Genomic DNA, 57,671 nt, shown 5'->3' with positions numbered 1-57,671 from the left:
TCATGAAATCGGTCATTGGTTACTGGCGCGACGACACCAAGTCCGCCTCAGCTTACCCTTTTTCCTCCCGGCTGTGCAAATCGGCTCTTTTGGGGCAATTACCCGGTTTGAGTCTTTATTACCTAATCGCAAGGCGTTATTTGATATTGCTTTGGCTGGGCCTGCCTTTGGTGGTATCGTTTCTTTGGTAATGCTGGTGACAGGTTTGCTGCTTTCCCACCCCGGTAGTTTATTTCAATTACCAAATCAGTTTTTCCAAGGTTCGATTTTAGTGGGGAGTTTAGCGCGGGTTGTACTGGGTGCAGCTGTCAAAGCACCCTTAGTTAATGTCCATCCCCTAGTTATTATTGGTTGGTTGGGGTTGGTGATTACGGCATTAAATTTAATGCCAGCTGGACAATTAGATGGTGGGCGGATTGTCCAGGCTATTTATGGACGCAAAACCGCAGGCAGAGCGACATTTGCGACTTTAATTTTGCTGGGTTTGGTGTCTCTTGGTAATCCTTTGGCTATGTATTGGGCGATTGTGATTTTGTTCTTACAACGAGATTTAGAACGCCCCAGCTTGAATGAAGTAACTGAACCAGATGACGCTAGAGCCGCTTTAGGTCTTTTGGCGCTGTTTTTGATGATTAGTACCCTCTTACCCCTAACTCCGGCTTTGGCTGGGCGTTTGGGAATAGGTTAAGGAGGCAGGGAGGTGGGGAGGTGGGGGAGGAATATTTAGGTGATTTCTGCCTTCTGTACCCAGTACCCAGTACCCAATCACCAATCACCAATCACCAATCACCAATGTCCTATGGTTTCCAGCCTGCGAGTAAATTAGGATAGGCTGTGGGTTTGGGGAAGATTTTTCCAAAACCGGCTTGACGTTGTTCCGCTTTTTCTTGGCTGATGTTCCAGAGAGTTTCATAGAAGAAGAAGGAAACTCCGGCAAAATTGCGATCGCGCACTTTCTGTACTTGTGTCTGAATCTGTGACATGGGTACAGAACGATTTTTCAACCCACTCAAAATGCCAATACTTACAGGAATATGTTTTTTTGCTGCTTTCACTTCTGGGTATTCTAATTCGCTGATAAACACATTTAAGTCATTGCGGTATATCTGCAAAACCAAGTCTTCAACTATTCCCATGCGTTCCCATTTCTGCCAGTCTGCTAAAAAGTATTCGTAGGAAAACCGCTGAGGATTAGGTGCAACAGAAACTATACAGTCTTTTTTATTAGCTTTGATAGCTGTGAATACCTGCTTCATGAAGTTGGTGATTTTGTTCGCTCTCCACCGCACCCATTCTGGATCTTTTGGGTTTTTGGAGGGCGCTTTACCACGATGTTCTTTTTTGTAAAGTGCTACTGTGTAGGCATCATAGCCTAATTCTGATGGTAAGCCGAAGTGGTCATCAAATTGAATCCCGTCAATATCGTAGTTTTTAACGATTTCGACAATTAAATCTTGGATAAATTGTTGTACATCGGGGCGAAAAGGATTGAGCCAAACGCGATCGTGTGTACCTTCTTTGATAATTTTACTGCCATTGCTGCGGCTGGTCAGCCATTGGGGGCGATTTTTGGCTAAAAGGGAATCAGCAGGAGCCATAAAGCCAAATTCAAACCAGGGAATGACCGTTAAACCTTGTTTATGTCCCTCAGTGACAATCTCTTGGAGCATATCGCGTCCTTGTAATCCTGGTGTGGGATCTAGAGATTTACCAATGACTTGAGCCGCAACTTTGCTAGGATAGAGTGTATATCCCCAATTCCAAACAGCCGGATAAACAGTATTGAAGTTAAGATCATCTAAAGTTTGCAAAGACTTTTTCAAGCGATCGCTTGAAAATAAAACATCGCTATCAATATTGGTTAACCACACCCCCCTTAACTCTGATGTTGTCCCTTGGGGAGAAGCGATTTGAGCTTTTAAAGGTAACGATAGTATCACCACAGTCATCATACTCAGGACAACTATAGCCGCAAACAAACCTGACTTAATCCGTTGATACATATTCCCTGGAAGCAATTTTTGGCTCATTTCTGGCTCATTTCTGGCTGATTAAATCCTTTTCAATTTTAAGCTGCTGTGATGCTTCCCACACTATATTTTACGGAAACTCCGTAGAGTAAGGTAAATAATTCAAGGTTAGGACTTACGCAAAATATCTCTCAAACCATATTTCCTCCGTGTCCTCTGCGCCTTTGTGGTATGCCTCCGGCTTTCCGTAAGGGATACGATATTCCGTGACTGAAGGTTTTTAGTTAGGGCTACCCTGCGGGAACGCTTCACAAACAGCCCTCACCACGAGCGAATTTCCGAATTTGTGGCCTTGCTTAACATAGTCTAATTTCTTTTTGCTTACTTACGGGAGCCTAGGGGGCTATTTAGATTTTAGATTTTAGATTTTTTTTTCCTAAGTAGTAGATGCAAGAGATTGAAAGCCTGGATTTCGAGGCTAGTTTCCCCGACCTCTTTCCCCTTAAGAGTTGAGAGTTTCCGGCTGGGCAAATTTCTATCACTTCTAGACGGAGATTTATGCCTATAAGTTTCCCTTTCATTTAATCTCTTCCAAAAGAGATATTTTTACGTTCACAGCCCCTATTGACTCGGCAATCGTGGCTTGATGGAGTACCATAGTTCCACATCCGCACAGTAAAAAAATTTGCAAAATTTTTTCCGGATATGCAAAAAATTTTGCGTTTATTGTTACACGTAATTATGTCAGCACTATGAATATTAAACTCGATAAGCACACTCCAGACAATCTGGCATCTTTATTTGTCCTTCTCATGGAAGAAGGTATAACCCCAAATCAGATGATGGCGGGTATTGTTCGTCTTGCGTCGGATACCAGAGAGCTAGAAGGAACAATTGTATCAGTAGATTGTCTTCAATTCTTGCTGGACGCAATGCCAGTAGATAACAGTGCTGTAGGAGTGACAGAATATATCTCATCCCTAGCAGCAGAAGGCGTTAGTACCTTAATGTTGTTGGATGCCTTGGGTTTTGCTTGCTATGTTCGTGGTTTGTTCGATTCTGCCAGCATTATCCGCTTGACTTATCAGAGATTGCAAGCCGACAAAATCATCTCACAAATGTTGCGCGATTAATCGTTAATGACTAACCACTGCTATTCAAAAATTTTTCAGCAAAACCAAAAAAGGCCAAGATCAATGACCATGGACATAATTCAGCTTTTTTCTCAATCCTTGGAGGTGTCCATTGGATGAACTGCTTAAACAGTTGTATGTTGACTATGGGATTTTTAGCCAGTTGTAGTGAAGCGGCGACAAAGCGCTATTTATTGGACTGCTGCAACATATAGGGGTGTTGTACAGTACTCCATCAACAACTGGCGAGTGGGTAAGAGTTCTAAGGGTTGGCGCCAATCCGTCCCTGGGAACAATCTTAAAGGCCCCGTTCTCTTTCTTGATATTTCCATTAAAACGGCAACAGAAAAATTTTGTCTGCCAAATTGCCAAAACTTCGGAGTATTAGTTTACGGTTGATATGATTGCATAGGTGGGGTGCTAAGGAGCGCCCCAATTTTTATTTAAGAACTGGACTTTAGACTAAAAGCACAAAATGACTCAGGGAAGCTGAGTTTAAAAAAAAGCAAAGTAAAAAATTTTAAAAATTATAAATCAAGCAGGTTTTGGCTGGACTTTACGTGAACATTAAGTACGCTTTTTGACGATAGGATAGCGAATTCTACGTTGTCTCTTCTGTCCTGGTTTCCAGCCTGGAGATTTACCTGCTACATAAAACCTAGACAAAACTAGACTTTACTTTCTACTTCAACGGGAGCATGGGAAAAGTGAGTTGAGGGTCATGACGATGATGAATTTATCTCCTAAAGCTGTACGATTTTTGGTAGAGGCATTGGAATTTCGGATTGCGGCATATCAAATTCAACTGGATGAACAGGACTTGTCAGAAGATGAGGCTTCAGAGATAACAAATGACATGATGTTTTTGGAATCGTTACTGCAAGAGTTGAAGAAAATGCGGGATATTCCTGTCTCACAGGTTTTCTAGATTAGATTTAGTAATTACGAATTTATCCCTAGCGGAACCGTAGGCTCTATTATGAATTATTCTGTGGGGGAATTTGGGCAAAAATTGCAGATTGTAATATTTCGGGAATCTGTTTCCAAACTACAGTTCCTTTAGCACTTTTGATATGAGGAACCTGGCGACTGTACAAGTAGTTCTGCACTCTGGGAAATCTGCTCAATTTCACTCAGTTGAAGAATCTTTCTGTTTGATTTCTCTGACTTTGCATTTCCCAGAGAACTTGCAACTTGAGACGGAAAATGTCGGTGCTTCCTGTTAATAGAAGCTAATACTGGAGATTTACTGTTGACAGACTCCTGAACTCTAACTTCAAGGGTGTCCTTGAATGTAGATTTTCCGAATGTCGCAGTAGAAGATTCACCTTTTCTTGTAAGTGATTGTAAGTATCGACTCGCAGTTCGTGCTGTAGGGTTTGCGCTAAATTGCGCCAAATTTTGTCGGCTGCATATTGACTGAGGGATTCTAAACCCCAGACTGCGATTGCACTGCCTCCCAGTGCCCCAAGCGACTGGGCGACTATCTCTCTACAGACACCTGGGGATGGAGTTTCCCGTCGCTTTCAATGAATCCCAGACTGTACGCGCCACAAACTAGTATAGATACCATCCATCGCCAGTAATTCTTCATGCTTACCCTGCTCGACAATTTGACCGTCATCCATCACATATATGCAGTCGGCATTGCGAATTGTCGAAAGACGGTGAGCGATCGCAATTGTTGTCCGATCCACGGTAATCTTATCTAAAGAACGTTGGATTGCTGCTTCAGTTTCATTATCCACCGCAGATGTGGCCTCATCCAAAATCAAAATCGGCGGATTTTTTAAAACTGCTCTAGCTATAGCTATCCGTTGGCGTTGTCCACCAGATAACTTTTGTCCTCGCTCCCCAACTATTGTGTCATAACCTTGGGGTAGTTGCGTAATAAAATCGTGTGCCTCAGCTATTTTTGCTGCATTAATAATTGCTTTATCTGTAGCTTCAAAAGTACCGTAGGCAATATTTTCTGCCACCGTACCATGAAATAAAAATACATCTTGACTAACTAAACCAATACTGCAACGCAAATCGGATAAATTTAACTGTTGAATATCAATTCCATCACTGGTAATTGAGCCATGAGAAACATCATAAAATCGCAACAATAGTTTTACGGCTCTTGCGTCTGTTTTATGGAGGTTGAAGATTGATTATCACAAAACCCTTACGGGGCAAGGATTATAAACTATAATGCCCATATTTTGAATGAAATGCCCACACAATAAGGCTTTCAATGATTTTGAACTGAGTTCTCCATAAAAAGTACCGAAGAACCAGTTTTACTAAGGTGCTTTTACCCGAACCTGTAGAACCAACAACCGCAATAGTTTTTCCAGCAGGAATGTGTAAGGATAAATCCTTAATTATTGTTGCACTATTTCGATAAGCAAAAGTAACATTTTTAAACTCAACTTCCCCCTGTACTTGTTCAACAACTAAAGAAATATCTCCCGTAGTAATTTCTATGGGAGTATCTAACAAATCCATAACCCGCTTCGTGGAAGCCATCGCCCGTTGATATCTGTCAAAAGTTTCTCCTAAAAATACCAATGGCCACAATAATCTTTGGACTAAAACTAGTAAAACACTGTAATTACCGATAGATATTTTACCAGAATATGCTGCCATACCTCCCAGAAACAATATTAATGTGAGCGATCGCGTGTAGTTTGACTAGGGTACTGTTCCCAGAACCCGTTGCACCGACAATCAAGCAGCATACAAATTTGAAGAAGACACGGACGGGGACACGGGGATAATCTCACCGCGTCTTCCCCTCACCGCGTCTCCCACTCTGGAGCGTCCTCTTCGGTCAGTCCTAATGATAAGTATTCAACTGGACAGGATATCTCTTGTCTCCTTTGGGTAAAATGGTTTTCTGCTGGCAATTTTGTAGTCCAAAGGAAACTGGGGAATTATGGCGCGTCTAGCCCTGCTGAGTGTATCTAACAAAACTGGTATAATTGACTTAGCCCGTAGCTTGGTTGAAGAATTTGGCTTTGATATCATCAGCAGTGGCGGAACAGCCAAAACGCTGAAGGATGCCGGAATTCCAGTAACAAAGGTTTCTGACTATACAGGTTCACCGGAAATTTTAGGTGGTCGTGTCAAAACTCTACATCCCCGCATTCACGGCGGTATTTTAGCACGGCGAGATGTGGCGGAAGATGTGACTGATTTGGAAAATAATCAAATTCGTCCCATTGATTTAGTTGTCGTCAATCTTTATCCTTTTGAACAAACGATCGCTAAACCGGGTGTAACATTAGCTGAGGCGGTTGAGCAAATTGATATCGGTGGCCCAGCTATGTTAAGGGCTTCATCGAAAAACTTTGCTCACTTGACGGTATTATGTGACCCTGCTCAATATGACCAGTATTTGCAAGAATTACGCCAAAATGGGGAAGCTTCTTTAGAGTTTCGCCAAAAATGTGCGTTAAAGGGATTTTTGCATACTTCTAGTTATGATAATGCCATTGCTGCCTATCTGGCTGGCACGCAAACAGAGGAATACACTCTTTCGGGAACACAAATCCAACCCTTACGCTACGGTGAAAACCCACACCAACCCGCAGCTTGGTATCAAACGGGAACTACACCCACAGGTTGGGCAGCTGCAACTAAACTCCAAGGTAAGGAACTCAGCTACAATAATTTGGTAGATTTGGAAGCTGCACGGCGAATAATTACTGAATTTACGGAAAGTCCCGCAGCGACAATTATCAAACATACTAATCCCTGTGGTACTGCTGAGGCAGATACAATTTTTGCAGCTTATCAAAAAGCTTTTAATGCTGATTCTACTTCGGCTTTTGGTGGAATTGTGGCTTTAAACCGTCCTATTGATGGGGCGACAGCGACAGAATTAACGAAGACATTTTTAGAATGCGTAGTTGCGCCGGGGTGTGACGAGGAAGCGCAGGAAATTCTCACTAAGAAAGGTAACGTCAGAGTTTTGATTTTACCAGATTTGCAGAGTGGACTAAAAGAAACTGTGAAAGCGATCGCAGGTGGTTTCCTTGTTCAAACAGTTGATGATATCATTGCTGACCCCAGTAAATGGCAAGTTGTCAGCGAACGTCAACCCACATCTAGCGAATTGGCCGAATTACTATTTGCCTGGAAAGTTTGTAAACACGTCAAATCAAATGCTATCGTCATCAGTAGCGATCGCACTACCTTGGGAGTAGGCGCTGGACAAATGAACCGTGTCGGTTCCACAAAAATTGCTTTAGAACAAGCAGGAGTTAAAGCCCAAGGTGCATTTCTCGCTAGTGATGGATTCTTCCCTTTTGATGATACCGTCAAAGCCGCTGCCGCTGCGGGAATTACTGCCATTGTCCAACCTGGAGGAAGTTTACGTGATAAAGATTCCATTAAAGCTGCTAACGAACTAGGTTTAGTGATGGTTTTGACTGGTGTTCGTCACTTTTTACACTAATTTTATCGAAAAGACACGGTGAGGGGAGGAAGAGACGCGGGGACACGGGGACACGGGGACGCGGGGAAGAAGAGATGAGGGGAGAGGAAGAGACGCGAAGAACCGTTCAGATTGAGTTAAACCTTACCTGAAAGATAAGCGCCTGAATTACTGAATTAGAGATATCAGTCGAGGTCTTATATCAACTCACTTAAATTTAACCCACAAATGAATCTTCTCCTCTCCACCTCACCGTGTCTTCCCCTCTCCGCGTCCCCGCGTCCCCCCTCACCGCGTCTTCCCATCCCCCTCCCCGCTTTTTGGAACTATGACAGACTGGTGCAGTTGTGAAAGTGGCACTTAAGATACTTATTCTTTAATTCAAAAGTGATAATTTGACCCTTGTGTGAGGAGTAAGTTGAAACGAAAAACGCTTGGGGTGGAAACACGGCAACACTCCCAGGCGTTTTTTATTTTCCCCTTAAACGACATATTAAAATTACTAATATAAAGATTTTGATTAAAGTACTTGCGCTTTTATTTAACTAGTGATATATTCTATTTGTGTGAGGAGCAATGTTGAATATAAAAAGCGCTTGGGGTGGAAACACGGTAACACTCCCAGGCGCTTTTTATTTTGGCTAATAAATTCAATTCATCAAATTAGATTGTGCAGAAATTGCTTTCCACTCAGTTTCAGAAAGTGGTTGTAATTCTATTTGCATATGAAAACAATCACAGGCGGCGATAATTAAAGCGTCTATAATTGTTTCTCTGTTGAGATTTTGTGGAAGTTGGACTGGGGTAAAAGACTCTTGAGCAAATACTTGACCAAATAAATCTGTATCAGGATTTAAGCGAATGGAACCATGTTGTAAAATTGCTTCACCTCGTCGGAGTTGGGCGCTACCAATGAGTTTAGAACCATTTGCTAAAACTAAATCTGCACCAGTCGCAGTGCCAAAACAGTTAGGGTTGTGGATATAACCGCGCCCAGCTTGACCATAGTTTAAGTCTACGCCAAGCGATCGCCATCCTTGAATCAAAAACTCACAAATTTTGGCATAAGCTTGAAGACGACTGCCCATGATTCCAGATGTCACCACAGCATAGGTTAAATCGCCTTGGTGCAGCACTGCCCTTCCACCACTAGGACGGCGTACCAAGTCGAGTTTTTCACCTTGCCAGATTAAATTTTGCCAAGATTCAGGATATTGTTTTTGATGATAGCCCAGGGAAATGGCGGGTGGCGACCAAGTATAAAACCGCAGAGTTGGAGGATGCTTTCCTGACTGGTGCTGTTCTAGTAACCAGTAATCAATTGCCATTTGCACATTACCCGCAGTTTCTAGTAAGGGAATTAGTCGCCAAACCTGCTTATTTTGCAATGCTGTAGATTCCAATCTAAAATCCCAAATCCAAAATCTAAATTTGCCTAAGCTGCACCAAACTCAGCTGCTAATTCTTCATCATTATTATCAGCTATGGTAGCAACGATGGTAATTATGCGGGAAACTTCGCTAGGTGATAACTCTGCTAAAGTGCGTGACGAGATGACAACTATCTGATTTTCAATAATGCCAAAACGAGCTTCAAAGGTACTTGTGCAATTCAACTCTAACAGATGGCGCATTAATTTGGGTTCATCTTTGGCGGGTAACTTCAACACCGCAGACCACACTGTGATAGTATCTTCATCACTTGAACCTGTGAGTTGTACAAATACTTCGACGCTGCCATATTTAAATTTCCACAGATAAGCACCGTTTTCACTGTGGCTAACCATTGCACTGTTATCTTGTTCGAGAGTGCTAATGACGCTTTCAATTACTTCGACATGGTTGAGATTAGTACTTTCAGCAATGAGTTCATCAACAGATTGATCAGAAGTTAAGGTTTCTTGGTAAGTTGCCATACAGACTTATTCCTCAATATAGTTACTGCTTTAATCTACATCTACTTTATCGTTTGTAGGCAAGGTTAGTTTTAGTCACTATCCCCTATTCCCTATATCTAATCTAATTCTCGTCGTCCTTCCATTGCTCTAGCCAGAGTCACCTCATCAGCATATTCTAAATCACCACCCACAGGTAAACCAAAAGCAATACGTGTGACTTTAGTAAATGGTTTTAGTAGTTGTCCTATATATAATGTGGTTGTTTCCCCTTCTATACTGGGACTAATGGCCATAATCACTTCTTTGGGCTGTTGCTGACTGACGCGCCTTACTAAAGATTGGACTGTCAATTGTTCTGGGCCAATACCGTCCATTGGGGAAATTACCCCACCTAAAACATGATATTTACCTTTATACTCGCGGGTTTTTTCCAGTGCAATGACATCACGGGAATCTGCAACTACACAGATAGTTGTCTTATCGCGGTTGGGGTTGCGGCAGATTTCACATACAGGTTCAGCCGAGAGGTGATAGCAAACTTGACACAAGCCTATTTGTTTTTTTGCATCAATGAGGGCTTGTGCTAAGGCTTCGACTTCTGCTTCTGGGCGCTTTAAAATATGCAAGGCTAGACGCTGGGCGGATTTGGGACCGACTCCTGGTAGGCGTTGCAGTTGTTCAATTAACCGGGCTAAAGGGCGTGCGTAAACCGTAGTTTTGTCTCCTAGATGTTTTCACCTTTACTATGATGACATTTTTGGGAGGGTTTGGAGTATTTGTGGTGCGATCGCACTGACAATAAGTACCCAAGCAAAATTAATTGTACATATTGATTGAAAACAAGAATGTCTGTATTCCTTACCTGTTCCCTGTTCCCTCTCCTAACTATAAAATTGATTTTGCACGACTACTTAATATTGATAATTATTCAATTTCTTCACATCTAACTAACAACCGTTCCATGTCCTCAGCTAAGGAAATCAAATCTTTCCAAGAGGAACCACTGACTAAACTTTGAGCGTGCGCTAAACGGTTTCGCAAGTGTTCAGCCGATTTGAGGAACCTTTCACCAAACCGCTTTGATTTCAGTTCTAGTTGCTGAAAAAGTTCTGGTTGATTCAATACCAATTCTCGTTTATCACAAAATTGCAGATAATCTAATAAATCTGTAGCTTCATTTCTTTCTTGACTCTCACGCCATAACTTTTGAGCAGCTTCTAAACGGTCAGGCTTGAGGACTTTTTGCCAAGAATCTTGAGGATAATAAAGCCTTACCAGTCGTAACAGATTCATTTCTAGCAGCGTCACCAAACCAAAAAGCAACATTCTCACTGGAGCTTTTTGCAAGTCACCACAAGTAATAATACCACTTACTTTATTACAGTCTAATACAAATAACCTTGGCGTTTGTTTCAGAATAGGAAACAACTTCATCAGTGGGGTGGAAATAGCGACTAGTTCTTGAGGATGAAACACCCGTTGATAGTCGCTGCATTTTCCAGATTGGCTTTTTAGTAATGTAGTCAGTTCTACATAACCGCTGATGGTATCTCCTGTTTTTACTCCCACTACATCAAAATCCTGTAACTGCATACAATCTAGTACTTCTGTTACATCTGCGTCAGCCGTTACAGCTTTTAATGGTTCGGCTACATATTCTATGGTGATACTGTTCTCAAATAAGCTTCGTAAATCTTGAGAACGGGATTTTAGCTGTTTCATCTGTCGTTAGGAATAAAACATCCGCAGGACTAGTATTTCATGAAAGTCTACATTTTTACTGTCCTCTAGATGTCATCTGCGACTATTTCCTTTACTCAAAGACAACAGTGCGATTTCCATACACTAAAACGCGATTTTGTAAATGCAATCTTACTGCCCTAGCTAACACAACTCTCTCCAAATCTTTACCCTTTCTCACTAAATCATCCACTTCATCACGGTGACTTACCCGCACCACATCCTGTTCAATAATTGGCCCCGCATCTAAATCAGCAGTAGCATAATGTGCTGTTGCGCCAATAATTTTCACACCCCTTTCAAAAGCTCGATGATAGGGATTAGCACCAATAAAAGCTGGTAAAAATGAATGATGAATATTAATAATTTGAGGAAATTTTTTAATAAAGTTTGCGCTAACAATCTGCATATATTTTGCTAAAACAACTAAATCAATCTGGTATTTTTTTAATAATTCTAGTTGTTTAAGTTCCTGTTCTAGTTTATTATGTTTAGTAATGGGAATATGATGATATTCAATACCAAATTGTTCTGCTACTCCCTGTAAATCAGGATGGTTGCTGATAATTATGGGAATTTCAGCAATAAATTCCTGAGCGCGTTGTCGCCAAATTAAATCAAAAAGACAATGGTCTTGTTTACTTACCCAAATAGCTATCCGGGGAACAGTATCAGAAAAGTGTAATTCCCATGTAGCGCCTAAAGGTTGACCAATAGCATTAAATGCTGGTTCAATCAAATCTTTTGGTAAATTAAACCCTTCTAACTGCCATTCTATGCGGGTGAGAAATAAACCAGCAGCAGCATCTGTATGTTGGTCTGCATGGATAATATTACCACCATTAGCATAGATGAAATTGGCAATTTTGGCAACTAATCCCCGTTGGTCAGGACAGGAGATTAGTAAAGTTGCTGTTGACTTCATTAGATAAATATAACTTATTTACTATTGGTGGGAGTTGGTAAAGGAAGAAGAGGTAAAGGCTGTGATTCAAGATTATTTGCGTTTTGTTTCCATTCGGATAATTCACGATTTACTGCATTGATAAAATCTGGAGATACTAACAATAGATTCATCTTACCATTTTCTTGAATATTGGGGTCAGTTTGAGCATATAAAAAACTCTTGTTAAAATTAGACTTTCCTAAACTTAACTGATGGGTTTGCTGATTTTTGAGTTTAATATCGATAGTTGATTGAGGTTTATCTAAACCAAATTCTGGGAGTTGACTAAGTGGAGTTGATAAAGTTTTTTCACTTTTACCTTTTACCAATAAATCCAGCAAATACGAGACAATTGCATCATTTGCAGGTTCTGATATTGGCGATTTGATTAACCATTTTGGCGGTTCAAGTTTATTGCTATGTTCTAGATTCAAAGTGTAATCTTTAGTTTTTACTGTTAATGACTGAATATCATCAGCAGCAAAAGAGAAAAGCTGCTGTTTTTGTTCTTTAGTTTCTTCTTGCTGAGTTGAATTTTTAGTTTCAAAGAAGTAAACAAAACCACCCAAACCCAGGGCTAAAAGTATCAAAATTAAAGTGCTGCGTTTCATTTGGTCATTGGAGATTGGTCATTGGTCATTAGTCATTGGTCATTAGTCATTGGTCATTAGTCATTGGAGATTGGTCATTGGTAATAATTATTCTCTCCCCATCTCCCCATCTCCCCATCTCCCCATCACCCCATCTCCCCATCTCCCCATCTCCCCATCTCCCCATCTCCCCATCACCCCATCTCCGCGTCCCTATCTCCTAATTGACTAATATCTATCTTCGTTTCCACCAAATAATAGTGCCTGTTGTCAAACCAATTAACGGCAAAAGCAACAAAGAAGATATGATTAAAATATTTGCTTGACTGGTTGACATGGTGATGCGACGATTTGTTGGTTCTTTGGGGCGAATTGAAAGAGGTTGCTGATCTTGCTGACTCAACCAAGTGACTGAATTAAGAAATACATCCCCATTTAATTGTTGTTCAAATAAGCCGTCTGTAGCAAAATCCGAGTTTCCTAATACTACTAACCGCGATTCTTTAGGAGTAGGTTGAGAAGTTGTTGGTGTTGGAGTTGGTGAAGTTGTTGGAGTTGGTGAAGTTGTTGGAGTTGGTGAAGTTGTTGGTGTTGGTGAAGTTGTTGGTGTTGGTGAAGTTGTTGGTGTTGGTGAAGTTGTTGGAATTGGTGAAGTTGTGGGTGTTGGTGAAGTTGTTGGAGTTGGTGAAGTTGTTGGAGTTGGTGAAGTTGTTGGAGTGGGGATAACTTGGGCTGGTAAATTTCTTTTTAACGCCACACCCAAAGTTAGAGGACCCTTGAGGTCTTTACCTTCATTAAACTCTAATTTTTCGTTTTGCTGGTCACTTTCTGCCCAACTGTTAGGATAGGGTTTAGTTTTGAGTAAAGGAATAGATTCAATACCAGAAACTGGAGTAATTACTAAAGGTCGGACTAGGGGATAAAAAGAATAACCATTACCGAAATCTTTAGTAATAGGATGCTGTCCATATTCTGAGACTAGAGGTGCTGCTGGTCCAAGTCCTAAACTTTGTCCAGAGATATCAATAGCCAAACGATTATCTAATACCACACCCCAATCTTTTAGCAAGTTATCAATTTTAGGATTGGTATTGGGGTCAATCATCAACAGTAAGTTACCGCCACGATTAAGATAGTCTTGTAAGGCTTGGACTTCACCCTCAAATAATTCTCGTTTTGCGCCGGCTAAAATCACAACAGATGCATCTTCAGGAACTTGGGAAGATTCTGCTAAGTTCAATGGTGAAGTTGTGAAGTTTTTGTCTATTAATCCCTGAACTGCTTGGGAGATTGCACCTTTACCTGGTGTAAGTTGGTGTTCCCCGTGACCTTGGAGAAAGTAAACTTTTGCGGTAGTATTGCTGGTAATTTGTTGGAGGCGATTAATTAACTTTACTTCTGAGAGAGGTTCATTTTCATTGACTGTCTGCACTAATTGCCGTTTATTTTCAAATTCTAGATATACTTCACCAAAATCTTTAACGCCAAATTTTTCTGCTAGTCCTGGTCTAATTTGAGGATCAATATATTCAAATTTAAATTTTTGACTGTGACGCTGAAAATTTTCTAGTAATTCTTGGTCTTGAGGATCTTTATCTCTGGCAAAAACCCACACTTTAGCGGTTTGTGGCAAGGTTTTTAGCAATTCTTTTGATTGGGGGGCGAGGGTAAATAACTGTGTTTCGGTTAAGTCTGCCCGCAGGTGGTAGCGAGTACCTAAAAAGTTGATTAATCCTAAAATGGTTAACACTGCTAAAGTCGCAGCTAAGGCATTTGTACCTGCTTGGGTTGAACGCTGTTTCCACCATTTAGTTTGCTGACTTTGTAATATTATCCACAAGCCGCAAATCACAGAACCTGTAATTATAAATGCTAATGGGATTAATCCCCATTTTTGGGTGATGATACCTGCTGTTACGCCGACAGATATGAAGAATGGTCCTAGCCAAAATATTAGTTTCCAAAGTTGTTTTTTAATCATTATTTATTTGTAATTTTGTAATAAGGCCTGGAATAATTAAACGCAGATAAACGCAGATGAAATGGGGATGAAATTATTTTTTGGTAGATGTCTATGGGTGATTGGGTGGGGAAGATTATGCCTTTACTGTCTTTGAAAGCGGAGTGCATCAATTGATTGGGCTGTGAGAAAGATGCCTAATATAATGTAACTGGTAAATAATATTAAGGCGCTGGTGTCAAAAATTCCTTGGACGAGGGTGTTGTAATGTTTGAGTAGGGAAAGATGACTTAATGCTTGTCCTATGGGACCGGGGATGTTTTTGGCGATTGCATCAATAGATAACAGCAAGATCATGACTGCGAAACTGAGAACTGCTGATAAAATTGTGCTGTCTGTTAATGAGGAAATAAACATTCCTAAAGATAATATGGCTGCTGCTAGTAAGATTAATCCTAAGTGACCGAGTAAGGGAATGATGGGTGACATGGGGGGATTGGAACTGCTGAGTGCGATCGCTTCAAATCCTAATAGGGGTAAAATCAATGTGATCAAAAATGTTAGCACTCCTAATAATTTGCCGACGGCTACAGCCCAATTGGTAATTGGTGATGTGGCTAATAGTTCTAATGTTCCCCGTTTGCGTTCTTCGGCATAAAGTCCCATTGAAAGTATGGGTAGGATAAATAATAACAGCCACCCCATGCGGTCTAAAAATGCCCGTACAAATTCATAAGGAACATCTATGGGCGGGACTGGGACTCCTAATTGTTGTCCTTGGATGTCATAGGCTGCTACGGTGGGCAAAATACCTCCTGGCCCTAGCAAAATCATGACGAGGAATAAGCCGGAGATAAACCAAAAGATGGCTGCAATACCATAAGCTAAGGGCGATACAAAATAACTCTGTAGTTCTCGGCGATAAATGGCAATGATATTAGCTAGTACTATACCCATCTATGCGGCTTCTCCTTCTGTGTCTGTTGAGTCTACTTCCGGGGGTAAATTCTTTTCTTCTGTGGTCAGTTGCAAAAAGACATCTTCTAGAGTGGCGTTGACACGACGCATTTCGTATAAACCGAATCCGCCCCGAATCAAAGCAGCAGCGATATTCTGACCTGGTTCGGTTCCGGGTTGCGATATGACTCGCAGGTGGCCACGGTTTTGGGTTTGGGTTTGGGTTTGATAACTGGTCGGCATTGATTCTACCAGAATCACACCTGATACATTTTGTAGCACTTGTTTTGCCAGCGTCACTTCTCCTGTAATTTCTAGGTCATATCCAGAACCACCGGTCAATTGCGTCATCAGGTTTTCTGGGGTATTGGTGGCTACGACTTTACCGCGATTAATGATGGCAACGCGGTTACAGGTCATGCTTACTTCTGGGAGAATGTGGGTTGAGAGAATAATTGTGTGGGTTCCGGCCAGGCTTTTGATTAAGTTTCGCACTTCGATGATTTGTCGGGGGTCAAGTCCAACGGTGGGTTCGTCGAGAATAATCGCTGGGGGGTCGTGGACTATGGCTTGGGCAATGCCAACTCTTTGACGATAGCCTTTAGAAAGTTTGCGAATTATGACTTTGCGTTTTTCTTCTAAGTTGCAGCGTTGCATGGCGGCTTGGACTTTGAGAGAGCGATCGCCTGCCGATACCCCCTTAATTTGGGCTACAAAGTGCAGAAAACCCTCAACTGTCATTTCGGGGTATAAAGGTGGTGTTTCCGGTAAGTAGCCGATTTTTTGCCGGACTGCGAGGGAATTTTCATGGACATCATAGCCTGCAATTTTGGCTTTACCTTTGGTTGCTGGTAAATAGCCGGCTAAAATTCGCATGGTTGTGGTTTTCCCTGCGCCATTTGGCCCCAATAAACCTAAAATTTCTCCTGGTTCGACATTAAAGGTGACATCAGTGATGGCTGAGGTAGAGCCGTAGATTTTACTGAGATGTTCAACTTCTATCATTGGTGTTGTGGTTGGTTGCAATTTAACATCCACAATATTGACATTTTCCTGAAGGAAATGTGGAGAGATTTTCGCGCACTACCAGAAAATACTGGATTTAATGAACCGCGTATCGCTAAAGCGAAAGCTCTGCTAACACGCAGTGTCCCGCAGGGATAGACGCAAAGGACGCGAAGAGAAGAAAGAAGGAAATAAAAGAAAGAAGTATTCACAAACCAAAAGCAGAAAGCAGAAATCATAAAGTATTGTAAAACTTCGCAGAATTTATAGACAAATATAGTCCTCTCTAGTCATTAATTACCGATAAGTCAGCTAAAATCACTTATACAGACTTTCTGGTGCAAAAGGAAATGAGCGACAATGTTATTAGACACAAGTAGAAACATAAGTTAGTATATATTTACTAACATCTACAGAGAGTAGCTAGTGTATGCAGTTGGTCGAGCGGCATATCATTCAACGAAATCATCCCCACTATCAGGAGATTGATCAGTTATGTTTTGCTGCTAAAAACCTCTACAATTATGCTAATTTCCATATTCGTCAAAGTTTTATTTTTGCTCAAAAATACCTCGATTACAATTGTTTAGCAAAACAATTAAAATCTACAGAACCATACCTTGCCTTACCAGCCAAAGTTGCCCAACAAGTCTTATTAGGAATACATCGCAACTGGTTAAGTTTTTTTGCAGCAATTAAAGCATACACAGAAGATAAATCCAAATTTTTAGGCAGACCGAAATTACCCAAATATAAACACAAAGAAAAAGGCAGACATTTATTAGTTTACACAGCCCAGGCAGTGAGTAAACCAAAAATGAAAGCTGGGTTGATTCACTTGTCACAAACACAGACTCACATTCCTACAAAAGTAGACTATAGAAATCTCAATCAAGTGAGAATTGTCCCAAAAATTGACCATTATGTAGTAGAAGTTGTCTATGAAAAAGAGGAAATAGATAATTGTTTAGACCCTAATTCCATAGCAGCGATTGATTTAGGAATAGATAATCTAGCAACTTTAACATCAAACCAGCCGGGATTTTTACCAGTTCTGGTTTCTGGGCGGATTGTCAAATCAATTAATCGTTATTACAATCACAGAAAAGCTAATTTACAATCTTTACTACCTGCACATCAAAAGACATCTAAACGATTACAAAGTTTAACTAGAAAACGGAATTTTCGAGTAGATGATTATCTGCATAAAGCCAGTCGGTTAATTATTGACCATTTAGTGAAGTGTGGAATTGGGACTTTAGTAATTGGTCAAAATCTATTCTGGAAACAGAATGCTAATTTGGGTAGCAGAAATAATCAAAACTTTGTTTGTATTCCTCATAGTAGATTTGTACAGCAGTTGAGTTATAAGGCGAAGTTAGTGGGGATAAAGGTATTGGTTTCTGAGGAGTCTTACACTTCTGTAGCTTCTTTTTTAGACCAAGATCCTGTTCCTACTTATGGAGAAGCTGCCTCAAAAGAAGTTAACACTTCGACTACGCTCAGTGTAAAATTTAGTGGTCGTAGAATCAGGACTAAGCTTTATCAAGCAGGTAATGGTTTATTGATTCATGCTGATGTCAATGGTAGTCTGAATATTTTAAGAAAAGTAGTCCCGACAGCTTTTAGTCTAGGGATAGGGGAGCCACTGCGTTGGGCGGGTTTCCCGACTTGTAGCAAGTGGCGTGGCGTTGTATTTCGCCCCGTCGGGGTTATTCCCGGCAAACAAATGGCATGAGATATTTGTTTATGCTTTTTGGAACTATAAACTATAAATTACAAAGTATAAATTATAAATTATGGTTGTTGCTACAATCTATATAAACCCTGTGGCAGGTAATGATACTAATGCAGGCTCCCGGTTAAGCCCTTTTAAAACTATTACCCGCGCCCTCAAAGCTACCACAACATCTACCATTATTCAGTTAGCACCAGGAACTTACAGCACCGCTAGTGGTGAAGTTTTTCCCTTGATTATTCCCACACAGATGTTAGTGGTGGGTAACGAAGCTAACAAAGGTAACTTAATTGTGATTACTGGAGGTGGTGAGTATCAAAGTCCTAGTTTTGGTCTGCAAAATATCACTATGCTGTTGCTAGGTGATGCCAGTCTGTTGGGTGTAACGGTGACGAATTCTATCTCTAAGGGTACAGGTATTTGGATTGAATCGACAGCACCAACTTTGGCTAATAATACCTTCAGTAAATGTGGAAGGGAAGGAATATTTACGACTGGTAATGCTAAACCGGCAATTCTAGATAATGTGTTTGTGCAGAATGTGTCCAGCGGGTTAATGATGGCACGTAATAGCAAGGGGGAAGTGCTGCGGAATAGTTTTCAAAATAACCCTATAGGGATAGCAATTAGTGATTTTGCTGCGCCACTGCTGGCAAATAATAAGCTTTCAGAAAACCGGATAGCGATCGCACTTTCTCGTGATGCAAGTCCTGTACTACGGCGAAATCTGATTACCAAAAATAGCCAAGGTGGTTTATTGGTGAATGGTAACGCTGTTCCTGACTTAGGTAGCGCCCAAGATCCCGCTGATAATATTTTTCGGGATCAAGGTGAATTTGATGTCCAAAATTTATCATCCCAAACATTAACTTCTGTTGGTAATCTGTTGAATCCTAGTCAGGTGAAGGGATTGGTAAAATTTATCGCTGCCACAGCAGAAACGCCCAGTCAAGTGGGAATTAGCAGCAGTTTTTCTGACTTAGATGGACATTGGGCGGCGGCTTTTGTAGAAGCCTTAGTCAACAAAGGTTTGATTAGCGGCTTTCCTGATGGTACTTTTCAACCATCCACACCAATTACCCGCGCTCAATATGCGGCTTTAATTACCAAAACTTTTCAACTACTGACTAGTAATAAATTAGATAAATTTAAAGATGTAAAAACTGACTTCTGGGCAGCAGTTGCTATTGCCAGTGCAGTTGATGGGGGTTTTCTCAGTGGCTTTCCCGACGGGACATTTCGACCAGGGCAGAATTTAACCAAGGTTCAGGCAATAGTCTCAATTGTCAATGGTTTAAAATTGACCGGTGGCAATCCCAATGGGTTAACAGTGTATAGCGATCGCGCTCAAATTCCCAGTTATGCTATCAATGCAGTTACAGTTGCTACGCAAAAATTATTAGTAGTTAATTACCCGCAAACAGGATTACTAGAACCATTACGAGAAATTACTCGTGCTGAGGTGACAGCTTTAATTTATCAGGCTTTAGTCGCTAGAGGTTCAGTAGAAGCCATCTCTTCTCCTTATATTGTCAAACCAGAAACAGAGATTCCCTCCTTCTCTGATTTAGTAGGACACTGGGCAGAACCATTTATCCGTGCCTTAGTGAGTATGAGCTTAACTCAAGGTTTTGCAGATGGGAGTTATCGACCAGATAAACCCATGACTCGCGCCCAATATACGGCTTTAGTCGCGGCCGCTTTTAACCCCATAGCCAAACGCCAAGCCACAGAATTTACTGATGTCCCTCCAGATTTTTGGGCAGCTAAAGCCATACAAACGGCTGCCAGAGGTGGTTTTGTGAGCGGATTTAGCGATCGCACATTTCGCCCCGATCAGAATGTGCAACGGTTACAGGTGATTGTTTCCCTGGTGAACGGATTAGGACTACCAGCAGCTGAGAATAATGTCTCACTGGCTTACAGCGATAGAAAGTCTATTCCAGAATATGCCCGAAGTGCGATCGCCACTGCCACCCAACAGAAAATGATTGTGAATTATCCAGATCCTCAGCTACTTGCACCCACAAGGGATGCCACAAGGGCGGAAGTTGCAGCTATGATATATCAGGCATTAGTTGCCTTAAAGCGTACTAAACCCATTAATTCACCCTATATAGGACTGACGTAAGGTATTATTTTGCATATTAGCAATTGACAAGTAGAATGAAAAACACTGCCTATCAAATTTGCAGCTGATGAGAAAATACTCATGTAGCCAAAAAGACGCTAGGCTAGATGCGATGGGTGAAACATTTATACCTATTGCCTGGAACTAACAGCCCCATGCTAACAACAGCCCCAGATACGTCCGCAGAATTAGCCGCTAAATTATTAGTTCATTATAGTTTTGAACTGAGTGGGTATAGTGCCAGTGAATTAATTAACAGCTGGCGACGAGAATACCCACTGCATTGGTTACACTTGGCAGTGGTCGAAGCACTGTATCAAGGTCGTTATAAAGCGATATCAGTACAACAAATTTTAACTTTTTGGCTCCGGCGGGGAGAGGTGATTTATCATTTCAATATGGAATTTGAACGCCTGATTTGCAGCAAATTTCCGGAAAGCTTAACCAAAATATCTCCACCAGTTTTACCACAGTTACCACAAGCACCGCCGATTGAACAAACAAAAAATGCTCAATTAATTCCTGCTAAAGTTGGGACTGCTTACCAAGAAAGTAAGCTTCCCACTCAATCTTTAGCAAATAGTGAGCAAGAAGGGCGCGTTTTAACATCTCCTTCTTTTAAAGTAGCGACGGATATAAGTAAAAGGCAGTTAGCGACAGCTGTTAGTCAAAAGCTGATGACTCAGGGGAGTTTGATTCCAGCCAAAGAGCTAAAACAGCTGCCAGAAAATGCTAATAACCCTCCAATTGGACAGTTTACGCCCCAAAGGAGCGATCGCTCTGAATCCTTCACATCTAAACTCAAAGCGATGACAGGAGAAGAGCCGGAATTTGCTGTGTAATGGTTTAGGGGGCAGGGTGCAGGGGACACGGAGATGGGGAGATGGGGAGATGGGGAGATGGGGAGATGGGGAGATGGGGAGATGGGGAGATGGGGAGATGGGGGGACGCGGAGATGGGGGGACGCGAGGAAAATTAATAATTACCTGTTCCCTGTTCCCTGTTCCTTGTTCCCTGTTTACGAATTACGAATTAATTCAAGGGTTGAATAATCGCTTTTAAACCTTTACTACTCAAAATTTGCACCATTTCACTGGCGTTATTTTGACTACTAAAAGTTCCAACTTGCATGACTTTACGACCTTGCCAGGTTTTGGAAAAAGCATCAGGGGCTACGGAAAGCACTACTTCTCGCTGTTGGTTATTTGTAACTGGAACTATGACACGATAACGTACACTCCTGGAAGTAGTTGTATAAAGTTTAGGTGCTGATATTATTACTGAATTGTTAGGGAGAGATGCTTGAGGTGCAGTAAACTCAATGACTCCCGGCTCAATTCGCACATAATTTAATTGCCGTGTATCTGATTGTTCTCCAGAGGTAGTTAGCTGGGAATTATTGCTGGGGAAAGAAGTTTGCACATTAGCTGGTATTGGTGATAGTTGACCGTTTGGGGAAGTAGTTCTGTCACTGGGTACTATAGCTAAATACTGATTGGGAGTTGTGGTAATTGTGGGGGCAGCAAAGACAATTTCTCTGCCTTGAGGTGTTTCCTGTAGGGAGAAAGAATCAGGTGGAGAGTTTCTGGCTATAGGGGCTGTTCTGGCGTTAATATCTACATTGCCAATGATGCGGTTTTTGGCTAGGTTGTTGCCTGGGGCAGAGATTAGCTGCTTGGCAGCTTTAGCATTAATATCATAGCGACCGTTATTCCGAAATTGATTTCCACCTGGTTCAGTGAAGTTTCCTAAATCTGGTGTAGCTTGGGCAATGATGACCAACCCATCTTCTTGACTGCCTGCAATTAAATTATTCCGCAAAGTCGGGCGGGTATTGGCTTGTGCAATAATTCCTGATCTGTTGTTGAGAATTTGATTGCCGATAATGAGGGGAGCAGCATTCTGGGCAATGTTAATGCCAAAACCAGTTTGTTGAAAGACATTTTCCAGGACTTCAGGACGGGAATTACCAGTCACAGTGATCCCATTAGCGCCATTGCGGTAAAAATAATTGTTGCTAATAGTCGGTGTAGCATTGCCTGTGACGGAAATTCCATCTTGGGTATTAGCAGTGAATGTATTTTCCTGAACTAGGAGATTGGTTGATTCCAGCCATAAACCATATCCACGGGGATTGCTGTTGGTGAGAGTGACTCCAGTTAAGCTTGTTTGGTTAGCACCAACAATGGTAACGTTTTGACCACCAAAGCTACGACTGAGGTATTCGCCACCGCCAATAATTTTGATATCTCTGCCTTTGTTGCGAATGTCTCCTTGAATGGCTACACCTGGTTTGAGGAATAAGGGAAATACTTCTCCGGTTTTGGCACTGTATGTACCTGGCGAGAGGATAATGAGACTATTAGGCTGTGCTACTTGTAAGGCTTGGGTAATTGTCTTCCAAGGAGCGCTCGCGCTACCATTACCTACTTTGTCATCTCCAGCACTTGGGTTGACAAATAGGACGTTAACCTGAGAGAGTATTTTCTCGTTGTCAAGTTTCCGTTCTTCTGAGATGGTAATCTGGGCAATGGCGCTGCTAAAACTTGTGTTTAAAAGTGCTATACTCACGATTCCTAAAGCAAAGCTTAAACTCAATATTGAGGCAGGCCAATCTGAATATCTGCCTAGTTGAGGAAAAACCAGCTTTGTTGGCAGGATATCTGCTTTGTGGTTATAAAAAAATTTAAAGTGAGGCATCAAATTTAACTAACTCCTCTAGAACACACACTGAAGTTTTATACTTTCATACAGTAATATTATGTGAATAATATGACTCATAATTTGACCAATTGGCTATTTTTCATGCAAATTAGTTTAGTAAATAGTTAATGATACAAATATTATGAAACAGGCTGGAGGTTTTATGATTGGACTAACAACGGAGTTGTTGTAATGGTCGAAGCCCACAGCCAAAAACAGCAAGTACAGCAAGTGGTTTACCGCATTTTAGACGCAAACTTAGACCGCGCTCGTGAGGGTCTGCGAATTATTGAGGAATGGTGTCGCTTTGGCTTAAATGATGCCCAGTTAGCTGGGGTCTGTAAGCACCTACGTCAAGAGGTAGGTAGCTGGCATACGGCACAAATGAGGGCGGCACGAGATACTCCAGGTGATGCTGGGACTGATTTAACCCATCCCCAAGAAGAACAACGAGCTAATATTACATCGTTGTTGCAAGCCAATTTTTGTCGTGTTCAAGAAGCACTGAGGGTGCTGGAGGAATATGGCAAGCTGTATGACCCAAATATGGGTAGTGCTTTTAAGCAAATGCGCTATCAGGTTTATACCCTAGAAAGTAATTTAATGGGTTATCAGCGCCATCAATTATTATGGCGATCGCGCTTATATTTGGTAACGTCTCCGGTAGATAATTTATTTGAGATTGTGGAAGCGGCTCTCAAAGGTGGTTTAACGCTGCTACAGTATCGAGAAAAAACGGCTGATGATGTGATTCGTCTGGAAAGAGCTAGGAAACTTAGGCAGTTATGTGATGATTATGGGGCTTTGTTCATTATCAATGACCGGGTAGATTTGGCTTTGGCTGTCAATGCTGATGGGGTGCATTTGGGACAACAAGATATTCCTATTGCTATTGCCCGACAATTACTAGGATCGCAGCGTTTGATAGGACGCTCTACCACAAATCCTCAAGAAATGCAAGGGGCAATTGCGGAAGGTGCAGATTATATTGGTGTGGGGCCAGTATATGAAACGCCGACAAAAGTAGGTAAGGCAGCAACAGGTTTAGAATATGTCAGCTATGCGGCTCAAAATTGTCCAATTCCCTGGGTGGCGATTGGGGGAATAGATACGAGTAATATTAATGATGTAATTGATGCGGGAGCGCAAAAAGTGGCTGTGGTGCGATCGCTCATGCAATCTGAACAACCGACGTTAGTCACACAGTATTTTATTTCCCAACTTTATCGGAAGTAGGTGATTGGTGATTGGTGATTGGTGATTGGTGATTGGTGATTGGTCATTAGTCATTGGTCATTTTCTCCGCGTCACCGCGTCTCCGTGTCCCCGCGTCTCCCCATCCCCGTGTCTCCCCATCTCCCCTGTTTTCAATTAAGAATTAAGAATTACGAATTACGAATTACGGATTATGAATTCTAAAGTTATTTTGCAAGTCAATGGGGAAACACAGAGTTGTGTATCCGAAACGTCTTTACCTGAGTTACTTCAGCAGTTGGGTTTTAATCCCCGGTTAGTGGCGGTGGAATACAATGGTGAAATCTTACACCGTCAGTTTTGGTCAGAGACTAAAATCGAAAATGGCGATCGCTTGGAAGTGGTGACTATTGTTGGTGGTGGATAGAAAGAAGGTAGGGAGATGGGGAGACGCGGGGACGCGGAGATGGAGAGACACGGGGACGCGGTAACAGGGAGGAATGACTAATGACCAATGACCAATCACCAATCACCAATCACCAATTAATAATTCAATAAACAAGAATAACGAGATTCAGGTGCATATAGCCAACGGTGATAGGTTTTGCGTTTAGCTAGTTCTTGTCCTTGACGACCAAATTTTTCCCGTAGTTGTTTGTCTTGACACAAACGCTTAAAGGCTTGTAAAACTTCATAGCCTGAATCTGGATTTACCAACAGTCCATTCTCTTCATGGTGAACTGTGTCTAAAATACTCCCTAAGCGAGAAGCAATTACAGGTTTACCAAAGTATTCTGCTTCTAAATAAACCATGCCAAAATTATCTATGTTTTTAGCTTTTTCTGACTCTACAGTTAGCATGGCGAAAATGTCGCAGGCTGCATAATAACTGGCTAATTCCCGTTCGGCTACATAGCCAGCAAAGTGTACTCTTTTATCTACTCGCAAACGCTGGGATAGATTTTTTAGCTGTGGTTCACAGAAACCTTCACCGCAAATTATGTAGTGAACATCTACACCAACAGTTAATAGTAAGGGGATGTTATCTATGACTCGGTCGAAGTTTTTATGTTTGAGCAATTTACCAACTGAGAGAATCACAATTGCTGTTTCGGGAATGTTGTAAACTTGACGTAAGCGAACGCGTAATTCGTCGAGATGACTAGGACTGGTGGGAGTACCAAATTTTTCTGGTCTGACTACTGGGTTAATGACGTGGGTAGGAGTATCTACGCGAAATTTACTTCTTAAAGTATCTCTGATATAGGAACTGTGACATACAATTCCTTCTGCCCGTTTTAGGGTAATTTTAAATAGCCATCTCCACAAAGGATTAGATGTAATACTAACCAAGTCATTACCGTGGAGGTAGATGAAAAATCGAATAGGTAAGATATAACTGAGTATTAACAAAGCTATAAAATCTTCACCATGACACCATTCAATGTAGCGATAACGATAGCGGAAATATAGCTTAATGGCTAGTAATAATGAGCAAATAATATTAAAAAAAGACTTGAATATCTTGCTCAATACATTACCACAGCAGAAACTAAAGTATGGCCAGCGATAAACTGGAAAATTTTGCGCTTTGTCAAATATTTTATCTCCTGAACAACCAGCGGCTAATACAATGACTCTGTCTGGATCTTGCAAACAGCGATTATATACATATTCCCCAATTACAGCCTCTTGCGGACGGAAGATTCGGGAGATAACTAGGATATCTGGATAAGTTGTATTGTCCCTAAATTGTGTCCCTAGTTGTGAAATATGTTCCATGATGATGTTTTTAATAAACTTGATATCCTTGAACTAATTGTTAATTTGTCGCAGTTTGATTGGCGATAAGTGAATTTGAACACTCATAGCTGATCTGGCTGATTATTTTGTCAAGATTCGGAATTGAAAATCAAGAATTAACAATGAAGGGAGATTGATTTTTAAATTGGCTTGTTTATATTTTTGTCGGCAATTGACTATTGATATCAAGTCCGGGTAATTGCTGTTCAAAAAAAAACTCGACCCATCACCGTGCGGTTCCCTAATGATAACTATTCAAACGGACACGATATGATGGGTTATTTTTTGGCATAATCAACTTGAGCTAGATTTTATCGCGGATAGGATTGTGGCAATTTCTTGGAGAATGCTGGTGAAATTACTAAATCTAGCTGATATTAATAGACTAGCCTAAATATGTCCAAAATCCATGCCAAATTGCCAAAATATCTCTAATAAATTGATACTTTAGGCAATAGATTGTATTTCCTAAGAATGATTTATATTTGTTCATGCTATTGTAAAATTTTGCCTTGTTTATCCTGACATTGAAGGTGTTTATTCTCTTGTGGGCAACAGAATAAACTACCAATTCGTATATTTTTACCTCTGTACAGATGTTGATAATTTCCACTCAGAGACATACGTGGTACTTGTTATTTTTTTATTGATTGGATCTGTATTTATAGCAGCTATCATTACTCTAACCCCCTGCCAATATGTGCTGAATATTATTTCCCTATCCGGAAAAAAATTAGTCCTGATGAGAAAAAAATTATCTGGGTATGTGTCAGTTTATGAAGTAAGATTTTTGGTTTAATTACAGTGAATACAGAAGGGAAGAAATAGGTTGGTGTAAATAATTATCGTTGGGACAAGGTAGGGGGAAAAGAGTCTGAGCCTTATTGACTTTTCTTCACGCATTTTGGTTATCTCACGCCCACCTAACTTAATATCAAGTCGGGTTGTTCGCTTCAGCGTATCCTTATACTGCTTAACTATTACGAATTACGAATTACGTTAGCGTTCGCGTAGCGTGCCGTAGGCATAGCTCCTCTGAAAGAGGCATTACGAATTACGAATTATTTTAATTGATTCCAAAGTTCTGTATTTGCAAAGATGTTTCGCGGTACGGTTATCTACGCGAGAAATCCCCCCTGCGTTTGCTGTCAACCCAAGATAATACCCTGTAGATTGGATATATATAGCAGTGAACAGGGAATAGGGAACTCTTAACAGGCTTAAAAGTCTGCTGAGTGGTACTGCACTTGCTTGTGGCTATTGTCTCCTACCAATGGGGGAGAAAACTTAAAAATACTGCAATTCCAGATTAGTTATGCATAAAAAAATACAAAGAATCTTCAAACCCCTGTTAAAAATCACCTTTGTCCTCAGTCTGGTGCTGGCTTTAGCACTGGGGAATGCTGATGGTGCTTTAGCTGCACGCAGTGGTGGACGTATTGGTGGGGGTTCTTTTAGAATGCCTTCTAGCCGGACTTATACACCACGCACCTACGCACCTGGTGGTGGGGGATATTATCCTGGTGGCGGTTTTGGTGGTGGTTTTGGTTTTCCGTTCTTACTTCCCTTGTGGGGTATTGGGGGAGGTTTTGGCGGGTTGTTTGGTATTTTAATCTTTTTTGCGATCGCTAATTTCTTAGTCCAAAGTTTCCGCCGTGTTAGCAGTCCAGAAGGTGAAGAAGTAAGCTACAACAGCAATCCCGGTGTTTCTGTCACTCGTTTACAAGTAGGTTTATTAGCACAAGCTAGAGGTTTACAAACCGAACTTAACCAAATTGCCGAAAAAGCTGATACCAACACCCCAGAAGGGAGAACAGAAATTTTGCAAGAAGCGAGTTTGGCTTTACTACGTCATCCTGAATATTGGGTATATGCCGGTGGTGGTAGCCAACAAGTGAAATTAAATGCGGCTGAATCACAATTTAACCGTTTGTCATTGGCTGAACGCAGCAAGTTTAGCGAAGAAACTCTTTCTAATGTTAACAATCAGCTAAAATCCGTTCTGGCTAAAGAATTACCCGGTGAAGTCGATAATCCCACTCGTCTGATTAGTGAAGGGCCTGGAGAATATCTGATTGTCACTTTATTAGCTGCAACTTTGGGTAAATTTGAAATTCCCCAAATTAATAGCGCCGATGATTTACGTCAAGCTTTGCGACAAATTGGTAGTCTTCCTGGTGAGCAACTTTTAGCCCTTGAAGTGTTGTGGACTCCTCAAGCCGAAGGTGATACTTTGACTACAGATGATTTGTTTGCTGAGTATCCTGATTTGAAGTTGGTTTAACCAAGCTTTCGTTATGTAGGAAAATTTCTCGTTTCTCGTTCCCATACTCTGTATGGGAATGAATTCTACAAGGCTCTGCCTGTGGGCGTGATAGTAGAGTCAGAGACTCTTGGATAGAATTAAGAGTCTCTGACTGGGAACGAGATCAGGGTTTAGCATTGCTAAACCCCTACCCATTTTTGGACTTATTAATTTTAAAATAGTTCTTCCTTATCTACTTCATGATAACAAAATTTCAATCAATCGTCAACCCCCAAAACTCCTTTTTTCCTTGACTTACTTCTTGTACTCAGAAGAGAATTTTGGGGATAGACAAACTTTAACTAAACAAGAAATTAGCACCAAATAAGTTAACATTCACATCAGCACCAATAAAGCCAGATGTACCAGATAAAGTGACTAATAACTGACCTGTACCAAAACCAGTATCACCCGCAATATTATTACTAATTCGCAGTTGTGTATTTGTACCTGATGTCAGCACATCAATAGCAGTAATACCGGTAAAATTGAGTTTATCACCACCGACACCACGAACAAATTGATAAACGGTATCTGTACCATTACCAGAGATATAGTTAACGTTATCTACTGCATTATCGTTTAAACCTAAATAGAGGATATCGTTACCAACTCCACCAATTAAGATATCTGCACCGACTCCACCATTGAGAGTATCATTACCAGCACCACCGCTTAAATTATCTCCTCCTGTACCACCTTTGATCAAATCATTACCGACAGTACCAACAAAAGTAACTTTTCCCGCAAATCCACTCAAATCAAATCGTTCAAATCCTAAGACGGTTGTGCCTGTAATATTTAAGAGTTGATTAGTTGTGTTATTGGCATTAATGGAAATACTATTTGCAGCTGTACCTCCCTTAATAAAGAGGGTATCAATTCCCGTACCACCATTGAGAGAATCTTGTTGTTGTAAATTAGCAAAGACGCTGGTAATGCTGTCATTACCACTTTGAGTATTGATAATATCTTTTTCGGCGGTTGTGGTGATACTTTCGTTATTAATAGTGCCTGTAAAAACATTATCTAAGTCGTTGATATTAATGGTTAATGGTTTCTCATAAAATAAATTACCTTGGTCTGTGGTGCGAACTCTGATGCTATAACTATTTTTTGTTTCATAGTCGAAAACGAATTTGCTTTTGAGTTGATTGCCGACTATTGTAAATAGGTTATTATTTGTAGAACCTGTTCCAGTAACTAAGCTGTAGGTGAAAGTATTACCTGGATTTGGGTCGGTGCTGCTAAAGTTACCAATAACTGTATTAATTAGTTGATTTTCGGCAATATTGCTATTAAATAAAGTCAAGTTTGTAGGGGCTTGGTTAGGAAAATCATCATTAAGAATTGTACCTGTAATTGTTGTATTTGTTCCTATTTGATAGGTTGCTGCTGATGATAAAGTTATAGCAACAGTTTCATTATTTTCAATGATTGTATCAGCAGTGGGGTCAATCCTTAAAGTTGCTGTGGCAGAATTAGCCGCAAAGGTAATTGTGCCAGTAGTTGTATTAAAATTAGTTGCCCCAATTTGGGTATAATCGTTATTAAAAGTAGCTGTTCCCCCAACATTATAGTTAACGGTTAAGGGGTTGGTTAAAGTGCCATTGCGGGTAAAGGTGTAGACTAGATTTGTTACACCATTTTCGGTGACGCTGGTGGTATTTATTGCTAGGTTGATAATAGGTAAAACCGTGACAGAAAACTGATAATCTAAATAGTCACCAAATAAATTTGTAGCGCGAAGGGTAATATTTGCAGTACCAGTTTGGTTAGGAAGATAGTCGAGTAAAAGTTGTTTATTGGTAATGCTAGGAGTGACTAAGGTGGGTTTGGAGTTACCAACTACAGTAAATTTAAGTTCATCTTGTTGTGTGACTGTGATGCTACTGTAACGAATAAAATTATTATCTCTAGTAATAGCAGGTTGGGCGGGATTATCGACGATAAGAGGTAGATTTGTAAAGGCTGGATTAATGCCACTTCCGTTGTAAATTGGTACGGCAGAAATAGCATCAATGGTAGCTAAATCATTGTTAGAAAGAACTTGTCCAAAAACGGTAAAACCGCCATTTTGATTATTGAGGTTAGTAGAATTATCTGCTAGGTTAAAAAACCATTGATTAGTGGCACTATTAGGATCATTACCTAGTTTAGCCATAGCGATGGTTCCGCGCACGTTAGAACGCTGGGTACTAAATTCATTCTGTACCGGTGCGTTAGCGGGAACAGTTCCTACAGTTAAGTTATTGACTGTAAACCCACCACCTTGAATAATAAAGTTACGAACAGAACGATGAATAATGCTGTTGGTATAACGTCCATTATTGACATAGTTGCGGAAATTTTGGACTGTTTTTGGTGCGCCAATACCATTTTGGTCGAATAGGACTACATTAATTACTCCATTGCCTATTGATGTATTTGCTAAATTAAAATGGGCTACGAGTCCTGTTGTGCTAGGGTCATCAAAATAGTTTATTAAGTTCAGAGTAGTATCGGCTGCATTTACTCCCACAGAAATATTATTGATGGGTGTGGTGACAATAGGTGTAAATTTGAGCATATTGTTGATTTGTAGTATAGAATTTAGGATTTTTTGGCAAATGATCGCTAATAGCTAAAAGCTGCTATATTTTAAGCAACATTGATTAATTGTTCTAAAGATTTAGCTGATGGTAAAGGTTTGTCATCTTCCTGATATTCTTCAATTAGCATCTCTATCACTTCTTGAGCATTTTTTAATGCTTCTTCATAAGTATCACCATGAGTGTGATATTTTTGGGTAGGAAATTCTGGTAAATGAACTAAATAACATTGGTCTTCACTACTCCATTGAATAATAATTGTATAAGGTAAATTCATTCTTCTGACTCCTGTTTTTGGATTAATTTTAATTTAGCTAATTTTTCTGTAACTTCTTTTTCTATATAAATTTTAGCGTCATCTCCATCTTTACCAGAAATCGTAATTGGGTCGCTGGGTAATAAAGGATGATACCAACGGGTATGACTTCCTTTTGCTGAACGATAAATAAAACCTGCTTTTTTGAGTAAACTTTTTAATTCTCTAATTTTTTTAGGCATGATTTAAGTTTTATCACTACAAAATATTTCAAAATTTAAGGGTTTAGCATTGCTAAACCCCTACAAAATAGTATTTATTTTAAAATAATTCTTCCTTGTCAAATATATGGTAACAAATTTTCAAGCGGTTGTCAACCCCCTAAGACTCTTTCTTTGCATTTAGTCCAAAGTTAAAAAAGCCGTTTAAAATATTAGACATCTCCAGAAAAGTAGAGACGTTCCATGGAACGTCTGTACACCTAAATTCACAGATGGTTTCAGCAACACCGAAAAGTTTATGAAACTACTGTTTCCACAGGGTTGGCGATGGGGGTTTTTGATGCTAGGCTTTTTTTAGCCTTTCTCATCAGTGCTAGAGCGAAGAGGGAGCCGACTGTGGGGATGGTTGCACCGCCGGGGATGTTGAAGGGAACGGCTGCTGTAGGTGAAGCTGTGAATGTAATGCTTTGAATCGGCCCTGCGTTAAAATTAAATCCTGAATTAGAAGAATTTATCCCCTCTTTTATTGCGCCACCTCCATTATCCCACACATTCACAAACGAACCATTCCAGGAGTATGTGAACCCATTAAAACTCAGGTAAGGTACGGAGTACCAAAAACTTTCAAATTCAGTGAATATCTAAGGTAATGCAGATGCAAACTCTATCCTCAATTACTGAAGTATCAGTAATTTCTTAGTTTCAATTTAAACTATTCCTTAAGGTATAGTCAAGCATATTTATCTTAATTTCTCTTGATTTTCTGTTTTTTTACAGTAATTTAACGGAGAATTCATTTAAGTATTTGTACAGAAAACCCAAAGCACCGAAAAACCTAGTCTTCTGTAGGTTGGGTTGACGTAAGGAACCCCAACAAAACCAACATGATTAATACACTTGTTGGGTTGCGCTGTCGCTTAACCCAACCTACACCAATTAACATTCATCAAATCTAATCTTGATTACTACAAGGGTGCAAGATATCATGTAAGATGTAGTGATATGATATTGGATGATTTATCCTGAAAATCCTCAAATCCTGGATATCCTGATTCAGACATTTACCCATAAAGAAAATGAGGAGGTTATGAAAAATATTTAATTTCTTCATCCTGTAAATCCTTAAATCCTGGATATCCTGATTCAGACAATTATTCTTCCACCGAAAACACCACCCGCAAACCCGACATTCTTAAACCACCTTCTGCTTCATTCCAAGTGCGACTCGCACTGCGACAAAGTTCCGCGCTAAAATTCCACGCACCACCGCGCAAAACGCGACGATGGATATCACCATCCACATCCCACACTCTACCATCTGTCGGTGCGCCTTCATAATTTTTATGCCAAGGATCAGCACACCATTCCCAAACTAACCCGTGCATATCATATAATCCAAAGGCATTTGCTATATCAAAACTGCCAACATTTGTGATTTGTTTACGAACATTATTTGTTGGTGGGACAAAATAAAAATCACCACCACTACAATTAATTAAATCAGCAGTAATGCGTTCTCCAAAATGAAAAGCTGTGGTAGTTCCCGCACGACAAGCATATTCCCATTCTGCTTCACTGGGTAAACGATAATTTCGTCCGGTTTTCATTGACAACCGCAAACAAAATTCCACGGCTTCATACCAAGAAACGTTTTCTATTGGTAAATTTGCACCTTTAAATTTTGAGGGGTTGGGGTTTAAAGGTTGGACAATTTGTGGTAAATCTGTTACTGCTTTCCACTGTGCTTGAGTAATGGGATATTTCCCTATAAAAAAAGATGAAATGGTTACTTGATGTTGAGGACATTCTTCTACATCACCTTCATATTTTGGTGAACCCATCAGAAAAGTACCACTAGGAATGGAAACCATTTCCAAAGCGATGTTTTTATTTAATTCTTCTAGAAATAATTGGCTGCTAAGTCGGTCATAGCTAACTTTTCTTCCAGCCGTGTTTACTGTAACTACATCAAAATCAAAGGTTTCTAAGGATGGTAAAGGAACGATATTTTTTTGATGTGGTGGTGGTAATGGTGTTTCAATGATAGGAATAATTTCTACAGCTTCTGGAAGTGATTTTTCGGCTTTCAAATCTTCTAACACTTCTGCTGCTGACTGATATCTATCGCTGGGGAAATGTTGCAATAACTGATCTAAAATAGATGTTAATTTTTCACTAATAGTAATCCCTTTTTCTTGTAAACGTTCTTTCCATAACCATTTTGCATTCATGGGATTATAAAGAGGATCTTTAAGTCCATAGGTATCTTGCATAGGTAAATCTTGAGTTAATAACCGTACACAAGTTACTCCCAATGCGTATAAATCACTAGCTTGACAAGCGAAACCTGCCATTTGTTCTGTTGGTGCATAACCTAATGTATAAATGGCTGTTGCTTGTCTGGCTATGCTGGTGTGAGTAACTTGTTTTGCACCACCAAAGTCAATTAATACAGGTTTGTTATCTGTATCTTGACGAATAATATTTTCTGGTTTGATATCCCGGTGAATTACGTTTTTTTGGTGAACAAAATCAAGTACTGGTAATAAATCAGCTAAAAGTTGACGAATTTGGGTTTCGTTATAAGCCTGTTCTTGAACTTCTTGGAGGAGAGTTTTACCAATAATAAATTCCTGGACTAAATACAAACTAGCACCTTGTTCAAAGTAAGCTAATAATCGGGGAATTTGGGGATGATTTTCGCCAAGTTCATATAATCTAAAAGCTTCTTCTTTGAAAAATTCGGCTGCTTTTGCACGTTGTGCTGTTCCCTGAACTTGAGGAAAAAATTGCTTAATTACGCAAGGTGCGTTTAGTCTGTCTACGTCTTCGGCTGCGTAAGTTTTACTAAACCCACCTTCACCTAATAATCGCAAAACACGGTAGCGGTTTCTGAGGTGTTGTCCAAATGTACCGTGTCCGCAAACGATGCAAAATTTACTGTAGTCAGGGTTGAAGGGGTTTGAACAGTTGGGATTTTGGCAAATTTGCATAGTTGAGGGGAAGATAGCATCTTTTCCAAAGTCGTCCCCAATATTATCTAATTTATAAAAGATATTTAGGTCAGTAAACAAGGATATCTATCTATGTCCTGACATTGGCTAGTTACGGGAATAAAAGTGAAGAGAATATGTTGATTTATTTATGTTTGTGGGGAGGTTTTATCTGTACCGAGTACCGATTATTGAGTACCGAGTAATCTTTAGTTTACTAAATACTTTTGCAATCAGTAAACGCTCCTTGTGGGAGGTCTTTTAAGTCAGCACTCACCAGTTTTTACTGTTTACTGATTTTTGGGTGACTATATATGAGCGCACAGATTCCCATTATAATATTAAGAATATAAGAGTTTTGGGATCTTGTCAAGTGTTTGGGTGATTGGTAATTACTAGTGCAGCGTGACAGTAGAGTCAGAGACTCTTTAATAGCATTCCCAGTCTGAGACTGGGAACGAGATAAATTTTGTCAAGTGATTGGGAACGAGATAATTACGAATTACGAATTACGAATTATTTCAAGTTTTATTTTCTCCTGAAACGCGAATTAATTCAGCTATAACAGCGACAGTTCCAGTGATGGAAATTAACATGACGCTGAGGGCGTTAATATCAGGTTTAACTCCGGTTCTAATGCGGCTAAATATTTCCATGGGTAGGGTGTTGGAACCGCTACCGGCGGTAAAGCTGGCGATGAGAAAGTCATCTAAACTGAGGACAAAGGCTAGTAAACAGCCTGATATGATACCTGGCATTAATTGTGGTAAAACTACTTTGAAGAAGGCTTGAATTGGGGTTGCACCTAAATCTAGTGCGGCTTCTTCGAGATGAGGATCTAAATTATTGAGTCGGGATGAGACTACTAAGCTGATGTAGGATAGACAAAACACGATGTGGGCGGCTACGATTGTCCAGATGCTGAGGGGAATGGCAAAGGCGGCTAAACAGACTAGAGTGGCAACTGCGATCGCAATATCAGGAATTAATAATGGTAAATAAGATATACCGCGATACAATTTTTTACCAGGGAAGTTATAACGCGCTAACCCCACAGCCATCATGGTTCCCAAGACGGACGAAACTGTGACTGCACAAAAGGCAACTAGTAAACTGTTATTCACAGCGGATAAAATGCGATCGTCCCGGAACAGTGTTTGATACCATTCTAGGGTAAATCCTTTCCATGTTGCACTGTAGGGTGATTGATTGAAGCTATAAAAACCTAGTACCAAGATAGGCAGGTACATGAACACAAATATAACTAGCGAGAAAACCGCCTGCCATGAGACACGCGGTTTATTGATTGTTTTAGAGATATTCATATTTAATTTGATTTTATCTGATATTCTCATACCATAAATAAATCATCAAAGTCAAGGGATTGTTGTTGCCAAGTCCGGTATTGATATAAACTGAGCATAAAACTCAGACACAAAAAGAGGCGCTGCTGATTGAAAATATGAATATACCTCATGCAAAGGCGCAAAGACGCAAAGAATCTAAGTTTAAGGTTTAGCATTTGTGAAATTCACATTCAAATTCAGCAACGCCCAAAAAGACTTTCATATTGTGTTCGATTAAAGGGGGTTGCTAAAACCAAGTATGAATTTAGGTGTAAAGACGTTCCGGCGAAACGTCTCTACAAGGGTTTTGACATTCCCAAAAATTATGTTCATACATCAAATCAGCAACGCCGATTCAAGAAGACAAATTACCCTAGTACCGCTTTCTCGGAATTAAAAATTAACAATTAAAAATTAAAAAAGTAGATTAAACAGGCTTTTTCACTATTTTTAATGGTTGCTTAACTTACGCCGTGTTGTCCTAGTAGTTGAGGTAAATATAAATTGGCAAATTTGGGTATATTTTGGCAATTTGTGATCATTATTCAGCAATTTAAGGGCGAATAGATGATATTTTAATGGCTAATTTACCTCTTGAGGTGAGTATGATTTCCCTACCTCAGATAGAGAAAAAATATTAAAGAAACAGCATAAGATTTGAAAAGACATCTCTATATACTTGGTGTTTAAAGTGATTTACTGTTATAGGTAATCGCTGGGCATTAATTTAAATGAAACAAATAAACACCACTAATTTACAATCTTACATTTTAGGGGGTTGATAATGAGAATTGCTCAAATTGCTCCACTTTGGGAGAGAGTACCTCCTCCAGCTTATGGTGGAATAGAATTAGTAGTGGGATTGTTAACTGATGAATTAGTCCGCAGGGGACATGAAGTTACATTATTTGCATCAGGGGATTCTCTGACTTTAGCAAAGTTAATATCAGTTCATCCTCGGGCTTTAAGACTTGATAAAACGGTCAAAGATTGCAGTATTTATGAATCGCTACAACTAGCTTCAGTCTATGAGCGAGCCGAAGATTTTGATATTATTCATTCCCATATGGGACATACGCCAATACCATACACAAAACTTGTGAAAACGCCTACAGTTCACACGTTGCATGGAATTTTTACCCCAGATAATAAAAAAATATTTCAATATGGCAAAAAACAGCCCTATATCAGTATTTCTGATTCCCAAAGAGAACCCAGCTTAGGGTTAAATTATGTCACCACTGTTTATAATGGCATTGATGTTAGTAGTTATGAATTTTATCCCCAACCAATAGATGAGCCTTACTTGGCATTTTTGGGTAGGATGTCTCCAGAGAAAGGGCCACATTTAGCCATTGAAATTGCTAAACAAGCTGGTTGGCGATTGAAAATGGCAGGTAAGGTAGATGTGGTAGATGTGGAGTTTTTTGAAAAGGAAATTAAACCGCATATTGACGGAGAGCAAATTCAGTATTTAGGTGAAGCTAATCATGCTGAAAAAAATGTTCTCATGGGAAGTGCTGTCGCAACTTTATTCCCTATCACTTGGCGAGAACCGTTTGGTTTAGTAATGGTAGAGTCAATGGCTGCGGGTACGCCGGTAATTGCGATGCGAATGGGTTCGACGGAAGAAGTAATTGCTGATGGTGAAACCGGTTTCCTTTGCAATAATACACAAGAATGTGTGAATGCGATTGACAATGTAAATAGATTAAACCGTTATGCTTGTCGGCGGTATGTGGAAAACTGTTTTAGTGTAGACCAAATGACTGATGGTTATGAAGCGGTTTATCAACAAGTTCTGGCTGAGAGATTTGCTAAAAATGGTCATTTCCGCACTCCTGTAGTTAATTTAATTTAGCGCGAATTTCCTCAATCCGTTGGCGATTTACTCCTAAGTCGCCATAACCTAAGCGGGAAGCTGAACGTACGTGAATGATGTTAGAGTTCGGGTCGAGATAGAATTCTACATCATCGACAAATCCCATCAAAGCACTTTTGAATTCTGCATATAAATAATCTTCTGTTTCGGTAATTATCTTCGTTCTAGGTAAAGATTGAATAATGCTTTTGAGTTGAGATAATGCTTGTTCTGAGGTGGATGTAAAACTCAGGGGTGCGATTTGATGAAGTGAATCTGAAGCCTGACTGGAGACACAGTTAGGGCTAGAAGGACAGGGTGCTAATTTACCTAATTGAACGCCTAAATTATTTGGTCGTTTGCCTGCAAAGATCATAGGGTTAAGTAGGGGTAGAAAAATAAAAATGAGGATGGTAAGAAAGATCAAACCTAAAAAGCCTCTTGTTGTTTGTTTAATCGACACGAAAAATATTAACCTATGATTAGGTTCATGATTCCATCATAAATGAAAGTGGTTAATTGAAAATTAAAGAATAAGACAAATAGAGCGATCGCTATAGCAATTCCCATTGTCATGAGGTACAAGCAGTAATAATTAAACGCAGATGGACGCAGATGGACGCAGATAATTTTGTACTTCATTAAACTAGGAAATGCTATATCATCCTTCTTCCCTGCCACTTGCGTATTGTGCTAATAACCACAGCCCATAACGCTCTAATCCTACCAAAATTGCTGTGATTGCCAACGCCCAAGCAAATAATACCAGGTTGCTGACGTTATTAGCTTTGAGAGCAAAACTGAGGGATGTGGAGACAGCAGGGGGGTGCATGGCATCTAGTATAATCATCAGGAAAATGGCTAATATCATTGCTATTCCACCGGAAAGATACCCACCACCAAAAAGGAAATAGGTAATAAAACCAATACCAGCAGCCATCATTTGAGCAAGTATCAAAGTGCGGATAGAATTGGTTCCGTGTTGGGGATCTAGATAAATTAAAAAGGCGCTAGAAGCCAGGGAGGCAAATAATAGGCGTTGTTGCGTGAGTGCTTCTACAAAATACATAACTAGCAGTACAATTGCAGTAGGTGCTGTAGCTAATGCTATTTCTCCTTTCAAGTCTAACCTGCGCCTAAGTGTGCGATTTGCCCCTGCTAATGGTTTTAAGCTAGAACGTTTTTGATTCATGATGCGATAATCGCCTAAACAGCTTGTTACATCAACTTTAAGACTTTGGGGATATGGCTTCTTCCCACGAATGATAGACAATCTTGAGGCTGATGAAAACATCGGTAATCTAATCGTTTTATGATGCGATTAATTACCATTTAGTCTCAAATAAATTTATGACATCCACAATTTCCATCAACGATAGTCACTCGTTACAACTGTCACCCCTAGAAGTCCCCAACCGCTTATTACTTGGCCCAGGTCCTTCTAACGCCCATCCTGCCGTATTACAGGCCATGAACACCACACCTTTGGGGCATCTAGATCCTGCATTTTTAGCCTTGATGGATGAAATTCAATCTTTGCTGCGCTACGTATGGCAAACGGAAAACCCGCACACCATCGCCGTCAGTGGTACGGGTACAGCCGCAATGGAAGCCACCCTAGCTAACACCGTAGAACCAGGAGATGTGGTATTAATTGGTGTAGCTGGGTATTTCGGAAATCGCTTAGTAGATATGGCGGAAAGATATGGTGCAGATGTGCGAACTATCACCAAGCCTTGGGGACAAGTTTTCAATTTAGATGAAATCAGTACAGCAGTAGAAACCCATAAACCAGCAATTTTAGCCTTAGTTCATGCCGAAACATCCACCGGCGCACGTCAACCTTTGGAAGAAGTGGGCGAATTGTGTCGCAAACATGGCACATTGCTATTAGTAGATACCGTGACAAGCTTAGGTGGTGTTCCCATTTTCTTAGATGAATGGGGTGTTGATTTGGCTTATAGTTGCAGTCAAAAAGGTTTAGGTTGTTCTCCTGGTGCGTCACCCTTTACCATGAGTCCCCGCGCAATGGAGAAGTTGCAAAAACGCCAATCTAAAGTTGCAAACTGGTATTTGGATATGTTGTTGTTGGGGAAATATTGGGGTACTGAACGCACATATCACCACACAGCCCCGATTAATTTATATTATGGCTTACGGGAAGCATTGCGTTTAGTGGCAGAAGAAGGTTTAGCTAATTGTTGGCAACGTCATCAAAAGAATGTCGAGTATCTTTGGCAAAGCCTGGAAGAAATCGGTTTAAAAATGCACGTGGAAAAGGAATACAGACTACCAACTTTAACTACAGTTTGCATTCCTGAAGGGGTAGATGGTAAAGCCGTTGCCAAACAATTATTACTTGAGCATAACATTGAAGTGGGCGGTGGTTTGGGAGAACTGGCGGGTAAGGTTTGGCGTGTGGGTTTGATGGGTTTTAATAGTCGTCCTGAAAGTGTGGATAGGTTGGTTGAGGCTTTGAAGCAGGTTTTAGGTAAGTAGAATTCTTGCGGGGTGGGCATCTTGCCCGCCATAATTATAAATTATATCATGTCCGGTTGTTCGCGTAGCGTCTCGTCAGAGATATACTTATCATTTAGACTGACACGGAGACAGGGAGACACGGGGACGCGGGGACGCGGAGAGTTTTTTTGATAAGCAATTAGCCGGACTTGATATTACAGGATTTAAGGATATTCAGGATATTGATAATGAGAATGTTAAGTTAAATAACCAATATTGAAATTGGCTCTTAGTAAGGGCTACAGCCGTGACAATCAACCTTTAATTATTTACGTTGTTCTACATACCCGCAAATGTAGAGAATAAAGAAGAAATGCATATTTCAAAACTTATTGGGTGGATAATATAAAAATCACGAAAAATTGATGAGAATCTGTACTGCTTGTGTTGATATTCGACACAGGACTGTTCAAGAAGTCCCACAACTCAAAGTACAAGTTACGGGGGTGTGTGTAATGAAAGAATACATGAATATTTTAGAAGGGTTAGTGGATCAGTTGACACTATCTGCAATCCTAGAAATGCTAGAACGTATATGTCACAAAAAAGCGGAGCATCTGAGAACTCACTGGAAAGATGAGGACTCTGCAAAACGGTGGGATAAAGCCGCTAAACAGATCGAAAATCTCAATGTTGATATTTGAACGTTTCGCAGCAGTCCCTACTCTTAATGTACTCGTAGGGTAGGGATTGGAGGGACTTATTATATCATATCAGAGCAAATACTAATCATTAGGGAACCGCACGGAGATGGGGGGACGCGGGGACGGGTCGAGTTTTTTTGAGCAGCAATTAACGAGACTTGATATTAGATATCGCATTTTTTACAGTCCCGGCTTTGGTTCAGCAACGCCAAATGTAGTTATATATAAATAAGTTATAAGTCGCATTGTTGAGCAAGATGCTAAATAAACTTTCGCAGTTTCTTAACCCCAACACTGAAATTTCCTCTACACCTCCCAGCTATTACTATGAAGGAAATTGTCCGCAAACGGGGGAATTGCTGAGACTACCTCGTACTCCTTTAGCAGAAGCTATAGCTGAGGGTTTAATGCAACAACTTCAGCAAAATGAAATTTATTCCCGTGAAGGTAAAATGTATGGTATTTTATTAGTTGAATTACCTAATGGTGAACAAAGAGTAATTAAAGCTTTTTCCGGTTTATTGAATGGTTGTAGTGTGGTTGACGGTTGGGTAACACCAATTCCCGGACGAGAAGATATTGTATTAGCAGAAACGCGAACTTTAGCCGAGTTGGCAGCGATTAAACAAGAGATAATTACTCTCAAACAACTTCCATTACGAGAAGAATATGCAATATTATCTGCTGAATTTCAACAGCAGTTACAAATCTTGAATTTGCGACATAGCCAAAGTAAAAGAGAACGACAGGAAAAACGTCAACAACTCGGCGAAAATCTGACAATCGAAACTATTGCCCAACTAGAAGCAGAAAGCCGTCAACAGGGAATTGAGCGTAAATACCTTAAACGTCGTCAAAATGAAGTTTTGCAGCCTTTACAACAAATTATCAATGGCGCGGATACAAAAATTAGAGAACTAAAACAACAGCGAAAAGAACTATCTCGCCAATTACAAACCCAAATGCACGCTGCTTATAGCCTAACTAATTTCTCTGGGCAATCTCTATCTTTACAGCAATTACTACCAGGAGGAACACCCACAGGCACAGGGGAATGTTGCGCTCCTAAATTATTACATTATGCGGCAACTCATAAACTAAAACCTTTAGCAATGGCTGAGTTTTGGTGGGGAGATTCTTCTGTCCAAGATAAAAAACAAGGTGAATTTTATGGTGCTTGTGTAGAACGTTGTCAGCCATTAATGGGTTTTTTGCTATCAGGAAAACATAACTATTCAGCCCTGAAAAAAGAAGAGATTCTTTATGAAGACCAATGGTTAATTGCTGTTAATAAACCGCCAGGATTACTTTCTGTACCTGGACGTTATTCTCATAACCAAGATAGTGTTCTTATTCGGTTGCGTAATTTGTATGATGTAGAATTGAGGACGGTACATCGTTTAGATCAAGAAACTTCTGGTATTCTTTTATTAGCGAAAGATGTATTTACCCATTCTCAACTAAATCAACAATTCCAAAAAAGACAAATTCACAAAGTTTATGAAGCTATCCTGGCAGGTAATCTGATTATTAATGAAGGTGTAATTGATTTACCATTGTGGGGAAATCCTGAAAATCGTCCTTATCAAACAGTTGATTTAGAACGGGGTAAACCCAGCTTAACGCGCTTCCGGGTCATGAAAAAAGAAGGAGACTATACCCGGATAGAATTTATCCCTTTGACAGGACGCACCCATCAATTACGAGTTCATGCGGCTGATGTGCGAGGATTAGGGATGATGATTTTGGGAGATAAGTTGTATGGTTGCAGTGCCAAGAGCAGTAGACTATATCTGCACGCCAGAGAACTGAGTTTTCAACATCCGCATTTAGGAAAAAATCTGTATCTACAGACAAAAACACCATTTTGAAAAACTCTCCGCTTCACCGCGTCTCCGTGCGGTTCCCTAACGATAAGTATTCAACCGGACACGAGACTAATTTAACTGAGATTCTATTTTGCTGATGTAGCTTTTATAGGTAAACTCTAATATTGCATAGAAAAAACGTTTACCCTCATGACTGGAGAGCAAAATTTTGGGCATAGAACTACGCAGTTTCGTATTTCTAGACAATCTGCAACCTCAACACGCCGCATATATGGGAACAGTAGCCCAAGGTTTCTTACCATTACCTGGGGATACATCCCTGTGGATTGAAATTTCACCCGGTATCGAAATCAATAAAATTACAGATGTCGCCCTCAAATCTGCCTCTGTCCGTCCGGGAGTACAGGTAGTGGAAAGGCTATATGGACTATTAGAAGTGCATTCTGGCTCCCAAGGGGAAACACGAGCCGCAGGACAAGCAATTTTAGCCCTGCTGGGAGTGAAAAAAGAAGACTGTCTCAAACCCCGTGTGGTTTCTAGCCAAATTATTCGCAATATTGACGCTTACCAAACCCAACTTATTAACCGCACCCGTCGGGGACAGCTACTGTTAGCTGGACAAACCCTATATGTATTGGAAGTTGAACCAGCTGCTTACGCTGCGTTAGCTGCAAATGAAGCCGAGAAAGCAGCGTCAATTAATATCCTGGAAGTGCAAGCTGTAGGTAGCTTTGGACGGCTGTATTTGGGTGGAAACGAACGGGATATCCTGGCGGGGGCAGCAGGAGCCTTAACGGCGATTGAGAATGTCCCTGGTCGAGAAAATCCCCAGCAGCGTAAGGAATAAAAGGAGCAAAAATGGCAAATCGAGAGCATCTGGGATTACTCAAAGCAGGTGCAGTTACCTGGCTAGAGTGGAGAAAGCAAAATCCCCACATTGAACTTGATCTTAGTGCGACTAACCTGCAAGGAGAAAACTTCCGGGGTGCAAATCTCCAAGGGGTAAATTTGACTAAGGTAGATTTAAGTCATGCTTTACTGGTGCGAACAAATCTCAGCGGTGCAAATCTGAGTAATGCTCATCTCAACCAGGCTATTTTGATTGAAGCTAACCTGAGTGCAGCTAATTTGAGTATTGCTAACTTGAGTGGAGCAACGCTGACGCAGGCAGATTTGAGTCATGTAAATTTGATTGGTGCTGATTTGAGTGCAGCAAATCTCAGAGGTGCTGTAATTACAAATGCTAATCTGATTGGGGCTGATTTAAAAGATGCTATTTTGCGAGATGCGGATTTAGGAGAGACAAAATTAATCCGCAGTAATCTTTGTTTTGCTAATTTGATTGGGGCTAATTTAATTGCTGCTGATTTGAGTGAAGCCAACTTATATGAAGTGGAATTAATGGCAGCTTACCTTTACAAAGCTAATTTGTATAAAGCTAATTTAACTAAGGCACATTTAGGGAATTCATACCTATTTAAAGCTAACTTGAGTGAAGCTAACTTAACGGAAACTGATTTAAGTGGGACTAATTTGCGAGGTGCAAACCTTGGAGGTGCAAACCTTGGAGGTGCAAACCTTAGAGGTGCGAATATTCAGGGTGCGAACCTCAATGGTGTCAATCTCCAAGGTGCGATTATGCCTGATGGTTCTAGGAATGACCAATAATATCGTGTTCGGTTAAAGACTTATAATTCGGGCTGACGCGGAGATGGGGAGACGCGGTGACGGGGCGACTTTTTTCTGATAAGTATTTAAGCGATAATGATATAATTCTTAGATGGTAGAAGCCCCAGGATTTATAGCAGGAGTCAGGAGTCAGGAGACGCTTCGCAGACCTTCGGTTCAGGAGTCAGGAGTAAAACCCTCTTGTAGTGGGAGTTTCATTATCAATTGATGTCCTAACCACCCTGTCAACGGCTATATGTGTTTAATCAATCCAAAATCCAAAATCGTATGACTCCCACTCATATCCATTTTAGGTAGCAATGGGTATGAGTGGGTAGGAATTCTGTTACAGTTACAGACCCCAATCTCAAATGTAAAATCTAAAATTGCTATGCTTCGTCGTAGGGTTCTAAATCCAAGAGGTGAATATAAGGCTCAACTAACTCTGGACGCTGAAACGCAATAGCTCGCAGTAGATGCCAGTCATTCAAACCCTCAAAAGCATTGCTGTAATTATCCAATTCCAGACGCGTAGCTAAATCTTCCACCTCTGCTGCTTTCATGGCAGCAATTTCTGTTTTGGAAATGCTTAGAGTTTTCATAATGCTTGCCCCTCCCTTTTGCAGCGTTTGCTTTCAGCCCTGGGTGGAGTTGCCCTAAAAGCATCCACCCAATCTATATTACTCATTAGTGGGCATCTATTTTGTAAAAATTTTGCTTATTTACACCCTGATTTGTAAAAAATTGGTAACTTGGGCTAACCAATTGTGTTCAACACAAAACTTCGCAGCACTGCTAACATTTCCGGACTGATTTCGTGTCCCATGTCAAATTCATGGTAATCTACCGCTACTCCTAAAGATTCAGCAACTGCTTTGGCTTTGATAGCTGCTGGTAATGGTACAACTTGATCTTGTCTGCCATGCATGATTAATGTGGAGGGAAAACTACTGTGTTTGAGCTTTTCTATCCCTGGATGTAAATACCCACTCATCACCACTAAACCAGCTAGGGGTAAGTTTAATCCTACATCTAAAGTCATGGCACCACCTTGAGAAAACCCGCTCAAAATAGTCCGCGATAAGGGTACTCCTGTGACACTCTCTAAAGATTGCAACCAATCTATGAGCATTTGCCGACTTTCTGTCAATCCTTCATACATATTCTCATCTCGCAGATCATACCACGCTCTACCGGTAGGAGAATAGGGATATGGATAAGGTGCATTGGGAAGTAAAAATTCATAATCAGGTAGGTTTAAATAGGGCAATAACGATGCTACGTCTTGAGCGTTGGCACCCCAACCGTGTAAGGTAACGATTAAAGCGGATGGGTTTTGCTGTGTTTTTGGGGAAAACTTGATGAAATCTAATGTTGCAGTCATGAGTGATTTTATTCGGCTGAGTTATTAGTTAAGGTGGATCTCTAAAAATCATATGTTTTTTATGATCGAAAGTAATAATACCTTGTTTTTGTAATTTGCCAATTAAGCGTGTAATGGTGGCTCTGGTAGTGCAGCAGGAACTGGCCATATCTTCGTGAGTGAAGCGAATAGAGAGACGAATTCCTTCTGGTACTGGTTTTCCGACTTGCTGTTTTAAAAGCTCTAATAGATGGTGTAATCGGTCTTTTACTCGCCGTCTACCTGCAATCACTAAAAAAGATTCTGTCTGTTGTAATCGCTGTTGAATTTTAGGTAGAAGGGTATGGCTAATTGGGGAGAAGAGTGTAATTTCTGATAAGTAAATTGACACTAATTCCACATCTGTCAGGGCTGTTGCTTGATAAATAGGTAGGGATGTCATGCTAGAACCGAAAACCATTTCTTCTGTTGCTAACCCTGTTAATACTTCTTCATCTGTTTCACAAAATGTACTCAGCTTAACTACACCTTTGCACACATACCAAATTAATAGTGGGTTGAGGGAAATAGTTTCTTTTTTAGAATATTTATGTAAAAGGCGATTTTCAATCAAGTTCTTGTGATTCTCGACTCTTGCTGATTCTCCTGGCTGATCTTCAGAAATGTCACGTATTAACCAGTAGAGTTTAATAGGTTGGCAAGGTTGGTGTTGGACAGATGTTACCGTCAAAGCAGCTTTAAAGGAATTACCATGATGTGGCTTTAATGGTAATAATATTTTTCTAACTTTATGAGATTTAGATATCTGGATAAGTTGTTCGTAAAAATACTGATGTTGTTCTAAGGTGATGAAGCTGATTATTGATTCACCAACCAGACAAGGCTGGGAAATGTTGAGTAATTTTGTGGAGGCGCGGTTAGCTTCTGAGATGATACCTTTTGCATTAGTTACTAAATAGGCATCTGGTGCAAATTCAAATAAATTTTGATAGTGTTGGCGATCTGCTTGCAGCAATGTGTATGTTTGGATCAGTTCTTCGTTGTGCTGGTAAAGTTCTTGTACCTCTAATTGTAGGAATTTTGAGGTGGTGTAAAGTTCTTTAAAGGCTTCTGGTATTAGGTCTGATGGAATCCAAGGTAATACACTAGCTGTTTGGTGCAAATCTGTTAAACGTTGGTGCAATAACTCTGCTAGTTGGACAAATTCTTTTATGTTCACCTTAAATTTCCCTTTATTACTGGCAGAGTTTTGGACAAAATTTCACTACGTTAAACTTGGTACATTTGATAGAAATTCCCAAATAGTTTAATCAGGAAATTAAGTTTATTTAAACCAAAAAATTACAGTTATTTACCCCTGAATACATAATTTTACCATAAAAATGATAAAGTTCATAATCAACTTATTAATAAATTTAAAGTTCATTGACCAGCAAAATGCCTATTTTAGCAAGAGCTAAATTACTTGTTATATCAAGTTCGGTTGTTAGGTCAGCGTATCCTTAGAGGATGTTTGAAAAGTGGTCGCTGATGTATTAAAAACTTTAGGTCCTCCTAAATCCTCCTTAAAAAGGAGGACTTTGACTCTAGTTCTCCCCTTTTTAAGGGGGGCTAGGGGGGATCTGTGGGTGTCAGATACCACACGAAAAAGTTTATGGCTACGCCACGCAAGCTATCAAACAACCTCTTATATCTGACGAAGGCGGAGAGATTTTTATAATAAGTGATGATCCAGATTTGATATTACTGATTGATGTTGAATTCTTCAAATTGCGTAAATATTATTATTGTTTCCCAGACAGACTTGTTCATAACATTGACCGGCAATTTCCCAAGTGAATTCGGTTTCTACTAGTTGTCTACCGTTAGTAGAGAGTTGAAATCGGAGTTCTGGCTGTTCAAATAGTTGAGTAATAGCGGCTATGTATTCTGCGGGTTGATTGGCTCGTAAGGCTCGAAGTGGGGTGGTTTCACCATCTACAGCTAGTCCTTCTAAACCGCGATCGCTTGCCACTATCGGTATACCCGCAGCCATTGCTTCTAGGGTTTTATTTTTTATACCAAATCCTGTCCGCATAGGTACTACGCAGATGGTAGATTTGTGTAGATATTCTGCCATTGAAGGGACACGTCCAGTGACATTAATTCCTGGTTGATTTTGCAGTTCTAAAACTTCTGGTGCAGGACGAGAACCGACAATATCAAAGGTTGTATCTGGATAAATTTTTTGAATTTCTGGTAATACTTCATTGCTGAAAAAACAGACAGCATCAATATTTGCTAAATTATCCATTGCCCCGATAAAAATTATTCGATATCCTCCTGGATCTGTAGAACGATTGGGAAAGGTAACTAAATCTACACCATTAGGAATAACGGCAATTTCCGCATTTTGGTTTAATTGTTGCAGTTGTTGTTTATCTTCTATTGTAGTAACTACAATATTAGAGAATTTAGAACAGTAATTTTGTTCATAGCGACGCAACAATGGTAAATTAATTTTGTCTCTTAATTTATTTTCTGATGTGCCTGTTGCTAACTGATTCAGACAACTACCATAAACAGAACTATGAATATTAACTATGGTTTTTACTTGCTTTTGAAAATGGGGACGGATATAAATTTCGTTGACGCTGTGTTCACAGGTAATTACATCACATTTACCGGCTTTTACAAAGTTGTCTACCCATGTTTGCATTTCCACTGAGTAGCGGTTGAGGACGCTGGGGGGTGTACCTTTTAACAAAAATGTCCCCAAACGCTGAATTTTCTGGGGTATTCCTGCGGTGGTTCCTGTATCTGGGGGACGCTCAAAAACGACTAAGTTATCTACGCAATCTCGTAAATCTGCTATTTCCGACTCTGTAACATCAGACTCGCGCTGAGTGACTAGGGTGATACTATGGCGTTGACTGAGGTATTTGAGTAGATTAAAGGTTCTGACTTGGGTTCCTCCCCTTGTCGGTGGATAGGGAAAGGTGGAAGATAGGATTAATATTTTCATAAATGTGACCGTGAAGTTTGGTATATTACGGAGTTAAGCAATAACATAATATACTACAATTACTCTCAGTTGGCCGATCTAGATTATGCCTAAAGTTAGTGTTTGTATTCCCACTTATAACCGAGCAAATTTACTTCCTTACGCTGTTAATAGTGTGTTAGCTCAAACTTACAAAGATTTTGAAATCATCATTTGTGATGATGGTTCTACTGATAATACTGCTCAAATAGTAAGTCAATGGGATGATGCACGAATTCGCTATATCAGACAACCTGTTAATGGTGGACGTAGTCGTAATATGCGTTCTGGTTTTGAGGCTGCTTGTGGGAATTATTTTATCAAATTTGATGATGATGATGCTATTACTCCGGAATTTTTAGAGAAAACTGTGGCTGTTTTAGATGCTGAACTGAGTGTAGATTTTGTTTGTACAAATCATTGGATTATTAATCAAAATAATCAAAGAATTGAATCAGCCACACAGGAAAATTCTAGTAAATGGGGAAAGGATAAACTTGAAGCTGGGGTGATTCCTGATTTAATTAGGGAAACTTTTATTAAACAAAGTTTACAAGTTGGTTCAACTTTGTTCCGTCGAGATTGTTTGATGGAAGTTGATTATATGCGTCCCCAAGCTGATGGATGTGAGGATTTTGATTTATTGGTGCGTTTGGCTATTGCTGGTAAGCAAGGGTATTTTTTACCTGAATTTTTGATGGAATATCGTTTTCATGGTGGACAAACAAGTTTAAAACAAAATCTGCATTTTCTGTCTGCTAAGGTTTTTTGTATAAGTAGTTACAAGTTTCCTGATGAAGAATTGGAGAAAGTGCGATCGCATAAATTAGCTATTACTCAGCAAGCTTTGGGTTTAAGACTGATTGAAAAGGGTGATACGGTGGAGGGAAGAAGGCTTTTGCAGCAATCAACTCAGGTTTTGGGAAGCGATAAAAAAATCATGTTTGGTATGATGCTATCTTATTTACCTATCAGTTTACGGAAGTTGGCTTTACAGGTTTTTCGTCGAATTCGTCCCAAGGATTATACTGAGCAGGTGCGGGAAGCAAGTGTTTGATAGATATATCTCGTTCCCAGTCTCAGACTGGGAATGCCATTAAGAGGCTCTGCCTCTACTTTACAAAGAAGTCAGAGCCTTCTAAAATTCATTACCATACAGAGTATGGGAACAAGGAAAATATCTCACGCAAAGGCGCAAAGACGCAAAGGAAAGAAGTTAAAATTTCAACTATTCTTTGACCAGATATCAACTATATCAAGCATTTTTTCAGAACTTATTGCTCTCTGCGTCTTCTTACCATGTGGAATTTTCACCCTTTCAACTACATCATTCAATGATTGAAACTGCTCCTTTTTACGTTCAATTTCTACAACTTCTGCTATTTGTGAAGCTCTTTTGGAGTTAACACCAGCATTCACAAGTTTTTCAGCCATTTCAAATGGTTTAAGTTTTTGAAATACTTCTAAAGGATCGACTTTTTTAGCGATTTGTTTTTTCAAATCTTTAACTTCGTTCTCTAATCTTGCATTAGCAGATGCTTGATCAAATAATTGAGTAGTTAACTTATCAAACCGTGATTCTAGATTGTTTATAAGTTTCTCCAAATCTTGCACAGTTAAGTTTGATGGAGTAGAAGTATCAGATTTTGGCTGCCTAAATAATTGAACTTGCTTTGTTAATATCTCCTCATTTTCATCCTCAATAATAAATACACCTATCATCTCACCCTTCCGAGGATCGATTTCTCTAGCTCTAGCAGCAGCATGATATTCAAAGTATCCATCTACTAATTCAAATGATTGTAAACTTGTTCTACGAACAACTATAGGATTAATAACTCCTTCACATTCCAAAATCAATTGAGCCGCTTGTTCTAACTTATCATCATCAAAATTAGAACGTGGTTTATTACAGCTAATTTTTTTGATGGCCACCAGAGATGTAGACAGTTTCATTATACTAACCCTATTTTTTGTAAAACTTCTATTGCTAGTAATTCAAATTCTTGTGCAGCAGATGAATCAGGTTTAAAATCAAGAATTGATACTGGATCAGCTAGTTCCATATCTCCTACAAGAATAGTTTTTTCAGCGCATTTTGCGAGATCATCTCTATCATAAATTACTGTATCCATTACCTCAAGTCCATATCTTTTTGGAATAGCTTCTAATCTTTTAGGTAAAGTATGTCTGACAAATTGATTATTTGTAGATATTTTACAGGCTAATACACCAATTACTTCGATTTGAGGCTTTCTAATTTGTCTTCTAAAGGTGTTAATACCTTTGATGAACTCTTTAACATTCGTTAAACCTTGATTAGCAAACGGTTTTAAATCAGATGGAATGATCAAATAATCAGCAGTAATTAAAGCAATTCTGGCATACAGATTTAGTGAAGGTGGTGTGTCGATCAGAACAACATCATATTCATCTTTTACAGATTCTAATTTATCTATTAGTATTAATCTACTACCGTCAAGATCATTCAAATCAGTTTCATTTCTCATTAAATCAATATGTGCAGGAACTACAAAGATTTCTGGATTACAAAAACTAGATTTTCTTGCTACTTCTGAGATGGGATAAAAATCTTCAGATTGTAATACTTGTAGTAAATTAGATTCTTTTATATCGTCAAACTCTTCATCATCAAATTTTACTAATCCTGTCGCAAATGTAGTATTGGCTTGGCTATCAAAGTCAATGACTAAAACTCTTTTACCTTTTTTTCTGATAGCAGCAGCTAGGTTAACTACCGTTGTTGTTTTACCAACTCCGCCTTTATTGTGGTAGATTGCAATTGTCTTCATAGAATGCTCCTTTTTCGGTTCTAAATTCGATACTTGAACTTCTAACTGTTCCTTAAACTGCTGATTTTTTAAACTCTCCCTACCAATTAACCCCCTAATTTCTTCTATCTTTTCCTCAACATCATTACCATCACATTGAAAAACTAACTGAATATCATCTCGTAACTTTTGATAAATTCTGATTTCCTTCCCATTAGTTAACAAACCAAAGCGCACATTTAAGCTAGTTAAATAATGCCTAAGTCGCAAAACATGATGATTTAAATTTTGCTTGGGACTTTTTGCCTCCATAACTACACTTAATGGGGAATTGGCATCTAAAATCAAAGGAACGACTTGGACTCCAAATGCCAAAAAGTCTAAACGGATACTACCAACAGCAACTTCTTGATGCCAAGTATCAGGGGTATACCCTAACTGTGGTAGCAAATATTGAACGATAAGTTTGCTTTCAACTTCGCTTTCGTTACGGCACAGTTCAGGGTTAAAAAGCAAGATTCTTTACCTCAAAAAACAGTAATCATTCCCGAAAATCCGCTATGTGGTCGATTATGCCATATTTTGAGTTTATTGAGTTATGAAGATTACTTAAAAATCTGTAGAAAAAGGATATTGAGGTTAGTATTTTTACGTAAAATTAACATAGCAGCTTATGCAAATTATTCAAAATTTACCAAATTTAAATTTAGGCTAAATTAAGTAATAATACGTAATTTTTATTTAGAAAAATCTTTCTGAAAACTGTACAAATGGACTTTATCTGGGTAATTAGGTGGTTTTCCTTGCCTGGTAAGATATAATCTGACTGCTTGAAGCACTTTTCTACATCCTCCTAAAAGAGTAAATTAACCAAAGTTGAAATCTATTAGATAATATGTACGCTACCTCAATGAGAAAGCGTCAGCAGAGGAATTAACCAATGGGATATGTAATTGCAACTGCAAATATGAAAGGTGGAGTCGGTAAAACCACCCTCACCGTCAATATCGCTACGTGTTTAGCGAAAAATCACGGTAAAAAGGTACTTGTTTTAGATTTAGATAGTCAAATTAGCGCTACACTCAGTCTCATGTCACCTGTGGAGTTTGCAAAACGTCGCAAACAAAGAAAGACATTTAGATATTTGATAGATGAAGTTATTAACCCAGAACCTGATGCTAAATTGACAATTCATGATATCATTCAATCTCAAGTCTGCAATCTTCCAGGATTAGATTTGTTACCGGGAGATATTGATTTATATGATGAATTTGTCGTTTCGGAAATGTTGCATAACCAATCTGTTGCTTTGGGTGAGCAAGATTTTGAAACAATTTGGAATCGCTTTGAAAGAGTTTTGGTGAATAACATCTTAAAACCAGTACGCGATGAATATGATTTTATTCTTTTAGATTGCGCTCCTGGCTATAATCTCATGACTCGGAGTGCTTTAGCTAGTAGTGATTTTTATATTCTTCCAGCCAAACCAGAACCTTTATCTGTGGTGGGAATTCAACTGTTAGAAAGACGCATTGCTCAATTAAAAGACAGTCACGAACATGAAGCGAAGATAAATATCCAAATGTTGGGAATTATCTTTAGTATGTCCAGTGGAAATCTACTTAATGGTAGATATTATAAACAGGTAATGCACCGAGTTGTGGAAGATTTTGGTGTTGATAAAATCTGTAAAGTACAGATTCCTGTTGATGTAAATGTGGCTAAAGCTGTTGATAGTTTTATGCCGGTTTCTTTACTTAGTCCTAACTCTGCTGGTTCTAAAGCATTTATGCAGTTAACTCAGGAATTGTTGCAGAAGTTGTAAAACAATACAATCGAGGGCGGGGAAAACCCGCCTCTACAGGCTTAGGAATAAAAAAATGTACCTCATGTAACAGGTGACAGGTGACAGAGTTGAAAGTCTGTTTGTGTCTAGATTTTATCATTAATTCACGTCCTAACCACTTTGGCGGTTGCTATAATAGCAGGAATCGCTGTATTAATTGATTACCAGATTTGAGTTAAATCTAAAACAAATCCTGGTAATATATTGTCACCATTTAATGTTTGTGGATTATCTAATTCTTCGACAAGTTGATCAGGACGATAAATAAATACTTTTCGTTGTTTTCTATCTAGTAACCAACCTAATTTAACACCATTTTCTATATACTCTTGCATCTTTTCTTGTAATGTTTTTAGACTATCTGTTTCTGAACGTAATTCCACTACAAAATCAGGAGAAATAGGTGCAAATTTCTTTCTTTGTTCTACTGGTACTGCTTCCCATTTTTCTTTTTTGATCCATGCTGCATCAGGAGAACGCACTGCACCATTAGGTAAGGTAAAACCACCACTAGAACCAAAACCGACTCCTGTACCATCTTGCTTTGTCCAAACACCTAACTGGACAATTAAGTTAAAATTGCGTTCATCTGTTTCTGAACCTGTCGGGGACATGATTATTAAATCTCCTATTTGATTCCGTTCAATCCGAAAATTACGATTTAACTGACAGAAATCAAAAAATTGATCATCAGTCATGACTATATTGGGTTGCATTTTCAGCACCATTGGTAAGATTTCTGTAACTACAGGTGTTTGTGTGTTCATAGTTTTTGTTTTCATTTTGTGTATAATTGCACAAACTCAATCTTTCGTAAGTAAGGGTTTAGCAATGCTAAACCCCTACAAGGTGTTAAAATTCCCCAGCTAAAGCAGGAACACAACGTTCACAGAGTAAAGGATGTTCTGCTGATTCACCAACATGGGTAGAATAGTTCCAACAGCGATCGCATTTTTGCCCGTCTGCATTCATTACCCCAATATCCCAATTATCCTCACCTTGAACACGCAAAGTTTTCAATCCTTGTAGTGCGTCAGGAGTATCTAATAATTCCACCTGAGAGGTAAGGAATAAATACCGTAATTCATCAATTCCGTTACTGCTAATTTTTAAAGGTTCAATAGCATTGCGGAATTTTTGATCAGCGATATAAATTAACGCTTTTGCTTCTAGGGAAGAACCAATAATTTTTTCTACCCTCGCTTGTTCTAAAACCTTATTCACATCAGTGCGAATGCGTCGCAGCGTTTTCCAAAATTCTGCTAATTCGGGATTATCCCATTTATCGTCTAACTGCACCCAACCAGCTTGAAACACTGATTTATAGGGTGTTGTGTAAGGGATAAATTGCCAGATATCTTCAGCAGTATGACACAAAACTGGTGCGATCGCTCTGGCTAAATTCTCCAAAGCAATCTGCAACACTGTTTGACAACTACGACGACGGAAAGCATCAGTAGAACTGATATACAATCTATCCTTCGCAACGTCTAAATAGAAATTCGACAAATCCACAACGCAGAAATTCTGCACCGTTTGGAAAAAGCGGAAAAATTGAAAACTATCAAAAGCTTCCGTTACCTCATTAAACACCTCACGAATGCGGTGTAACATATACTTATCCAAATCTGGTAAATCATCAAAAGCTACAGCATCCTTTTGAGGATCAAAATCATGCAAACTACCCAATAAAAACCGTGCAGTATTGCGAATTTTATTCCTGACATCAGCTAATTGCTTGATGATGTTATTACCCAGACGCACATCACCGGAATAATCTACCGAAGAAACCCACAACCGCAACACATCTGCACCATAAGCGGGTTCTTTTTTCTGGTCTTTTCCTCCCAAAATCATCAACTGAGGATCAACCACATTCCCCACCGACTTACTCATTTTTCGTCCTTGTTCATCCAAGACGAAACCATGAGTTAAAACAGTTTTGTAAGGTGCAATGCCATTAACCGCAACACTCGTTAAAAGAGAAGATTGAAACCATCCCCGGTGTTGGTCAGAACCTTCCAAATACATATCCACAGGATAGCATAACTCCGGTCTTTGCTTCGCCACCGCTGCCCAAGAAGAACCAGAATCAAACCAGACATCCATCGTGTCAGTACCTCTGCGGTAAGTTTTGCCATTATTGCAGTATTGTTCCGGTAACAACTCTTCAACCGACAACTCCCACCAAGCATCAGAACCCTTTTCGGCAATGATAGCTTGAACGTGGTTAATAGTTTCGGCATTTAGCAAAACTTCACCAGTTGCTTCATCATAAAACACCGGAATCGGCACACCCCAAGAACGCTGACGAGAAATACACCAATCCGATCTTTCTGCTATCATCGGCGTGATGCGGTTTTCACCTTGAGCAGGAATCCAACGCACAGATGCGATCGCTTTTAAAGCATCTTCCCGAAAACCAGCCACAGAAGCAAACCATTGTTCAGTAGCGCGGAAAATCGTCGGTTTTTTCGTTCTCCAATCATAAGGATACTTGTGAGGATAAGCTTCCTCCTTCAACAGAGAACCCGCTTCACTCAAAGCGTCAATAATCGCCTGATTCCCATCGCCCAAAACATTCAAACCAGAAAATTTACCTGCCTCATCCGTGAAATTCCCACTATCATCAACAGGTGCAAGAATCGGCAAACCGTAACGCTGACCAACAATATAGTCCTCTTGACCATGACCAGGAGCAGTATGTACCAACCCAGTCCCCGACTCAGTAGTGATATAATCACCACCAACCACCACCGGGCTTTCACGGTCAAAAAGAGGATGACGGTAAATAGTATGTTCCAAATCCTTCCCTGAAAATGTGGCTTTCACCGTCAACTCAGCATCCAAAACCGCAGCCAACCGTTCCACCAACTCAGCCGCAACAATCAGATATCTGCATCCTCTCTGTGCCTCCGCGTCTCTGCGTGAAACCTCCACAACCGCGTATTCCAACTCACCATTCACAGCCACAGCCAAATTACCGGGAATAGTCCAGGGTGTAGTCGTCCACACAGCCACGCCCAAATCAGGCAAGAAGCCATCCAAACTAGCTTTTAACCCTGACCCAACCTTAACCACCGGGAAAGCAGCGTAAATACTCCGAGAAACGTGACCTTCAGGATATTCTAACTCAGCTTCAGCCAAAGCCGTTTTAGAACTAGGACTCCAATGCACCGGCTTTAAACCGCGATAAATATAACCTTTGAGGAACATTTCCCCAAAAACGCCAATTTGCGCGGCTTCGTATTCTGGTTTTAAGGTTAAATAAGGATTTTCCCAATCACCCCAAATCCCATAGCGTTTAAAGCTTTCTCGTTGTTCGTCTACAGTTTTTAGAGCGAACTCCTTCGCTTTTTGTCGCAATTGCAAAGGAGTGAGATTTTGCCGTTCTGCCTGTTTCATATTTTGCAGAACTTTCAACTCAATTGGCAAACCGTGACAATCCCAACCAGGAACGTAGCGAATTTTACGACCTTTTAGGAGTTGGTAACGGTTAATAATATCTTTGAGAATCTTATTTAAGGCATGACCAATATGCAACTGACCGTTAGCATAGGGAGGCCCATCGTGCAGTATAAATAATTCGCCGGGGTTGTTTTCTGAGAGTTGAGAATAAATGTTGTTTTCTGCCCAGAATTTTTGGATTTCGGGTTCGCGCTTGATTGCGTTAGCCCGCATATCGAAGTTAGTCTTGGGTAAGTTAACGGTATCTTTGTATTGTCCGGGTTCAGTCACAGTTTCATGCCTAAGATATGTTTGCAGTTATTTGATCAATTATAAGTCGTCTGTTGGGTTGATAAAACCCAACAACGCTTATTGGTATTTTGGGGTTAATTTTTTGTTTTTGCAGGTTTACAATATATAAAGTCACTCACAATAGATTTATGACACTAACCCTCAGCTTACCACCAGAATTAGAACAGTATTTAATACAGGAAGCACAACAGCAAGGACTTTCTGTGGAAACTTATACATTGGAGCTTATCCAAAAATCTATTCTGCAAAAAGAAAAACAATTGAAAATAGTTAATGTACTTCAGTCTTGGATAGATGAAAGTGATGAACAAGAACAGCAGGAAACAGGGGAATATTTAATTAATGCTTTAGATGAAAATCGCTGAAGGGGGGACAAGATCAACTAAAAGACAGACTGTATAAGATTCATAGCTCTTAGACCTTGTTGATAATACTTACGCTTATTGGGATTAAGTCTCATTA

Annotated in this window: 48 protein-coding genes and 2 pseudogenes (1 of these 50 running past the window's edge); 19 read left to right on the top strand and 31 right to left on the bottom strand. The window is 39.8% G+C overall.

The window, feature by feature from the left end:
• Positions 1-688, top strand: the final stretch of a protein-coding gene (locus H6G59_RS17310; RefSeq protein ID WP_190716533.1) for a site-2 protease family protein. The gene continues 809 nt to the left of window position 1, outside the view; 688 of the gene's 1,497 nt are visible here — the last part of the coding sequence; its start codon lies beyond the left edge, outside the window; it ends in the stop codon at positions 686-688.
• A gap of 109 nt (positions 689-797) precedes the next feature.
• Here H6G59_RS17310 and H6G59_RS17305 read toward each other — a convergent pair whose 3' ends face one another.
• Positions 798-2,030, bottom strand: coding sequence for a glycoside hydrolase family 10-like protein (locus tag H6G59_RS17305; protein WP_190716530.1), 1,233 nt, complete (start codon positions 2,028-2,030; stop codon positions 798-800).
• Positions 2,031-2,722: 692 nt separating this feature from the next.
• On the opposite strand from H6G59_RS17305, the gene H6G59_RS17300 reads away from it, so the two are divergent.
• On the top strand, positions 2,723-3,103 hold the full coding sequence (locus tag H6G59_RS17300) for a hypothetical protein (protein WP_190716528.1): 381 nt from the start codon (positions 2,723-2,725) through the stop codon (positions 3,101-3,103).
• A gap of 727 nt (positions 3,104-3,830) precedes the next feature.
• Positions 3,831-4,031, top strand: a complete 201-nt coding sequence (locus tag H6G59_RS17295; protein WP_242038906.1) for a hypothetical protein — start codon at positions 3,831-3,833, stop codon at positions 4,029-4,031.
• Positions 4,032-4,080: 49 nt separating this feature from the next.
• Here the strand turns inward: H6G59_RS17295 and H6G59_RS27635 are convergent, their stop codons facing one another.
• From H6G59_RS27635 to H6G59_RS17285, 3 genes and pseudogenes are all read right to left on the bottom strand, one after another.
• Positions 4,081-4,212 carry a hypothetical protein gene (locus H6G59_RS27635; RefSeq protein ID WP_277924640.1) on the bottom strand — a complete coding sequence of 44 codons (132 nt, stop codon included), beginning with the start codon at positions 4,210-4,212 and terminating at the stop codon, positions 4,081-4,083.
• A 417-nt stretch (positions 4,213-4,629) separates the two neighbouring features.
• Positions 4,630-5,223 (bottom strand): annotated as a pseudogene (locus H6G59_RS17290) (ABC transporter ATP-binding protein); the annotation flags it as partial.
• 163 nt (positions 5,224-5,386) lie between these two features.
• A pseudogene (locus H6G59_RS17285) lies at positions 5,387-5,761 on the bottom strand (ATP-binding cassette domain-containing protein); the annotation flags it as partial.
• Positions 5,762-6,026: 265 nt separating this feature from the next.
• On the opposite strand from H6G59_RS17285, the gene purH reads away from it, so the two are divergent.
• Positions 6,027-7,550, top strand: a complete 1,524-nt coding sequence (gene purH / locus H6G59_RS17280) for a bifunctional phosphoribosylaminoimidazolecarboxamide formyltransferase/IMP cyclohydrolase (RefSeq protein WP_190716526.1) — start codon at positions 6,027-6,029, stop codon at positions 7,548-7,550.
• Between the two features lie 629 nt (positions 7,551-8,179).
• Here the strand turns inward: purH and H6G59_RS17275 are convergent.
• The 9 genes from H6G59_RS17275 to H6G59_RS17235 form a co-directional block, all read right to left on the bottom strand.
• Entirely contained in the window at positions 8,180-8,917 is a 738-nt protein-coding gene (locus H6G59_RS17275) for a lipoate--protein ligase family protein (protein WP_190716663.1), read from the bottom strand.
• Positions 8,918-8,964: 47 nt separating this feature from the next.
• Positions 8,965-9,444 (bottom strand): YbjN domain-containing protein, encoded by a 480-nt coding sequence (locus H6G59_RS17270; RefSeq protein WP_190716524.1) that lies wholly within the window; start codon positions 9,442-9,444, stop codon positions 8,965-8,967.
• Between the two features lie 98 nt (positions 9,445-9,542).
• Complete coding sequence (gene recR, locus H6G59_RS17265; protein WP_199320867.1) at positions 9,543-10,100, bottom strand: recombination mediator RecR; 558 nt, start codon at positions 10,098-10,100, stop codon at positions 9,543-9,545.
• Between the two features lie 250 nt (positions 10,101-10,350).
• Positions 10,351-11,148, bottom strand: a complete 798-nt coding sequence (locus H6G59_RS17260) for a CBS domain-containing protein (protein WP_190716522.1) — start codon at positions 11,146-11,148, stop codon at positions 10,351-10,353.
• A 91-nt stretch (positions 11,149-11,239) separates the two neighbouring features.
• Positions 11,240-12,091, bottom strand: coding sequence for a formyltetrahydrofolate deformylase (purU, locus tag H6G59_RS17255; protein WP_190716520.1), 852 nt, complete (start codon positions 12,089-12,091; stop codon positions 11,240-11,242).
• Positions 12,092-12,105: 14 nt separating this feature from the next.
• Positions 12,106-12,723 (bottom strand): DUF4340 domain-containing protein, encoded by a 618-nt coding sequence (locus tag H6G59_RS17250; protein ID WP_190716518.1) that lies wholly within the window; start codon positions 12,721-12,723, stop codon positions 12,106-12,108.
• 214 nt (positions 12,724-12,937) lie between these two features.
• Positions 12,938-14,683 carry a GldG family protein gene (locus H6G59_RS17245; protein WP_190716516.1) on the bottom strand — a complete coding sequence of 582 codons (1,746 nt, stop codon included), beginning with the start codon at positions 14,681-14,683 and terminating at the stop codon, positions 12,938-12,940.
• A gap of 123 nt (positions 14,684-14,806) precedes the next feature.
• Positions 14,807-15,619, bottom strand: coding sequence for an ABC transporter permease (locus H6G59_RS17240; RefSeq protein WP_190716514.1), 813 nt, complete (start codon positions 15,617-15,619; stop codon positions 14,807-14,809).
• Positions 15,620-16,624 (bottom strand): ABC transporter ATP-binding protein, encoded by a 1,005-nt coding sequence (locus tag H6G59_RS17235; RefSeq protein WP_190716661.1) that lies wholly within the window; start codon positions 16,622-16,624, stop codon positions 15,620-15,622.
• Between the two features lie 430 nt (positions 16,625-17,054).
• Between H6G59_RS17235 and H6G59_RS17230 the strand changes: the two genes are divergently transcribed.
• From H6G59_RS17230 to H6G59_RS17220, 3 genes are all read left to right on the top strand, one after another.
• Entirely contained in the window at positions 17,055-18,362 is a 1,308-nt protein-coding gene (locus H6G59_RS17230) for an RNA-guided endonuclease InsQ/TnpB family protein (protein ID WP_190716512.1), read from the top strand.
• Between the two features lie 61 nt (positions 18,363-18,423).
• Positions 18,424-20,493: an S-layer homology domain-containing protein gene (locus H6G59_RS17225; RefSeq protein ID WP_190716509.1), complete on the top strand. Its 2,070-nt coding sequence runs from the start codon at positions 18,424-18,426 to the stop codon at positions 20,491-20,493.
• A 155-nt stretch (positions 20,494-20,648) separates the two neighbouring features.
• Positions 20,649-21,335 (top strand): hypothetical protein, encoded by a 687-nt coding sequence (locus H6G59_RS17220; protein WP_242038905.1) that lies wholly within the window; start codon positions 20,649-20,651, stop codon positions 21,333-21,335.
• Positions 21,336-21,525: 190 nt separating this feature from the next.
• Here H6G59_RS17220 and H6G59_RS17215 read toward each other — a convergent pair whose 3' ends face one another.
• Positions 21,526-23,193 carry a DUF1565 domain-containing protein gene (locus H6G59_RS17215; protein ID WP_190716505.1) on the bottom strand — a complete coding sequence of 556 codons (1,668 nt, stop codon included), beginning with the start codon at positions 23,191-23,193 and terminating at the stop codon, positions 21,526-21,528.
• A gap of 195 nt (positions 23,194-23,388) precedes the next feature.
• Between H6G59_RS17215 and H6G59_RS17210 the strand changes: the two genes are divergently transcribed.
• Complete coding sequence (locus H6G59_RS17210) at positions 23,389-24,432, top strand: thiamine phosphate synthase (protein ID WP_190716503.1); 1,044 nt, start codon at positions 23,389-23,391, stop codon at positions 24,430-24,432.
• A 172-nt stretch (positions 24,433-24,604) separates the two neighbouring features.
• Positions 24,605-24,817 carry a sulfur carrier protein ThiS gene (thiS, locus tag H6G59_RS17205; RefSeq protein WP_190716501.1) on the top strand — a complete coding sequence of 71 codons (213 nt, stop codon included), beginning with the start codon at positions 24,605-24,607 and terminating at the stop codon, positions 24,815-24,817.
• A 116-nt stretch (positions 24,818-24,933) separates the two neighbouring features.
• Here thiS and H6G59_RS17200 read toward each other — a convergent pair whose 3' ends face one another.
• Positions 24,934-26,172 (bottom strand): glycosyltransferase family 4 protein, encoded by a 1,239-nt coding sequence (locus H6G59_RS17200; RefSeq protein ID WP_190716499.1) that lies wholly within the window; start codon positions 26,170-26,172, stop codon positions 24,934-24,936.
• Between the two features lie 1,336 nt (positions 26,173-27,508).
• On the opposite strand from H6G59_RS17200, the gene H6G59_RS17195 reads away from it, so the two are divergent.
• Positions 27,509-28,477: a DUF1517 domain-containing protein gene (locus tag H6G59_RS17195; protein WP_190716497.1), complete on the top strand. Its 969-nt coding sequence runs from the start codon at positions 27,509-27,511 to the stop codon at positions 28,475-28,477.
• Between the two features lie 319 nt (positions 28,478-28,796).
• Here H6G59_RS17195 and H6G59_RS27630 read toward each other — a convergent pair whose 3' ends face one another.
• From H6G59_RS27630 to H6G59_RS17160, 6 genes are all read right to left on the bottom strand, one after another.
• Entirely contained in the window at positions 28,797-31,067 is a 2,271-nt protein-coding gene (locus H6G59_RS27630) for a peptidylprolyl isomerase (protein WP_199332063.1), read from the bottom strand.
• A gap of 71 nt (positions 31,068-31,138) precedes the next feature.
• Positions 31,139-31,366: a type II toxin-antitoxin system HicB family antitoxin gene (locus H6G59_RS17180; protein WP_190716495.1), complete on the bottom strand. Its 228-nt coding sequence runs from the start codon at positions 31,364-31,366 to the stop codon at positions 31,139-31,141.
• The gene (locus H6G59_RS17175; RefSeq protein WP_190716493.1) at positions 31,363-31,587 is read right to left on the bottom strand and encodes a type II toxin-antitoxin system HicA family toxin; all 225 of its coding nucleotides are present in this window, start codon (positions 31,585-31,587) and stop codon (positions 31,363-31,365) included. The genes H6G59_RS17180 and H6G59_RS17175 overlap by 4 nt, the downstream gene beginning before the upstream one ends.
• A gap of 275 nt (positions 31,588-31,862) precedes the next feature.
• On the bottom strand, positions 31,863-32,123 hold the full coding sequence (locus tag H6G59_RS17170; RefSeq protein WP_190716491.1) for a hypothetical protein: 261 nt from the start codon (positions 32,121-32,123) through the stop codon (positions 31,863-31,865).
• Positions 32,124-32,717: 594 nt separating this feature from the next.
• Positions 32,718-34,559, bottom strand: coding sequence for a bifunctional serine/threonine-protein kinase/formylglycine-generating enzyme family protein (locus tag H6G59_RS17165; protein ID WP_190716489.1), 1,842 nt, complete (start codon positions 34,557-34,559; stop codon positions 32,718-32,720).
• A gap of 521 nt (positions 34,560-35,080) precedes the next feature.
• Positions 35,081-35,884, bottom strand: a complete 804-nt coding sequence (locus H6G59_RS17160) for an ABC transporter permease (RefSeq protein WP_190716486.1) — start codon at positions 35,882-35,884, stop codon at positions 35,081-35,083.
• Between the two features lie 805 nt (positions 35,885-36,689).
• Here H6G59_RS17160 and H6G59_RS17155 point away from each other — a divergent pair.
• Entirely contained in the window at positions 36,690-37,766 is a 1,077-nt protein-coding gene (locus tag H6G59_RS17155; RefSeq protein ID WP_190716484.1) for a glycosyltransferase family 4 protein, read from the top strand.
• Here H6G59_RS17155 and H6G59_RS17150 read toward each other — a convergent pair.
• A complete protein-coding gene (locus H6G59_RS17150) occupies positions 37,753-38,142 on the bottom strand; it encodes a DUF1499 domain-containing protein (RefSeq protein WP_190716482.1) in 390 nt (129 codons plus the stop codon). The genes H6G59_RS17155 and H6G59_RS17150 overlap by 14 nt on opposite strands.
• A gap of 285 nt (positions 38,143-38,427) precedes the next feature.
• Complete coding sequence (locus H6G59_RS17145; protein ID WP_339327970.1) at positions 38,428-39,060, bottom strand: HPP family protein; 633 nt, start codon at positions 39,058-39,060, stop codon at positions 38,428-38,430.
• A gap of 56 nt (positions 39,061-39,116) precedes the next feature.
• Here H6G59_RS17145 and H6G59_RS17140 point away from each other — a divergent pair, with 56 nt between their 5' ends.
• The 5 genes from H6G59_RS17140 to H6G59_RS17120 all read left to right on the top strand — a co-directional run bounded on the left by H6G59_RS17140 (position 39,117) and on the right by H6G59_RS17120 (position 44,427).
• On the top strand, positions 39,117-40,265 hold the full coding sequence (locus H6G59_RS17140) for an alanine--glyoxylate aminotransferase family protein (RefSeq protein WP_190716480.1): 1,149 nt from the start codon (positions 39,117-39,119) through the stop codon (positions 40,263-40,265).
• A gap of 476 nt (positions 40,266-40,741) precedes the next feature.
• Positions 40,742-40,930: a hypothetical protein gene (locus tag H6G59_RS17135; protein WP_190716656.1), complete on the top strand. Its 189-nt coding sequence runs from the start codon at positions 40,742-40,744 to the stop codon at positions 40,928-40,930.
• 257 nt (positions 40,931-41,187) lie between these two features.
• The gene (locus tag H6G59_RS17130) at positions 41,188-42,801 is read left to right on the top strand and encodes an RluA family pseudouridine synthase (protein ID WP_190716478.1); all 1,614 of its coding nucleotides are present in this window, start codon (positions 41,188-41,190) and stop codon (positions 42,799-42,801) included.
• Between the two features lie 166 nt (positions 42,802-42,967).
• Positions 42,968-43,606 (top strand): beta-carboxysome protein CcmP, encoded by a 639-nt coding sequence (locus tag H6G59_RS17125; RefSeq protein WP_190716476.1) that lies wholly within the window; start codon positions 42,968-42,970, stop codon positions 43,604-43,606.
• A gap of 11 nt (positions 43,607-43,617) precedes the next feature.
• Complete coding sequence (locus H6G59_RS17120; RefSeq protein WP_190716474.1) at positions 43,618-44,427, top strand: pentapeptide repeat-containing protein; 810 nt, start codon at positions 43,618-43,620, stop codon at positions 44,425-44,427.
• Positions 44,428-44,816: 389 nt separating this feature from the next.
• Here H6G59_RS17120 and isiD read toward each other — a convergent pair whose 3' ends face one another.
• From isiD to H6G59_RS17100, 4 genes are all read right to left on the bottom strand, one after another.
• Positions 44,817-45,029: a protein IsiD gene (gene isiD / locus H6G59_RS17115; RefSeq protein ID WP_071190114.1), complete on the bottom strand. Its 213-nt coding sequence runs from the start codon at positions 45,027-45,029 to the stop codon at positions 44,817-44,819.
• Positions 45,030-45,184: 155 nt separating this feature from the next.
• Positions 45,185-45,811 carry an alpha/beta hydrolase gene (locus H6G59_RS17110; protein WP_190716471.1) on the bottom strand — a complete coding sequence of 209 codons (627 nt, stop codon included), beginning with the start codon at positions 45,809-45,811 and terminating at the stop codon, positions 45,185-45,187.
• Between the two features lie 28 nt (positions 45,812-45,839).
• Positions 45,840-47,009: a helix-turn-helix domain-containing protein gene (locus H6G59_RS17105; RefSeq protein WP_190716469.1), complete on the bottom strand. Its 1,170-nt coding sequence runs from the start codon at positions 47,007-47,009 to the stop codon at positions 45,840-45,842.
• A gap of 546 nt (positions 47,010-47,555) precedes the next feature.
• Positions 47,556-48,794: a glycosyltransferase family 4 protein gene (locus H6G59_RS17100; protein ID WP_190716467.1), complete on the bottom strand. Its 1,239-nt coding sequence runs from the start codon at positions 48,792-48,794 to the stop codon at positions 47,556-47,558.
• Between the two features lie 85 nt (positions 48,795-48,879).
• Here H6G59_RS17100 and H6G59_RS17095 point away from each other — a divergent pair, with 85 nt between their 5' ends.
• Positions 48,880-49,869 carry a glycosyltransferase family 2 protein gene (locus H6G59_RS17095; protein WP_190716465.1) on the top strand — a complete coding sequence of 330 codons (990 nt, stop codon included), beginning with the start codon at positions 48,880-48,882 and terminating at the stop codon, positions 49,867-49,869.
• Between the two features lie 167 nt (positions 49,870-50,036).
• On the opposite strand, the gene H6G59_RS17090 is transcribed toward H6G59_RS17095, so the two are convergent.
• Complete coding sequence (locus H6G59_RS17090; protein WP_190716463.1) at positions 50,037-50,768, bottom strand: ParB N-terminal domain-containing protein; 732 nt, start codon at positions 50,766-50,768, stop codon at positions 50,037-50,039.
• Complete coding sequence (locus H6G59_RS17085; RefSeq protein WP_190716461.1) at positions 50,768-52,120, bottom strand: AAA family ATPase; 1,353 nt, start codon at positions 52,118-52,120, stop codon at positions 50,768-50,770. The genes H6G59_RS17090 and H6G59_RS17085 overlap by 1 nt, the downstream gene beginning before the upstream one ends.
• 424 nt (positions 52,121-52,544) lie before the next feature.
• Between H6G59_RS17085 and H6G59_RS17080 the strand changes: the two genes are divergently transcribed.
• Positions 52,545-53,429 carry a ParA family protein gene (locus H6G59_RS17080; RefSeq protein WP_190716459.1) on the top strand — a complete coding sequence of 295 codons (885 nt, stop codon included), beginning with the start codon at positions 52,545-52,547 and terminating at the stop codon, positions 53,427-53,429.
• A gap of 182 nt (positions 53,430-53,611) precedes the next feature.
• Here H6G59_RS17080 and H6G59_RS17075 read toward each other — a convergent pair whose 3' ends face one another.
• Positions 53,612-54,217: a Uma2 family endonuclease gene (locus H6G59_RS17075; protein ID WP_190716457.1), complete on the bottom strand. Its 606-nt coding sequence runs from the start codon at positions 54,215-54,217 to the stop codon at positions 53,612-53,614.
• Positions 54,218-54,302: 85 nt separating this feature from the next.
• Positions 54,303-57,188 (bottom strand): isoleucine--tRNA ligase, encoded by a 2,886-nt coding sequence (ileS, locus tag H6G59_RS17070; RefSeq protein ID WP_190716455.1) that lies wholly within the window; start codon positions 57,186-57,188, stop codon positions 54,303-54,305.
• Positions 57,189-57,337: 149 nt separating this feature from the next.
• Between ileS and H6G59_RS17065 the strand changes: the two genes are divergently transcribed.
• Positions 57,338-57,574, top strand: coding sequence for a hypothetical protein (locus H6G59_RS17065; protein WP_190716453.1), 237 nt, complete (start codon positions 57,338-57,340; stop codon positions 57,572-57,574).
• The last annotated feature ends 97 nt before the right edge of the window (positions 57,575-57,671 follow it).

Origin of the sequence: Anabaena lutea FACHB-196 (assembly GCF_014698305.1) — a bacterium.
Classification (GTDB): Bacteria; Cyanobacteriota; Cyanobacteriia; order Cyanobacteriales; family Nostocaceae; genus Anabaena; species Anabaena lutea.
This window is presented reverse-complemented; position numbering and strand designations above follow the sequence as displayed.

Coding starts and splice junctions, on each gene's coding strand:
- H6G59_RS17270 (WP_190716524.1), bottom strand. CDS start 9,444: ATGGCAACTTACCAAGAAACCTTAACTTCTGATCAATCTGTTGATGAA.
- H6G59_RS17145 (WP_339327970.1), bottom strand. CDS start 39,060: ATGTTTTCATCAGCCTCAAGATTGTCTATCATTCGTGGGAAGAAGCCA.
- H6G59_RS17235 (WP_190716661.1), bottom strand. CDS start 16,624: ATGATAGAAGTTGAACATCTCAGTAAAATCTACGGCTCTACCTCAGCC.
- H6G59_RS17225 (WP_190716509.1), top strand. CDS start 18,424: ATGGTTGTTGCTACAATCTATATAAACCCTGTGGCAGGTAATGATACT.
- H6G59_RS17160 (WP_190716486.1), bottom strand. CDS start 35,884: ATGAATATCTCTAAAACAATCAATAAACCGCGTGTCTCATGGCAGGCG.
- H6G59_RS17095 (WP_190716465.1), top strand. CDS start 48,880: ATGCCTAAAGTTAGTGTTTGTATTCCCACTTATAACCGAGCAAATTTA.
- thiS (WP_190716501.1), top strand. CDS start 24,605: ATGAATTCTAAAGTTATTTTGCAAGTCAATGGGGAAACACAGAGTTGT.
- H6G59_RS17120 (WP_190716474.1), top strand. CDS start 43,618: ATGGCAAATCGAGAGCATCTGGGATTACTCAAAGCAGGTGCAGTTACC.
- H6G59_RS17065 (WP_190716453.1), top strand. CDS start 57,338: ATGACACTAACCCTCAGCTTACCACCAGAATTAGAACAGTATTTAATA.
- H6G59_RS17165 (WP_190716489.1), bottom strand. CDS start 34,559: ATGCAAATTTGCCAAAATCCCAACTGTTCAAACCCCTTCAACCCTGAC.
- purU (WP_190716520.1), bottom strand. CDS start 12,091: ATGAAGTCAACAGCAACTTTACTAATCTCCTGTCCTGACCAACGGGGA.
- H6G59_RS17260 (WP_190716522.1), bottom strand. CDS start 11,148: ATGAAACAGCTAAAATCCCGTTCTCAAGATTTACGAAGCTTATTTGAG.
- H6G59_RS17230 (WP_190716512.1), top strand. CDS start 17,055: ATGCAGTTGGTCGAGCGGCATATCATTCAACGAAATCATCCCCACTAT.
- H6G59_RS17195 (WP_190716497.1), top strand. CDS start 27,509: ATGCATAAAAAAATACAAAGAATCTTCAAACCCCTGTTAAAAATCACC.
- H6G59_RS17200 (WP_190716499.1), bottom strand. CDS start 26,172: ATGGAACATATTTCACAACTAGGGACACAATTTAGGGACAATACAACT.
- H6G59_RS17300 (WP_190716528.1), top strand. CDS start 2,723: ATGAATATTAAACTCGATAAGCACACTCCAGACAATCTGGCATCTTTA.
- H6G59_RS17215 (WP_190716505.1), bottom strand. CDS start 23,193: ATGCCTCACTTTAAATTTTTTTATAACCACAAAGCAGATATCCTGCCA.
- H6G59_RS17295 (WP_242038906.1), top strand. CDS start 3,831: ATGATGAATTTATCTCCTAAAGCTGTACGATTTTTGGTAGAGGCATTG.
- H6G59_RS17080 (WP_190716459.1), top strand. CDS start 52,545: ATGGGATATGTAATTGCAACTGCAAATATGAAAGGTGGAGTCGGTAAA.
- H6G59_RS17250 (WP_190716518.1), bottom strand. CDS start 12,723: ATGAAACGCAGCACTTTAATTTTGATACTTTTAGCCCTGGGTTTGGGT.
- isiD (WP_071190114.1), bottom strand. CDS start 45,029: ATGAAAACTCTAAGCATTTCCAAAACAGAAATTGCTGCCATGAAAGCA.
- H6G59_RS17155 (WP_190716484.1), top strand. CDS start 36,690: ATGAGAATTGCTCAAATTGCTCCACTTTGGGAGAGAGTACCTCCTCCA.
- H6G59_RS17305 (WP_190716530.1), bottom strand. CDS start 2,030: ATGAGCCAAAAATTGCTTCCAGGGAATATGTATCAACGGATTAAGTCA.
- H6G59_RS17140 (WP_190716480.1), top strand. CDS start 39,117: ATGACATCCACAATTTCCATCAACGATAGTCACTCGTTACAACTGTCA.
- H6G59_RS17075 (WP_190716457.1), bottom strand. CDS start 54,217: ATGAACACACAAACACCTGTAGTTACAGAAATCTTACCAATGGTGCTG.
- H6G59_RS17175 (WP_190716493.1), bottom strand. CDS start 31,587: ATGCCTAAAAAAATTAGAGAATTAAAAAGTTTACTCAAAAAAGCAGGT.
- H6G59_RS17150 (WP_190716482.1), bottom strand. CDS start 38,142: ATGATCTTTGCAGGCAAACGACCAAATAATTTAGGCGTTCAATTAGGT.
- H6G59_RS17090 (WP_190716463.1), bottom strand. CDS start 50,768: ATGAAACTGTCTACATCTCTGGTGGCCATCAAAAAAATTAGCTGTAAT.
- H6G59_RS17220 (WP_242038905.1), top strand. CDS start 20,649: ATGCTAACAACAGCCCCAGATACGTCCGCAGAATTAGCCGCTAAATTA.
- H6G59_RS17130 (WP_190716478.1), top strand. CDS start 41,188: ATGCTAAATAAACTTTCGCAGTTTCTTAACCCCAACACTGAAATTTCC.
- H6G59_RS17135 (WP_190716656.1), top strand. CDS start 40,742: ATGAAAGAATACATGAATATTTTAGAAGGGTTAGTGGATCAGTTGACA.
- H6G59_RS27630 (WP_199332063.1), bottom strand. CDS start 31,067: ATGCTCAAATTTACACCTATTGTCACCACACCCATCAATAATATTTCT.
- H6G59_RS17210 (WP_190716503.1), top strand. CDS start 23,389: ATGGTCGAAGCCCACAGCCAAAAACAGCAAGTACAGCAAGTGGTTTAC.
- H6G59_RS17245 (WP_190716516.1), bottom strand. CDS start 14,683: ATGATTAAAAAACAACTTTGGAAACTAATATTTTGGCTAGGACCATTC.
- H6G59_RS17240 (WP_190716514.1), bottom strand. CDS start 15,619: ATGGGTATAGTACTAGCTAATATCATTGCCATTTATCGCCGAGAACTA.
- purH (WP_190716526.1), top strand. CDS start 6,027: ATGGCGCGTCTAGCCCTGCTGAGTGTATCTAACAAAACTGGTATAATT.
- H6G59_RS17100 (WP_190716467.1), bottom strand. CDS start 48,794: ATGAAAATATTAATCCTATCTTCCACCTTTCCCTATCCACCGACAAGG.
- H6G59_RS17110 (WP_190716471.1), bottom strand. CDS start 45,811: ATGACTGCAACATTAGATTTCATCAAGTTTTCCCCAAAAACACAGCAA.
- H6G59_RS17180 (WP_190716495.1), bottom strand. CDS start 31,366: ATGAATTTACCTTATACAATTATTATTCAATGGAGTAGTGAAGACCAA.